Below are 57671 nucleotides of genomic sequence, written 5' to 3'. Positions count from 1 at the left end.
CATCGCGACCTCGGACAACGACAGGAGCGAGAGCCGCGCGAGCGTCGTGCGCTCGGAGAGCGCCCGCACGTGGTCGTCGTCGAGCTCGCCCGCGCGCCAGTAGAGGTCGGAGACCGTCGCCGGGACCGCATCCAGCAGCCGCAGCGCGTCGGGCGGCGTGAAGCCCGCGAGCTCGATCGTGTGCAGCGGATGCCGCGCGAGGACCGCGCCGGCGGCCTCGAGATCGCCGCCGTTGCCGAGCCCGAGGTGGACGAGGCGCGAGCGCGCGAGGACCGCGGCGACGTCGGCGTCGACGGGGAAGGGCGCCGCGAATCGCTCGAGGCGCGCGCCTCCGCCCCGCGCGACGAACGCCCGCGCCGCCTCCGGCCCGACCTCGAGCTCGTACCCCAGCTCCAGCTCGCGCAGCTGCGCGATCGGCGCGCTCTCGATCGCGGCGCAGACCGTCTCGTCGCTGCAGTAGACCGTGAGCGCCTCGACCTCCGTGTCGGCGAGCGCGGCGAGGAACGAGCGCAGCGCCGCGACGTCGCGCGGCGGGAGGAGCCCGAGCGAGCGGACGCCGCGCGGGACCGCGGCGGTGAAGAGGTGCGGCCGCTCGACGTGCAGCCCGCGGACGAGCGCGTCGAGCGGCGGCGCCGGCAACCGGCCGTCGCCGGGCCAGACCTCGTCGTCGTCGTGCGCCGGGACCGTCGCGAGCGCTTCACGCAGGCCCGGGACGTCGAGCGAGCCCGACGTGGCCGCGAGCCCGAAGCCCAGATCGAAGCCGAGCAACGCGAGCGAGCGCGGCAGCTGCGGGAGCGCGCGGCGCAAGGCCCCGTAGCGGAGGCCTTCGCGGAGGTGGAGCATCTCGAGCGGGGTCCGCGCGAGGCGAGGCAAGAGCGGCTCGAGCGCGTCCACCTCCAGCCGTGCGCGCGTGACGAAGCCGCGCTCGATCCGCGTCACCGAGTCGGCGCGGAGCCCGGCGAGCAACCGCGCGCCGAGGTCGCGCTGCAGCAGGTGCGCCCGCACGCGCGCGGCGCGATAGCGATCGCTCGTCCGCTCTCCCGCCCGCTCGCACGCGGCGACGGCGCACTGCGCGTTGATGAAGTGGCCGCGCGGATCGCCGCGCTCGAGGAGCCAGTCGGCGTACACGAGCCGCGGCGCGTCGTCGTCCGGCGTCGCGATGATCGCGTCGACGAGGTCGTCCTCGCTCGCGCTCAGTCGAAGATCCCGCGCGCGGCCGCCATCTCGAGCGCCTTCTTCAGCGACTCGTAGCCGGGGGCGAGCCCGTCGACGATCTCGTCGCCGCCGAAGGCCTCGCGCAGGCTCGCGCGCATGCCGTCCTCGGTCGCGGCCGCCTTCAGCGCGTCGTAGACCTTGTAGCCGACCTTCTCCGCGACCACCGTGCGCACCGCGAAGACGTCGGGAGGGATCGCGCCGAAGGTCGCGAGCACGCGGACCTCCGCGCCTTCGATCTCCGACCACGCCCCTTGCGTCACGTTGCCCTCCGCGTCCGCGCTCGCGTACGTGCCCGCGACGTCGCACGCGCCGGCGAGGAGCGCCTTGATCGCGCTGCGATGCGAGCCGTGGAACGTCTCGGTGCGGAACACCGTGCGCGGATCGACGCCGAGGAGCGCGAGCTTCACGCGCGGGAGCACGAAGCCCGCCGCGCTCCAGCGATCGACCCACCCCGCGCGCATGCCGCGGAGGCCGTCGATGGAGCGGATCTTCGAGGAGGCCTGGACCACCAGCGCGGCCTCGTAGCCGCGGCTCTTGCCGTCGGCGCCGCGGACGATGCTGCCGAGCGGACGCACCACGTCGCCGAGGCGCACGTAGACGATCGGCGGCAGCCACGCGACGTCGATGCGTCCTTCGCGCACGTCGTTCGCGAGCGCCTCGTACGACGCGGCGTCGCGGCGCTCGACCGAGATGCCGATGCGCTGCGTGATCCAGTCGGTCAACATGTCGACCCTCTCGCCTTTGCCGCTGCCGGCGGAGGGGACGACGAGCCCGAACACGATGCGGGAGAGGCTGCTCACGAGTGCCTCGATCCTACTACGACGGCCACACCAGCTCGTAGGCCATCTTCAACACGAGCGCGCTCACGACGAGGAGCACGACCGTGCGGACGAAGCGATCGCCCCGCTTCACCGCGAGCCGTGCGCCGAGGAACGAGCCGCACGCGTTCGCGATCGCCATCGGCGCCGAGACGTGCCAGAGCACCGCCCCCTTGACCGAGAACACGAGCAGCGCGGCGAGGTTCGAGCCGAGGTTCACCACCTTCGCGTTCCCCGAGGCGCGCGTGATCGCATCGCCGAACACGAGCACCCACGCCACGATCAGCATCGATCCCACGCCCGGCCCGAAGAACCCGTCGTAGAAGCCGAGCGCAGCCGCGATCGGCAAGAGCGCCTTCATCGCCCACCGCCGCCGCGTCCCGTGACCCGGCTTCCGCGGCCACATCACGATCGCCGCCGCGATCATGAGCAGCACGAGCGAGACGGGCTTCAGCGGCTTCGAAGGCACGACGAGCAAGAGGGCCGCACCGGCGAGCGATCCCACGAAGCCGCCCGCGAACCCGAGCAGCGCGCGCTCCTTGTCGATCTCGCCGCGCGTCCAGAACGACATGAACGACGACACGGCGCCGAACGCGGCCTGCCCCTTGTTCGTCGCGAGCGCGACCGGCACCGGCAAGTGCGCGGCGAAGAGGGCGGGCACGGTGATGAGCCCGCCGCCGCCCGCGATCGCGTCGACGAGCCCCGCCCCGAACGCCGCGAGCGCGAGGAGCGCGATCGTGCTCGGCGGGAGGGACGGCGTCATGCGGCAAGACAGATAGCATCGATCGTCGCGCCCCCCGCGGCGGGCGTCGTCGCTACTTCTTCAGGACGCAGACCTTGCTCTTGCATACCGCGCGGAGCTCCGGGCACTCCGCGCAGCCCTCGTGGCGCGCGGGGACCGCGCCGCAGAGGTGCTCGGGCTCGCGCTCCCACGAGTCGTCTCGGTCGCGGTCTCCGGGCTTCTCCTTCTTCTTCTTCGGCCACGTGCGGACGCTCGGGACCGACGGACACAGGCACGGATCGCACTGCTCGCCGTTCGTGACGACGACGCAGTCGGTGTCGACCTTGCACTCCGCGCCGGTGCGCGCGCGCGAGAAGTCCGACGGGCTCCGGCGCTTCACGAGCTTCCGGCACGCCGGCGCGGGCGCGGTCGTGCAGACGTCGACGTGCTCGCGCGCCTCGTCGAAGCGCAGCGTGTACGTGCGCGGCGGCTCCGCCGTCGTGCCGCCGTCGAGCTCGGGGAGGCGGTGGCCGTTCTCGTTCGGGCCCGTCACGCGCTCGCCGAGGATCTCCGCCTCGAAGAGCTCGTAGTCGGTCCAGTACCGGTGGCACGGGCCGATCTCCTTCGCGTAGATCTTCGTGACCTCGATCGTGACGCGGAAGTCGTCCTCCGAGATCGCCTCCGCGCGCTTCACGTCGCCGAACACGCGCGCGGGGTTGCGGTAGTGCGGGACGGGGGAGGCCCAGCGCACGCGACCGTGCGGGAGGAGCGTGAGGCACAGCTTGGGACCTTCCTCCGTCTCCCAGTGGCCGAGCGGGAGGTCCTTCTTCGGATCGAGCGCGCGTGCCGTCTCCGAAGCCGGCTCCGGCGACGCGTCGAGCGCGGCGATGGCGATGCCCGCGTCGCCGGTGGACGGCGCCTTTCGCTTCAGCAGCTTGCAGCCGCTCGCGGCGAGGATGACGGAGAGGGCGAGCGCGAGGTGCTTCAAGCGGTCGTGGCGGCGGCGGGCGCGATGACCTTCGGCGGCGCCGGCGCGAGGCGGCGGATCGTCTCGATCGCGACCGGCGAGACGATGGCGTCGCCGTCGCGCAGGCCGAGCTCCGCGCGCACGGCGTGGTACGGGATCGCGACGTCGCCGTCTTCGTTCTTGCCGAAGAGCGCCTCCATCACCTCCGCGATCTTCACGCCGCCCTCGCCCGACATCGTCACGTCGACGAGGACCGGGACGAGATCGCCGCCGACGCGCGCGTCCGCGAGGAACGCCTCGGCGCGGGGATCGAACGCCGCGATCGCGCAGAGGTACTTCCGCGCGTCGACCGCCTTCGCGAGGCCCCGCTCGAAGCGGCGGATGACGCGCGCCTCGGACGCCGCCATCACGCGCGCGATCTCCTCTTCGAGCCGCGCGCGGCCGCCCGCTTCGGCGAGGGCCTTCGCCGGGATGCCGACCGCGTAGCGGGCGGCGTCGATGATGTGGGAGAGGCCGCGGTCGCTCTTCTCGAGGCGCGTGCCGTGACGGAACACGAGCCCGTCGGGCGACATGCGCGTGAGCTCGGCCGCGAGCGCCTCGGGATCGACGTCGACGGTGAGCTTCACGTCGAGGATCTCCGCGAGGCTCGCGACGCCGAGCGACAGCGCGGGCGAGAAGGTCATGTCGGGCTTCGGGTGGAAGCCGGACGTGTAATAGATCGGCACGTCGAGCCGCCGGAACGACCGCGGCAACGCGCGGATCACGTCGAGATGGCTGAGGAACGCCATCGGCCCGACCTTCGCGTAGACGAAGCGCGTGCGGCGAGGGTCGCCTTGGATCACGCGAGGCGGCGGCTTCGGGCCCTTCTTTACGGTCAGGGGCTTCGCCCCCGACACCCCCCGCTCGTCACCAGGGCCCCCGAAGACGGGGGCGCTTCGCGCCGCATTCGCGGCCCCGGTGACGAGCGTGCTCGCGGGCTGGCCCTGCTCGTCACCAGTGCCCCCGAAGACGGGGGCGCTTCGCGCCGCATTCGCGGCCCCGGTGACGAGCGTGCTCGCGGGCCGGCCCTGCTCGTCACCAGTGCTCGGGGGCGGGGCGGGCTTCGGGGGGCGCTTTAGTTTGGCGCCTAGGCGGTCGAGGTAGATTAGGCGCTCTTCGCGCATGGCGGAGAGGTCGCAGGCGACGCCGCAGTCGTAGCAGACGAGCTTGCGGTCGTCGGCGGTGGCGTCGGTGATGTTTGTATGATGCACGAACATGCCGGCCGCCTTGCCGCAGGGCGGGCTGAGGCGGCTCTTCAGCGCCTTCCGGTATTCGCGGACGAGGAAGCCGTCCTCGAGGCCGACGTCGATGTGGCTCCACGGGAGGCGCGCGCTCACCGGGATCGTCCCGAGGTACGCCGCGGGCTCGATGCCCTCGGCGCGGAAGGCCTCCTCCCAGACCTCGATCTTCAGCTGATCCTCCCACGAGTCGAAGCGCGCGCCGGCGGCGTAGGCGCGGAGGAGGACGCGTCCGAGCTTGCGATCGCCGCGCGCGAACACGCCCTCGAGCCAGCTCGTGCGCGAGTCGTGCATGCGGAGGTCCACGCCCTTCGCGCCGCGCACCTCCTCGCGGAGCCAGCGCTGCTTCTCGACCACCTGCTCGTGGCGGTCCATCGCGCACCACTGGAACGGCGTGTGCGGCTTCGGCACGTGGGTGGAGACGCTCACCGTCACCGCCGGCGGCCCCGCGTTGAGCGCCTCCTTCCGCACGCGCTTGCCGACCGCGCGCGCGCGCTTGCCGACCTGCACGATCTCGCGGACGTCGCTCTCCTCCTCCGTCGGGAGACCGATCATGAAGTAGAGCTTCATGCGATCCCAGCCGCGCGAGAAGATGCGCTCCGCCGTCGTCATCAGCTGCTCTTCGGTGACGTTCTTGTTCACGACGTCGCGCATGCGCTGCGAGCCGGCCTCGGGCGCGAAGGTCACGCCGGAGGCGCGCACCGTGCGCATGTCGTCGAGCACGTTCTCGTCGAGGCCGTACGCGCGCAGCGACGACACGCCGAGCGACACCTTCTCCGGCGCGAGGCGCTCGGTGACCTTCTGGATGAGCGGCGCGATGCAGGAGTAGTCCGCGGTCGAGAGCGCGGTGAGGCTCACGCCGTCGTAGCCGGAGCCCTTCACCGCCTTCACGAGCGTGTCGACGATCTGCTCCGGATCGCGCTCCCGCACCGGCCGGTAGATCATCCCCGCCTGACAGAAGCGGCAGCCCTCCGTGCAGCCGCGCGCGATCTCGATCGACATCCGATCGAAGATCGCCTCCGGTCCGCCGACCGGGCCGTCGTGCGGGAACGGGTACTTGTTGAGGTCCTCGACGAGGCTCCGCCGCACCGGGAGCACCGGCCCGTCGACGACGACCTCGAGCCCCGTCTCCGGCTCCACCGCGACGGTGTAGAGCGAAGGGACGAAGACGCCGCGCAGCTCGGAGAGCGCGGCGAGTCGCTCCCTCCGCGCGACGCCCTGCTTCCGGAGCGACGTCCACAGGAGCGCGATCTCCGTCGTCCGCTCCTCGCCGTCGCCGATGACGACCGCGTCGAGGATCGTCGCGAGCGGCTCCGGGTGCGTCGCGGTCGGGCCGCCCGCGATGACGAGCGGATCGTCCTCGCCGCGCTCGGCGCTCGTGAGCGGGACGCCGCCGAGGTCGAGCATCGTGAGGATGTTCGTGTACGTGAGCTCGAACTGGAGCGAGAAGCCGACGACGTCGAAGTCGCGGAGCGGGCGCGCGCTCTCGCACGAGACGAGCGGGACGCCGTGCTGCCGGAGCAGCGCCTCCATGTCGACCCACGGCGCGAAGGCGCGCTCGGCGAGCGTGCGCGGATCGTCGTTCAGGATCTTGTAGAGGATCTTGAAGCCGAGGTGGCTCATCCCGATGTCGTAGACGTCCGGGAACGCGAGGCAGACGCGCGCCTCCGCCGAGTCCCAGTCACGCTGCGCGGCGCCGTACTCGCCGCCGAGGTAGCGCGCCGGCTTCTCGACCTTCGCGACGAAGCCGGCGTATGGATGCAGAGACGAAGCGCGCGTCATAGGGACCGCGGTTTGTAGCGCGGATCAGGGCGAAACGCGACCCGGCGGCACGAAGCGGACCGGCGCGACCCACGATCCCCGCACCGCGGACGCCACCTTCCAGCGCCAGGTCGCGTCGGTCGGCGCTTCCCCCGCGTCCGTCACGATCTCGTGCTGCGCCACGTGCGCCCCCACCACCAGGATCGGCTCCTCCTTGCCGCTGTCGCGCACGAGGCGCACGAGCGGCTCGATCCGGCCCGTCGCGGAGGCGAGGAGGCGGCGGCTCGGCGGGTCGGAGGAGACGACGACCGCGATCGGTCCGACGTCGCCGTAGTCCTCCTCCAGCTTCGCGATGCGCGCGGGGAGGGAGGAGACGTCGACCGCGGCGTCGTCGTTCACGAGGTTCTCCGCCGCCTTGAGCGCGATGAGGAGGAGCTCGTCGACGTCGTCGAGGGCGGAGCCCTTGAGGCCGGTGATGGCCTCGAGCCCGCGCCGCGCCTGCTGGACCGCGCCCGCGAGCAGGGCGATCGACTCCGGCTCCGCCTCGACGTAGATCGGCACCGTCGTGTTCGCCGCCGGCGTCGCGCTCGATCGCGGCCGCGGCTTCGCGCGCGACAGCGGCGCGTCGAGGTGGCGGATCGTCGTCCAGGACGAGAGCGTCTGCTCGAGCCGCACGCGCCCGAGCGTCATGTCGTGGGAGGCGACCGCGTGCGCGGCGACGGCGGCGAGGAGCGAGCCGTACACCGTGGCGTGCCACGGCTCCGTCGCGTCGGTCTCGCTCCGCGTCTCGCGGAGCCGCGCGCTGACGTTGCTCCACTGCTCGAACGCGTCGGCGCGCATCTCGTGGATCGCGCCCCGGCAGTCGGGCGCGTCGAGCCAGCACCCGACGTCGAGCGTGGACGGGATCACGCGCACGCCATCGCGATGCGACGACGGCGGCGCCTCCGCCTCCGCCTTGCCGATCGACGCGCCGAGCAACGCGCTGATCGCGCGCGCGTCGGGCGAGGCGTGGCCTCCGAAGACGCGCGCGGTCCGGCCGACGCCGGCGGGCCCGTCGTAGATCGCGGGGCCGCGCGCCGCGAGCGCGCCGGCGCGCACCCGATCGACCTTCGCGACGTCGCGGATGTGCTCCGGCTTCGTGAGGTCGACCCCGGCCTTCGTCCCGATGTCGTCGAGCTCGAGGAGGGTGAGGTCGTCCGACGCGCCCCACACGAACGAGAGGTAACGCCCGATACGCGTGTAGAGTGCGTTCGTCGCGGCGTCGACGTCGGCGTTGCAGAGGCGCGCGAGGAGCATCGCCGCGCGGGTCGCGGTGCGCGCCTCGGCGACGTCGAACGCGGCGCCGGCGTGCTCCGTCCGCGCCGCGAGCGCGAACGACGCGCCGCCGAGCCACGCGAGCGCGCGGAACGTCCCCGCACGCGCGGCCGCGCTCGGGACGACGAAGCGCGTGTAGTCCATCGGCACGCCGAGGATCGGGCTCGTCGAGACGACGCCGTGCGCTTCGATGAGCGCCTTCTCCGCCGCGACGGCGACGGCGAGGTCCGCCGGCAGCTTCGGCTCCACTTTCGCGTCCGTCTTCGGATCGGCGAGCACGCGCGCGACGAGCACGGCGCCGCGCGCGATGCGGTACGCCTCTGCCAGCGTCGTGCCGACGCCCTTCTTCTCGCTCTCGAGCCTGGACTCGAGCCGCGTGAGGAGCGAGACCAGCGCCGGCGCGAGCTCGTCCTCGACCTGCGCGAGCGCCGACTCGAGCCCGAGCCGCGTCGCCGCGACGAGCGCGTCGAAGGTGACGATCTGGGGGACCTTCCGCTCCGCGAGGTCATTGTAGAATGCACCGAACGAGAGCTCGCCCTTGGAGAGGGAGTCTCCCTCGGAGCCGACGACGAGGCCGCCGTTCTTCCGCACCCGCTCGCGCGCCTCGGGCGGGAGGTCGTTCCAGATCTTCGCCGCGCCGTCGGTGCGCGCGATCGCCGCCTCGGCGACCGGCAGCGCGAGCGGCCTCCGCGGCTCGACGTGGAGGTGCGGCTCGATCGGCGTCCAGAACCACTCCGCCGGCGCGGGCGGCCGCGGCGCGCGCACCCTCACGACCGGCAGCTTCGGCGGCGGGGCGGGGGAGACCGGCGGCGCGGGCGGACGCGCGCACGCGGCCGCGCACAGGGCCGTCAACACGAGCGCTCGGAGACCTCCCGTCACGCGCGGAGGCTACTACGCGCCGCGCGGAACGGGCGAAATCCACGTGGTCCGCTATATCTCGGAGGCCGTGTTCGCAAAGAAGGGGCCAAGGAAGATCACGGAGCGGGAGGCTCGACCGGTCCCGCGGAGGGCGGCGATCCCGGCGGGGATCCTCTTCCGCATGTTCGTGATCGGCTCGATCGCCGTGCTCGCGTCGGTCTATGCGGTCTGGCGCTACTACACGGTGCCGTACCAGCCGATGCTCGTGCCGAAGCCGGCGCCGACCGAGATCGAGATCGAGCCTCTTCCTTAAAGGTCTCCCCCGAGGTCGAGGTCGTCGTCCGGGGTGTCGCGGCGCGGACCGACGAGGACGTAGGCGGCGAGCTCGGCGATGGCGGCGAGCATGAGGCCGGGCGCGAAGACCACGAGCACGAAGCGCACGACGACGAGGCCGATCGCGATCGCGGCAGCGCCGCCGGGGATCGAGCCGTTGCCGGCGCCGAGGAGCACGTGCGCGACGTGGCCGTGCGCCATCGCGCGCACGAGGATGAAGTACGCGACGAGGAGCACCGCGCTGATGATCGTGAGCACGACCGGGCGCCGGTTCGCGCGGAGCAGGTCGCGGAGGTACGCGCGCGTCACGAGCCGCCTCCGAGCCGCGGCGTCGTCAGCATCGCGAACATGATCGCGTCGCCGAGCGGTCCGCCGGTCGCGTAGGTGCGCGCGCCGTTCTCGTCGAAGGGGGTGCCGAAGAGGTGCGCGGTCGCGTAGAGCGCGGTGAACACCTCGCGATCGCCGTGCGCGCGGCTCGCGCCGAGGGAGAAGCCGGTCGCGGAGACGCCGAAGCCGAGGACGACGGGGCCCGAGTCGATGTCGGTCTTGCCGTGCTTCGACGGCGGGTGCTCCATCACCGCGCCGAAGCCGAGGACGGTGCGGAACTGGCCGCGCGCGAGGGCGCGGAAGAGGGAGGCGGAGAGGTCCGGCTCCGCGTACGCGAGCAGCGTCGCGGCGAGCGCGCTCCCGGACGCGCGGGCCGCGTCGCGCGGCTTCGCGGTCCCCTCCTCGACGGCCTGGAAGAGGAGGCCCGACTCGGGGTCGACCGCGCCGCGGATCGACGCGGCGAGCTTGTCCTGCGCCGGCGATCGCGCGCGCCCCACCGCGCGGCTGTGGAGCGCGAGCGCGGCGGCGATGGTGGCGTTGTCGACGGGGTAGACCTCGCCCGGATAGGTCGTGACGAAGCCGATCGGCGACGCGAGGATGCGCCGCTCGAGCGCGCCGACGATCGCCTCTTCGCGCGCGGCGAAGCGCGACTCCGGCGCGAGGACGCGATGCAGCGCGTACGGGACCGCGACGTAGCCGAGGTACGCGACGTGGCCGTTCTCGTCACGATCGAGCGACTCGATCGCGTCCTCGTTCCAGGCGGCGCGATCGAACGCGCGGAGGCGCTCGGTCTCGAGCACGTCGAGGCAGTGCTCCAGGCGGGCCACGTTCTCGGCGCGCGTGTCCTCCCGCGCGCGCGCGAGCTGACCGAAGCCGATCCCCGCCATCACGTAGGTGCCGAAGAGCCACTCGCCGTCGAAGCGCGAGGAGCCGGTCGCGAACGACGTCGCGTCGAGCTCCTCGTTGGTCCACCGCGCGACGCCGGCCGCGAGCGCGTCGGTGGACTTCGGGTCACCCTCGAGCCAGCGCGCCGCTTCGCGCTCGCAGACACGGTGCGGCACCGTCGCGAACCCGAGCACGAAGGCGAGGAGCGCGACGAGGGCGCGGGTCGATCCGGGCCGGGTCTGGGGCACCTCGCGTGACGTCGACACCAAGATCATATCAACCCATTGGACGCCTCTCGTCAGGAAAAACCGCTTCCGCCGCCCTCCGCACGCGACCGTTCACTTTCGTTTCCCGACGGCTCGACGATCGCGATCGCGGCGGTTACCTGAGGAGCATGTCGACGAAGCTCGCCCGGCCGCAGGCCGACGTCCGCCACGTGCTCACGCGCATCCTCGACGAGCCGGCGCTGGTGGCGGAGGTGCGAGCGCTGCCGCCCGCCGCGCTCGCGAAGCTCATCGCCCACGTCGGCCTCGAGGACGCCGGCGAGATCGTCGCGCTCGCCACGACCGAGCAGATCGAGCGCGTCTTCGACGAGGACCTCTGGACGCGCGCGGAACCGGGCGCGGACGAGGGCTTCGAGCCCGCGCGCTTCGTGGTGTGGCTCGAGATCCTGCTCGAGGCCGGCGAGGGCGTCGCCGCGCGCCGGCTCGCGGAGCTCTCCGCCGACGTCGTGACGCTCGCGTTCCATCGCCTCGTCGCGGTCGTCGACGGCGACGCGATCGCGGCGGAGATCGCGGAGGGCGTGCACGAGGAAGGGGAGGAGATCGAGGAGGCGCTCGAGGCGTCGCTCAACCACGAGATCGGATCGTTCATCGTCGTCGCGCGCCGTCACGACGGGTGGGACGCGATCGTGACCGCGCTCGTCGCGCTCGACGAGCACGACCACGCGACGTGCGCGCGGATGCTCGAGCGCCTCGCCGCGATGACGGAGCGCGAAGCAGAAGAGGAGGGCGGCCTCCATCACGTCCTCAGCGCGGAGGAGTCGCTCCTCGACGACGTCGCGGGGGACCGCAACGAGCGGCGCGCGCGGGAGGGCTTCGTCGCGCCGGCGGACGCGCGCGCGTTCCTCAAGCTCGCGCGCTCGTCCGCCGACGTGCGCGGGCGCGACGCGGTGACGAAGGCCTACTTCCGCGAGCTCGATCGCGCGCCGCGCGCGGAGCCGACGCGCCTCGAGCGCGTGCTCGCCGGCGCGGGCGTGCTGCGCGGAGAGACGCGCGCGAAGAAGCTCCCGGTGCAGAGCGGCGTGCTCGCCGCCGCGCTCGCGTCGCTCACGCCGGCGGAGCACGCGGAGCGCCTGGAGGAGCTCGCGTTCCTCGTGAACGTGCTCGTCGCCGGCGACGCGCGCGCGTGGCGCCCCGCCGACGCGGCGGAGGTGGTCGTCGCGGTGGTGGAGCACGGCCTCCGGAGCGGCGGCGCGCTCGCGGCCGAAGGCGGCGTCGTCGAGGCGTTTCGCATCGGCGTCCGCGCCGGCGCGCTCGATCGTTCGCGTTAGCCGCGCGGCGTGCGATCGACGACAATGAGCGCTCATGCCTCGGCTCGTGATCGTGTCGGTGAACGACGTGTATGCGCTCGACAACCTGCCACGGCTCGCGACGATGATCGCGCACTACAGGCGCGAGCCCGCGGACGCCGTCATCTTCCCGCTCGCGGGCGACTTCCTCGCGCCGAGCCTCCTCTCGAGCATCGACGCCGGGCGCGGCATGGTCGACTGCATCAACGCGATCGGGATCACGCACGTCGTGCTCGGCAACCACGAGGACGACATCCCGCCGGAGGAGCTCCGCGCGCGGCTCGAGGAGCTCGAGCCGCCGTGCCTCGGCACCAACGTGCTCACCGGGCTCGACCTCCCGCGTCACCTCGTCATCGACGTGGGCCCGCTCAAGGTCGGCCTCGTCGGCGTGGTGATGGATGACCCCGCCGTCTACCACGGCAAGCCGTTCGGCGGCGCCCTCCTCGCGCGCGCGAACGACGCGGCGATCGCGGAGACGGCGCAGCTCCTCCGCAACGGGTGCGCGGCGGTGATCCCGATCACGCATCAGGCGATCGCCGACGATCGCGCGCTCGCGGAGCGCCAGCGCGAGCCGCCGTATCCGGTCATCGTCGGCGGCCACGAGCACACGCCGATGCTGGTGGAGCATCACGGGACGTGGATCGTGAAGGCGGGGGCGGAGGCGGTGCAGGCGGTCGTCACCGACGTCGTGTGGCCGGACGGCGGCGGCGCGCCGGCGGTCACGACGCGGCTCGAGGCGGTGGCGCTCTACGAGGAGGACCCCGCCGTGCGCGCCCGCGTCGACGCGCACATGGAGCAGGTGCGCGAGCTCGCGACCGCGACGCTCCTCTACCTCGAGCCGGGCCAGTCGCTCTCGTCGGTCGGGACGCGCGTGCGGCAGACGTCGATCGGGACCCTCATCTGCTCGCGGCTGCGCGACTGCCTCGGCGCGCAGGCGTGCCTCTTCAACGGCGGCGGCATCCGCGCGTCGCGCGAGTACACCACCCGCATCACCTACGGCGACATCGAGGCGGAGGTGCCGTTCGACAACGAGATCGTCGTCGTGCCGCTGCCGGGGCGCGTCCTCGCGGCGGGGGTGAAGGCGTCGCGCGCGCGCGCGCCGGCGGAGTGGGGCGCGTTCCTCCAGGTCGACGACCGCATGAAGCTGACGGAGTCGAACGACGTCGCGGAGGTCGACGGCGCGCCGCTCGATCCGGAGCGGCTCTACGACGTCGCGCTCGTGCGCGAGATCCTGGTCGGCCTCGATCACATCGAGCCGCTCGTGACGTGGGCGAGGGAGAACCCGGCCCTCGTCCCGCCCGCCGACAGCGGCCGCGAGCCGAAGGTGCTCCTCGTGCAGGCCTTCGCGCTCGCGGTCTGGAGGAGCCTCGGCGGCTTCGACGTCCTCGACGCCGACCGCGACGACAAGGTCACCCCCGCCGAGATCGCGGCCGCGGTAGAGCGACGGCATCCGTCGCAGGGCCCATCGAAGGTGCTCGCCGACCTCATCGTGCAGGCGATCGACCTCGACGCCGACCGCATCGTCTCCCGCGCCGACGCCGCCCAGGCCGGCTGCACGTCGGCGAAGCGGCGCTAGCGATCGATGCGGCGGGTGTTGCCGTCGCCGGAGATGCGGGAGGGCTTGGTCTTCGCGAACGCCTCCGCGCGCTCGAAGACGCGGAGGAAGTTCTCGCCGAGGACCTTCTTCACGTCGTCGTCTTTGTAGCCGCGGCGGAGGAGCTCCTCCGTGATCTTCGGGTACGCGTCGACGCCGCTCACGCCGTCGGGGAGGGCGTCGACGCCGTCGAAGTCGGAGCCGAGGCCGACGTGGTCGATGCCGGCGACCTTCACGACGTGATCGATGTGGTCGACGAGGACGGAGAGCGGCACCTTCGGGAGGGGCTCCGTCTCGGCGTGGAGCTTCGCCATCGCCTCGCGATAGGCGGCGAAGTCGTGCTTGTGCTTTGCACGGAGCTCCTTCGCCGCCGCGCCGTTCTTCTCGTACCAGGCCTGCGCCGCGGCGCCGTACTCCTTCGAAAGGAAGAGCGACCAGAAGTTCACCATCACGACGCCGCCGTTCTTGGCGAGCTGCTTCAGCATGTCGTCGCTCAGGTTGCGGCGGTGATCCGCGAGCGCGCGCGCGGACGAGTGCGACGCGATCACGGGCGCCTCCGCGATCTTCATCACCGCCGCGAACGTCTCGTCGGACGTGTGCGAGACGTCGACGAGCATGCCGAGGCGCTGCATCTCGCGGACGACGTCCTCGCCGAACGGCGTGAGGCCGTGATGGCGCACCGGCGGCGGGCCGGAGAAGCCGGCGGAGTCGGCCCACTCGTTCGACTGCGTGTGCGTGAGCGTCATGTAGCGGCAGCCGAGGCGATGGAGGACGCGCAGCGCCGAGAGCGAGTTCTCGATCGCGTGCCCTCCCTCGATGCCCATCAGGATCGCGATCTTGCCGTCGCGCTTCGCGCGGCGGACGTCGGCCGCCGTCGTCGCGAGGACGAGGTCCTTCGGGTTGCGCTCCACCGCGCGGTACGTGACGTCGACGAGGTCGATCGCGCGCCGGAGCGCCCCGCCGCCGAGGACGCTCGGCTGGGTCGCGAGGTCCGACTCGACGTAGACGCTGAAGAAGAGGCCGGTGACGCCGCCCGCCTTCATGCGCGACAGGTCGGTGTTGATCCACTCCGCCTTGTCGGCGAGGTCGACGTTGCCGGCGTAGAGGACGGACGGGATGTCGTCGTGCGTGTCGATGACGATCGCGCTGCGATGCAGCCGCTCGGCGTGCTGCGCGAGCGTCTCGCCGCCGGGCGCGCCGCCGTCGGCGCCCGTCGCGTGCGAGCGGAGATGAGGCGACGTGCTCTCGCCGATGACCTCCCTCGACGCGGGCGGCGACCCACAGGCCGCCGCCGCGACGAAGCCGGCGAGGAGCGCGCCCGAGAGCGCGGTTCGGACGATCAGGGGCCGAGCTCGACGTCGACGACGTAGCTGTTGTTCGGGACCGTCGACTTCAGGCGGAGGACGTAGGGCTTGTTCTGGACGAACGGAACCTCGGGGCCGGTCCCGCGCGGGATCGTGAACGACTGGCCGTCGACGGTGCCTTCGATCGTGAACGTGCCCGGGCCGCCGGTCGTCGACTGGAACGCGAGCCGGAGCGACGTCTTGGTGCTCGGGATCGTGAACGTCGCGACGTCGACGTCGGACGTCGTGTTGATGGTGCCGCAGAAGCTGCTCGTCTCCTGCGGGAGCTGCGTCTCGATCGTGTCGTTCGGCTCCGGCGGCTCCTTGATCGAGTTGGCCTTGCAGACGGAGCTCGCCGCCACCTGCTTGATGTTGAAGCCGATGATGTAGCTCGTGTCGGCGTCGCCGGTGGACGTGAACGTGTACGTCTCGCCCGGGCGGAACGGGAAGTTGCCGCCCGCGTCCTGCCCGGCGAGCACGAACGACTCGGTGCCGACCTTGCCCTCGAGCCGGTAGTTCGTGCCGGCGCCGACGTTCTGGACGCCGATCTGGAACTCCGACGTGTCGACCGGCATCGTGAACTTGACGACGTCGACGTCGCCCGCGGGCTGGAGCTGGCCGCAGAACGAGCCGGTGCCGCTCGGCATCGTGTTCGCGGTGGCCTCGTCGTTGTTCGGCTCGACCTCCTGCACCGAACCCGCCTGGCACTGCGTCCCCGCCGCGCCGTCGAACACGGTCGGATCCGACGCGTCGATCGGACCGCCGCTGTCGGGGATGCCGGTGCCGGAGTCGTCGGTGATGACGGTGCCCGAGTCCGCGACGACCGGCGGCGAGCCGGACGACGACGTGGTCGACGAGCTCGACGAGCTCGACGAAGACGTGTTGTCACCCGACGAGCTCGACGACGACGTGTTGTTGTTGCCGGACGTCGAGCTCGTCGTCGACGAGGAGGTCGACGACGAGGAGGTCGTCGCCGGCGGATCCGAGTCCGACCCGCAGGCGTAGGTGGCGCATGCAAAAGCGACGAGCGCGGCGGTGCCGATAAGTGCGTGGCGCATAAGGCTTTCTCCTCAGTTCTGCGTGACGTCGAGGTTGAAGCGATAGTCGGATTGACCGGTCGCGGTGACCTTGAAGAGGTACGGCTGGCCCGACTGGAGCGGGATGCTACCCGAGAACGGCTGCTCCGCGCCGCCGCCGACCTTCAGCGTGATCTGGAGCCCGTTGCCGGTGTTCTCTTGCGCGCCGGAGATCGACACCGAGCCCGTGACGTTGAACGTCCACGTGATGAAGTCGACGTCCCCCGCCGCCGCGATGCGCCCGCAGTACTTCAGCGACGACGTGCCGGTGGTCGCCGGGATGACCTGCGCCGCGCCCGCGGAGTCGTTTGGCTCGACCTCTCGCGTATCGCCGGTGAGGCACTTCGAGCTCACGCCGCCGCCGCCGTCACCCCCGCCGCCGCCGCCGCCATCACCGCCGCCACCGCCACCGCCGTCACCCCCGCCGCCGCCGCCGCTGCTCGACGAAGACGAGGAGCTGGTGTCGCCGCTCGAAGACGAGCTCGAGCTCGACGTGTTGTCGTCGTCGTCGTCGTCGCCGTTGGAGCCGCTCGTCGAGGAGGACGTCGACGACGACGACGTCTTGCCGGCGTCAGGCGTGGGCGTGGCCTCGTCCGACGACGAGCACGCGTACAGCGCGACCGCGCAGACGATCAAAGAGCCGGGAAGAAGAACGGCAAAACGCATTCCGGAATGATGCACGATTCGGTGCTCCTCTCAAAGTCGTCAGTTGTTGAAGTGCCAGGTGAGGCGGTAGTTGCGACCGCCGCCACCTCCACCGCCGCCGCCGGACGGGGCGACGCGGACGACCCACGTCGATCCGTCGTTGACGTTGATGCCGTTGAAGTTGAAGCCGTTGAACGCCTGGCCGTCGATGGTGCCGGAGATCTGAACCGCCCCAACGCAGGGTCCGGCGGCGCCCTGGCAGAGGACGAACGTCTGGCCGTACGCGGGCGTCTTGAAGGTGAAGAAGTCCGGATCGGCGCCCGACGTGGTGCCGCAGATCGAGAACGTCCGGCCCGGCGGCGTGACGCTCGTCGCCGTGTTCGCGTCGTTGTTGGGCTCCGCCTCCTTGAGCGAGTCGCCCAGGCAGGCCGTCCCCCCGTCCGTGTTGTTGGGCGCGCCCGCCTCCGCGTCGTCGGCGCCGCCGTCGAGGTCCTCCTGCGGCGGGGGCTCCTCCTCGACCGGCGGGGGCTCCTCCTCGATCGGCGGCGTCTCCTCCACCGGCTTCTTCCCCGAGTCCTTGCCGGCGTCGGCCGTCTCCTCCGCGGGGGAGCTGCTCGAGCAGGCGAACGTGGCGCCGACGAGGACGACGGAGACGGTGGCAGCGAGCAAGACGAGACGCATGAGCGGAATGGTTGCACCATCCGTTCCGCTTCGCGATTGCTACAAACGCGGAACATCGCGGGGTGAAGCGCACATTTCCCCCGGATCCCGAGGCGCCAGCCTGGTCCGCGCGATCTGAGCCTGGTCGCCCTCAGCTCGTCATCGCCAAGAGAGCCGTCCGTGGTGCGCGCTCGTGATGACGCCGCAGCTCCTCGAGGAGCGCCTCGAGCGCGGCCGGCCCGTCGACGATCGTCGCCGCGGGGAGGGCCAGCACATTTGTGTATTCTGCACGGATTTTGGCGACGAGCTCGGCGGACGGAGCCGTGAGCGCGAGCGCGGGACCGCCGGCGAGCCACGCGTCGTCGGCGACGACGTGCGCGCGCGTCGCGATCGCCTCGGCGAGCGGGGCGACGTCGGCGGCGGGAGCGTACGCCGTCGCGACGACGACGTAGTCGCTCGCGTCGATCGCGCGCGCACGGGCGAGCGTCCACGGGAGCGGGAGATGACGCGCGAGCGCGCGGCGGCCTTCGTCGTCTTCGTCTTCGTTCGCGAGGACGACGTGCTCGTCGGCGCCGATCGCCTCCAGGCCGTCGAGCGTGTCGCGCAGCATCGCGGCGTAGAGGCGCGCGACCCATTCGGGATCGTGGTACGCGAGGAGCGCCTTCGCGCAGCGCCCCGGGAGCGGCGCCTCCGCGAAGACCGCGACGACGACGCTCACTCCGCGTCCAGCACCGGCGCGGCCGCTCCGCGCGCGGTCGCGCCCTCGATCTGGTACTTCGATCCGGTGAGGCGCTTCCAGAGATCGGTCGTGCGCCACGAGAGGTAGGCGCGGTTGAAGCCGACCACGCTCCGCGGATCGAAATACGGGTTGTTGATGCCGCCGAGCTCCGCGAGGAGCAGGATCAGCTCGCCGACGCTGACGGGACAACCCTCGAGGCGGAGGTACGGCTTGGTCTTCAGCGTCTGGAGCGCGCGCGCCATCTTGATCATGCGCGCGTAGACGTCCTTGTGCTTCGCGGTGTGCGGATCGAGCCGTTCGCGCGGCGTGTACTTGCTGCGGATCTGCACGAGCTCGTCGTCGAGCTTCCCGTCCCACTCGACGCAGTCGCCGACGAAGATGACCTTCTCGCCGTAGCGCACGTCGAGCGCGCCTTCGTAGCGGCCGAACACGAGGTGGATGCGAGGCAGCTTGCGATCGCATTGCTCGTCGGCGAGGCGGAGGACCTCGATCACCTCCTCCATCACGCCGGGGCAGCCGCCCCAGCAGTAGTCGTCGGTCGAGTCCTTCGGCGGCGGCCCCGAGTACGCCTGGATGCTCGTGCCCTCGAAGTACTTCTCGATCCGGACGAGGCCGACCTGGAAGCCGCGCGCGCGCGATCGCGCCTCCTCGAACGGCACGTCGCCTTCGAGGCGGATCTCGCTCATCGCGATCGGACCGAAGCCGCGCTCGTGCGCGAGGCGGATGTGCTCGACCTCCATCGGATCGACGCCGATGACGCGCGAGAGCACCGAGTCGAGCGCGACCTGGTTGTTGCCGATCGCGAGGAGGTTCATGTTGCGCGGGATCGGCGTGAGCATGCGCCCCTCGCCGGCGATGATTCCGTCCACGACCGCGAGCTGAGGCTGGATGACGTACTGGAGGTCGGCGACCTTACGGTTCAGCGCGTGATCGTGATCGATGAGGCGATGCCGGTCGTCCTGGATCCCGATGTAGTTCTTCATCGAGAACGTCACCGTCGTCCACGGGTGCGCCTTCAGCTTCGGGCAGTTCACGAAGAAGTCGGCCTTCGCGACGGGCTCGGGCGTGAAGAGGTAGTCGCGGAGCCGGCCCTCGTGCGTGAGCGGGATCTCGACCTGCGGCGTCTCCTCGAAGTGGTACTTCTTCACGCCGCCGACGCGGTCGAGCATCGTGTCGTAGCCGGCCTCGCGGAACACCATCCGCGTGGGGATCGTGATCGCGCAGCGCTCGCCGACCGCGAGCTCGCTCATCGTGTGCGTCGCGTCCTCGCGATCGCGCAGCGCGCCGAGCACACCTTCGACGATCTCGGGCCGCGTGTACGCGTGCGCGAAGGGCTCGCCCGCGCAGACGAGGTTCGGCTTCACGAGCGTCCGCCCCGACGGCCGGAGGTCGAGCGCCTCCATCGCGCCGCGGACGAGCGCGCGGATCTTCCCGGCGTCGTAGTCGGCGCAATGGAAGAGGAAGACGCGAGCGTCCTGGGCGGGGTGACGGCGGGGCGCGGCCATGCTCATGAGCCTACGCGCGGACGCGATCTTCCCTGCCTCTTTCGTTTGAGACGCGACGGATACGGGCATCCGCCAGAGGGAGGGAGTAGGCCCTCGATCATGGGTGGTCAGGGCTGATCCAGAAGCGCTCGTAACCGCCTGAAACCATGATGCAATTCCTCCCCCGCGCCGTCGCCGCCCTCCTCTTGGTGGGCCTCGCTGCGTGCAGCGGCTCCGGGGAGGAGGAGGCCTCGGGCCAGTCGCACGAGGTCCAGGGCGGGACGAAGGACCGGGCGCACAACTACGCGGTCGGCATCGCGAACAAGCTCGGGTCGGTGTGCTCGGGCACGCTCATCGCGCCGAACCTGGTCCTCACCGCGCGCCACTGCGTCGAGGCGCCGGCGGCGAGCAACGCGAAGAAGATCGTCGAGTGCACGGACAGGTTCCGCGAGAGCACGGCGCCGGCGAACCTCTTCGTGACGACGGAGCCGGTCATCCGCGGCGCGAAGGTCCTCTACGCCGTCGCCGACATCGTGACGCCGTCGTCCGACACCTATTGCGGCAACGACATCGCGTTGCTCCGTCTGACGAAGAACATCCCGGCGCGAGAGGCGGAGCCGGCGATCCCGGTCGTGCAGTTCTCGATCGGCGACGCGCGTCTCACCGGCAAGATCACGGCGCTCGGCTACGGCATCACGGCGCCGAACGCGGCCGATCCGGGCACGCGGCGTATCCGGCAGAAGATCGACATCATCTGCCTCCCGGGCGACGCGTCCTACGACTGCACGCAGACGATCTACGCGTCGATGATGGACAACGAGCGCGAGTTCATCACGCAGGGCTACGTCTGCTCCGGCGACTCGGGCGGCGGCGCGTTCGATCAGGGCTCCATCGCGAGCGGCACGCCCTACGTCCTCGGCGCGCTCTCGCGCGGCCCGCAGTCGGACACGCAGTGCCTCGCCGCGATCTACTCGCGCACGGACAAGCACGCCGACCTCATCATCAGGGCCGCGCAGCACGCCGCCGCCGCGGGCGGCTACGCCGCGCCGGGCTGGGCGACGGGCGCGGCGATCGTCGATCCGGAGAGCGCGGGTGCGCAGGAGGACGGCTGCGACGGCGACATCTGCACGTCGACCGACGGCACCGACCCGACCTCCGAGGCCCCGCCGATGCAGACGACGATCACGACGACGACGACGTGCAGCGCGAGCCCGGGCACGGCGCGCACGAGCGCGGGGGCGCTCGCGTTGTTCGCGCTCGTCGCGTGCGCCGCCGTCCGCCGCCGCCGCCGCGCGTAGCCGCGTCACGGTCGCGGCTCGATCGACCGGCAGCAGCGAAAGCCGAGGTGGTAGTTGGTGTGGATCGCCTGATCGACGGGCTCGACGTGCCAGCGCGGATCGAAGTTGCAGTGATCGGGGTACGCCGCCTCCTTCATCACGGTCGACGCGAGCGGAGGCTGCCCGGGCTCCTTCGCCAGCTCGACGTAGAACCAGCACGGAGCGACGCATCCCCGCGAGCCTACGGCGTTCTGCTCTAGCTGGAAAAACACGGAGTGACTGGATCCTTGCACCTCCGGATCCGAGCGTCTCGTTGCGCAGACACCAGCGCAAGTAGTTGGAAATGCCCGATTTCAGATTGGGCACACATGGTGCTCCTCTGTAGGGCATGCTCCGCAACGCATCCCTCCTCGGTCTCGCCTCTCTCCTTCTCGTCGCCGGCTGCGCCGCCGAAACGGACGAGACGTCCGCCGAAGGCAGCGAGGAGGCGATCACCTCGGCCTCGCAGGACAAGGTCCTCGACGTGCCGTTCTACTTCTCGGTGCCGAAGTCGGCGATCACGACGCCGCTCAACCGGAGCGCGTACCCGTACCCGACGGTGTGGAACCCGTCGACCGAGGTCGAGGAGGCGGGCCTCCGCGTCATCGCGGTGAATCAGAACGGGACGAGCGTCGCGAACCGTCGCGCGGCGCGCATCGACATGGCGAAGAAGCTCGGCAAGGCCGGCGTCCTCCAGGACGGGGACATCACGCTCTCGCTCCGCCCCAACCTCGCCGGCACGATGCCGTACCCGCACATCCAGATGGGCGTCACGCACGCGAGCCTCGTCTACACGCAGAACGGCGAGGCCTTCAACATCGACTCTCCGCTCGACAGCGATCACGTCGGGCAGTTCAGCGCGCCGTTCTTCGTCGGCGGGCCCGCGTCGAACGGCGTGAACGAGCCCGGCGTCGACGCCATCCAGATCATCCGCCCGCGCAACATGACGGACGCGCGCCGCGCGCAGCTCCGCACGTGGGTCGGCGCGCTGAAGGCGGGCATCAACCGCATCAACGGCCAGCGCGCGCAGGTGAAGTTCCAGAAGGACTACATGGCCCCGCGCTTCGCCGCGACGGGCATGACGCCGAAGCAGACGGTGACCAAGCTCGGTCAGATCATCCTCGAACAGGACAAGACGACGAAGCTCCCGATGTACTGCTCCGAGTTCGCGTGGCACATGAACGCGCTCTCCGCGTGCAGCGCCGAGGAGATCGAGAACGCCGGCCCCGAGGGCGCCGACTGCGTCGACCCGGTGTTCGATCCGATGCCGCTCGTCACGACGGAGGAAGGCCAGATCGGCCTCGCGGAGGGTCCGCTCTCGAACGTGCTCGTCGCGCCGGCGGCGGACCGCGCGAAGCTGATCGGCCAGATCTTCGCGCCGGGCGATCCGGGCGCTCTCTCGTCGGGCCACCGCGCGGTCGCGGAGCAGGTCGCGCCGCTCATGAACGGGCTCTCGCAGTTCTACATGGGCAAGGCGTCGGGCGCCCCCGCCGACCTGCTCGCCGCGGGCGGCGCGCAGCTCAACGCCGGCGTCGGCAACGTCGGCAACTACTCGCCGACCGCGTTCATCGCGAACGCCACGCTCCCCGCCGGCGTCCGCCAGCTCGACTACGTCGCCACCGTCGTGTTCGTCGACGGCGCCGCCGACTACGCGAAGGCGCAGCGCCTCGCGCAGAACCCCGTCCCCTGATCGCACTGCATCCACCGCAAGAAGGAGAAAGCCATGAGCCACATCGAAGCCACGCAGGGTGCAGGGACGTTCGCGACGCAGGGCGCGGGCACGTTCTGACTCCAACGAGCTCGCGATCGAAGCGAGCAACGCGCGCGCGAGCCGCGGCAAGGGCACGACTCGGCGCGATCTTCTTCATGACGTTGCACGGACGTCCTCTCGACCGCGAGCTCGTCGCGTGCGGCGCTGCTACCGTCCTCTCACCGGCGAGGCTTCGGCGCAGCGCCGTGCTCCGCCGACCACCGCCGCGTGCACCTCACCTCCGCATGCTGCGCCTTCGCGTCGACCTCCGCCGTCGTCGGTCAGGAACGGCCATGAATCGCTCGCGCCCGGCGCCGAAGGACCCGCCTTCTCCAAGTAGCGCCCCACGCTCTTCGGCCGGGCCTCGCGCCAGCCGTATCGGCCCCTGCCCGGTGGGGTAGTTCACGGCGCACGAGCCGATCTCGGAGAGAAGTCTCTTGAGGCTGACGGGCCAGGCCGCGCTCTCCTCGACGCCGGCAGGATCGAGCGTCGCGGCTCCGTCGACGCCCTCACCGAACTCGGAGCTCGACGGCTCGTCGATGAAGCCTTCGTCGAAGAGGCTTCGCAACGTCATCGAGTAAGACAACGGGTGTTGCCACCCGAAGCTCCGTGGGACCCGCGCCGGGGCGAAGAGCGTATCCTTCGAGCCGCTCGTGCTGGTTCCGGGGCGCGTGCCGAGGCGATCATGGACATCGATGCGCGACGACGACAGGTGGAGGAACGACCGGACGACGTGGCCGCGTGGTTCGCGCTCGCGTCGGCGCTGTCCGACACCACGCGGTACGAGGAGGCGGCCGATGCGTGGACGCGGGCCGCCGCGCTGGCGCCCGTCGATCACCGCGCGTCGGCGCACTACAACGCGGGCAACGGATGGCTCGCGGCCGGGCGTCCGGACGCGGCGGTCGAGGCTTATCGCGCGGCGCTCGCCGCCGGCTTCGACGAGGTGGGCGTGCTCCACGGCTGGGCGCTGGCTCACGCGCGCGCCGCCGGGCGCGCGGCGGCGCGGGGTGACGACCTGCGGGCGGTCGACGACGCCGCGGCCGCGATCGTCGGCGGCGCCGCGGCTGCGATCATCGACGACGCCGCGGCCGCGATCGTCGACGACGCCGCGGCCGCGAGTGTCGGCGGCGCCGATGGCTGGGCCCTGCTCGGGACGTGGCGCGCGGAAGTGATGGGGGACCGACGGCGCGCCGTGCCGGCGTTCGAGCAGGCGATCGCCCTCGACGCGGAGGCGGGCGACGGCGAGTGGTGGCTGGAGCTCGCGCGCTGTCGCGTCGCGCTCGGCGAGCCGGCAGCCGCGTCGACGGCCAGCGATCGCGCGCGGGAGCTCGACCATCCCGGCTGGTTCGACGTCGACGTCGCGGTGGCGTCGACGCGCGGCGACGCCGAGACGTTGCTCGCGCGTTGGGGCGCGCAGCTCGCGCTGCCAGGACGCAGCGCGGCGAGCGTGCGGTTGCTCTCGGCGCTGGGGCGCGACGAGGCGGCGCGGGAGCTCGCGGCCGCGCGGCTCGACGACCCGTCGACGCCGCAGGCCGAGCGCATCGAGCTGAGCGAGGCGCTGGCCGAGACGGCGCTCACGCGCGGCGATCCTTCCGCGGCCCTCGACGCCCTCGACCGCGGCGGCAGCGAGCGCGACGCGAGCGCCGTGCTGCGCGCCCGCGCGCTCGTGGAGGTCGGGCGAGCCGACGCGGTCGACGCCGTGCTCGCGCGCTGGGAGAACGCCGGCGCGACGGCGCCGCCGGCGGTGCGGATGGTCCGCGCGATGGCCGCCGCCGCGCGGGGCCACGCCGTCGAGCCCACCGCGCTCGACGTGATCGATCCCAGGCCCTCGTGGTTTCGCCTGCCGGGGAAATAGGTCAGGCGCTCAGCGTGCCGCCGGCGCCGAAGAGGTCGATCCCGCGCTCCGACCAAAAGGCGTTGAGCCGCGTGCTCGCGGCCGTGCAACGACTCCTGCGCGACGAAGCTACGTCGACGGCGAGCTCCGTGACACGCGACGGTCGGGGTCCCCCGAACGGGGGATGGTCAAGTCGTAACGGATCGAGAATAATGCGCGGCTCGAGGCCCAGAAAGGGGGATTGGATGGTTCGTCGCGGTTGGTGGCTCATCTTCGTGCTCGTGGTCGTTGCGCTCGCGTTCGGCGGGTGCGGAGGCGACGACCCCGACTCGTCCTCCAGCACGACGTCCTCGACGTCCTCGACGTCCTCGACGTCCTCGTCCGGCGGAGCCGAAGGCGGCGCGAGCACGTCGAGCAGCAGCACGTCGAGCAGCGGCTCGACCTCGTCCTCGTCGAGCGGAGACATCGACGGCGGCTCGGACGGCGGCTCGGACGGCGGGGGCCCCGCATCGACGATCGAGGCGATGCTGCCCGTGACGTCGGTCGCGGTGAAGCATCCCGCGGACATCGGCAAGAGCATCTGGGTCCACGGCTATTACGGGAGCGCCGTCAACTACGGGTCGGACGGGCGCGGATACCTCGTCGACAAGGCCATCCGCCTCATCACCGATGAAGCGATGCCTGGCTTCTCGTACGTACGGCTCGACGGGACGCTGCCGCCCGAGACGATGGATCTCTCCGAGGTCATCGTCTTCGGCGAGATCAAGGACTTCGCCGCGGTCACCGGCCAGTTCGTGACGGAGCCGACGGCGCTGATCACGGTCCGCGCGTTCGTGCAGATCGCGCCGAAGGTGCCGGCGCTGACGTGGGACGTCACGCTTCAGACCCCGGACGCGGACGCGACCGAGGAGGCCAAGGGCCAAGGCGCGCGCCCGTTTGGCGAGGGCGAGCACCGTACGATCGAGGTGCCGACCGTCCCGCACGGCGGCGTCACGCCGATGGGGACCCAGGCTTCGAGCTGCGACCGCTCGATCATCATCAGCGGCGGCGTGAACGCGAGCAACAACGCGCCTCGCTACAAGGTCAACGTCGTCGCCAAGCACGACCGGATGAAGGCGCTCGGCTTCACCGACGATCAGATCGAGATCTTCTACAACGACGGCGCTCCGATCGATGTCGACGGGGAGAACATCGTCGACAAGGGCACGAGCAAGGCGGACATCACGGCTCACCTCCAGGCGCTGCTCTCGTCGATGCCGGCGAGCTGCACGCTCACCCTCTTCGTGACCGATCACGGCACCGGCTACGATCCGCAGCAAGGCTGGGAAGGCGCGCGCCTCGCGACCACCGGCCCCGAGGCGACGTCGCCCGGCGCGCAGAAGTTCGCGGAGAGCTCGATCAAGGTCGACCTTCGCAACCGCGTCATCAAGTCGGGTCAGTTCGTGATCGACGGACGACTCGCCCTCCTCGTCGAGAAGGACGGCACCGGCAAGACGCGGGTCTGGAAGCGCAGCGCGGGCAATTGGGTGAGCGTCGACTACGGCGCGGACAACTTCCTCTCCGAAGCCGAGGCGAACGTCGACATCGACGGAGACGGCACGCTCGCGGACGACTTCGGCGTGGACGTCGCCAACCTCGCGAACAACCTCCCGACGACGCAGCACCTCGACTGGAGCGAGGACACCGATCGCGACGGCGCCGCCGACGTTCGCTTCCGCTGGGACGGAGAGAAGTACCTCGCCGAGCGCCTGGACGACGGCACGTGGAAGCCGATGGGCGCCGACGTCGACGGCGACTTCGTCATCGACACGGAGGACGGCGGTCTCGACTGGGATCTCGACGGCGATCGCGACGACATGGTCGGCTTCCACGAGGGCATCAACCTCTGGGGCAAGGAGGTCCTCTGGGACGACGAGCTCGCGAACCTCCTCGGGCCGCTCCACGACAAGGGCGTCCACGTCATGGTGGAGATGGTGAGCTGCTTCAGCGGCGGCTTCGTCGACAACTTGCGCGGCAAGGTCGAGAACATCGTCACGGGCTCGGCCGAGGACACGAAGCACTACAACGCGCTCGTCGGCGGCAAGCCCACCGCGGTCGACGAGCTCGAGTTCCTGAAGGAGCTCCACGGCATCGACAGCAAGAGCTGGACGACGGCGTGGGACAAGGCCCAGACCGCGCATCTGACGGCGATGGGCACGAACGCCGCCCTCCAGAAGTACACGCGCTACGAGACGCCCTTCTTCGCGAGCAACTCGAAGTTCCAAGCGATCGGCACCGCGGGGGAGTACAACGTCGAGCTGGACATCCCGGCGGCGCTCCAGGGCCAGGTCTACGACTTCGAGTTCATCTACGGCCTGCAGCAGCCGCGATGGCTCGGGAACGTGCTCTTCCCGAACGGCTTGCCGCCGAACACGTTCAGCGAGCCGGCTCCAGGCGGGATCCGAATCTACAGCGGCGATCCGATCCCGAACGGGCTCAAGCTCAAGATCCAGGGCGGGCCCGGCAGCCAGCAAATCCGGATCAACTACACGGATATCCTCCACCAGACGCTCGGATACACGTTCGCGACGCCGGGCACCGTCGCGATCCCGAAGGAGATCCACGTCGCGCAGCTCAGCGGGACGTTCGCTCATATCGGCCCCGGCAACAGCACGGTCCACGGCTCGGTGAAGATCGAGGACAAGAACAACGGCCCCGTCGCGAACGCGACCGTGACGCTGACGATGAACGACGGTGCCCCGATCACGGTCACGACGACCGCGAGCGGCTCCGCGAGCTACACCTTCAGCATCAACCAGTTCGGGACGTACGTCGTGAAGATCACGAACGTGACCGCGCCCGACTCGACGTACGTCCCCGCGCAGAACGTCGCCAGTCAGGTCACGGTCGTCGTCAACTGACGCGTAGGTTCGTCAGACCGAGGTCCCGGACGCGTAGCGGCGGCGCGCCCACTCGCTCATCACGATACCGGCCGCGACGGCGAGGGGGAGCGAGTGGTTCACGCCGTAGATCGGGATGCCCAGCGTCTCCGCCGCTCGATCGGTGAGCGTCTTCGGTAGGCCGAAGCGCTCGCTGCCGAAGAGGAGGACGACGCCGGATGGGAAGCGCTCGATCGCGTAGAGGCTCTTCGTCGCCGCGTCCTTCTCGACCGCCCAGAGCGGGCGCTCTCCGACGTGCGCGAGGAGCGCCGCGTCGTCCGGGACCTTCACGATCGTCTCGTACCGCTCCATTCCCATCGAGGCCTTCTCGTAATATGGGCCCTCGCCGACGAGGATGATCTCGCGCGCGAGGAAGTTGTGCGCGACGCGGATGATCGCGCCGACCGCGAACGGGTTCTCGGCCGCGTGGAGCGCGACGGAGAAGTCGCTGCGGAGCGGCGCGAGCGCGGCCCGCACCTCCTCGTCGCTTGCGTCGAGCGGAACGGGCAGCGCCATGTGATAGATCCTAGCGGCTCAATGGTGAACGAGCCGATGAGCCCGGTCGTGGCGGTGTTGCTGGGCGTGGTGGAGGGGCTGACCGAGTACCTGCCCGTCTCGTCGACGGGGCACCTCATCCTCGCGAGCCACTTCCTCGGGCAAGAGAGCGAAGGCGCGGACGCCTTCGACATCGTGATCCAGCTCGGGGCGATCCTCGCGGTCGTCGTGCAGTACCGGAAGCTCCTCGCGATGCGCGTGGTCGGCCTCGCGCGGCGCGAGCGCGCGAGCGTCCAGCTCCTGCTCGCGCTCGCGCTCGGCTTCGTCCCGACGGCCATCGCCGGGCTCCTCCTGCGGAAGAAGATCAAGGCGCTCCTCTTCGGGCCGACGCCGGTCGCCGCCGCGCTCATCGTCGGCGGCATCGTCATGATCGTCATCGAGGCGATCCGCGCGCTGCGCGCGAAGGGGAGACCCGAGGACGAGCAGAGCGGCCTCGTCGGGCTCGAGCACGTGACGCCGAAGCGCGCGTTCTTGATCGGCCTCGGCCAGTGCGTCTCGATGTGGCCCGGCTCGTCGCGCTCGATGTGCACGATCGTCGCGGGCCAGCTCACCGGCCTGTCGACCGCGACCGCGGCGGAGTTCTCGTTCCTCCTCGGCCTGCCGACCCTCGGCGCGGCGACGCTCTACGAGATGCTCAAGTCGCGCCACGCGCTCGCGGAGATCGGCGTCGCGAACGTCGCGATCGGGCTCGTCGTCTCGTTCGTCGTCGCGTGGGCGGTCATCGCCGCGTTCATCGCGTACCTGAAGAAGCGCGGGCTCGTCCCGTTCGGGATCTACCGCATCCTCCTCGGCATCGGCGTGCTCGCGCTCTTGCGCTGACGCTCTCGCTCTCGCTCAGCGGACGTCGCTGTCGTCGTTGCTGCCGTTGCCGCTGCAGGCGCAGGCGCCGTAGTTCGTGTTCTGATCCGGCACGCCGCCGCCGCACTGCGGGCCTTCGCAGCCGTCGGGATCGGGCGGGCACGACTCCGGATCGTCGTCCGGATCGGTGCACGGGCTGTCGTCGACGCCGCCGGAGCTGCTCGAGGACGAGGACGTGGAGCTGGAGGTGACCCCCGACGACGTCGCCGGCGGCGGATCGATCGGGTTCGAGCCGGAGCTGCTGGTCGAGGACGACGAAGACGACGAGCTCGTCGAGGTCGTGCACTGGCCGTAGCAGTTGCCGGACGTACGCTCCTCGCACGTCTCCGGGTTGCCGGAGCTGGAGGTCGTGCTGCCCGAGCTCGACGTCGTGGTGCCGGACGACGAGGACGTAGTGCCGGAGGACGAGGAGGTGATGCCGGAGGACGACGAGGTCGTGGTGCCGGACGAAGACGAGGTCGAGGAGGTGGTGCCGCTGGTCCCGCTGCTCGACGGCGGCGTGTACGTCTTGACGACGACGGGGTCCTTGTACGGATCGTCCTTGCCGCTGTCGCAGTTGTTCGTCTGCTCCTGGACCCAGCCGCTCACGCCGTCGACGCGTGCAATATACAACTTGCCGGTCGTCATGCCCTGACCGGTCGCGACGCCGACGATGTGGTTCCGCGCGTCGAGGACGGCGCCGCCGGTGTCGAGCGTCTCGCCTTTGCCCATCTCGGTGACGTACGAGTTCGGGAACGTCTTGATGCGCGTGAACGTGCTCGGGATCGTCGTGAACGACGCGCCGCTGCCGTGGATGCGCGTGCCCGCCGCGCCCGCCGCGAGCGGCGCGGACGCGACCTTCGGGTACTCGGCGAGGCGGATCGGGCGATCGAGGTAGATGACCGCGACGTCGTGCTTGCGCGGGTGCGACTTCGAGCTGTTGTAGACGAGCCAGTCGTACGTGACGCCGCGGACGCCGTTCGCGGTCTTGCCGTCGGCGGTCTTGACCGACCACTTGGTCTTGCCCGACACGAGATGCGCGGCGGTGAGGACGAGGCGCGGAGAGATGAGGATGCCGGAGCCTTCTCCGATGCGCGCGCCGCTCTCGTCCTGGAGCGTCAGCGCGACGTTCGCGGAGCGGATCGTCTCGGCGGAGGTCGTCTGCTCGGTCGCCTCGTCCGCGCCGTCGCACCCCGTCATCGTCGCGAGGGAGCTCGCGAGGATGGCACCGCACGCCAGGCCGAGAATCGAAGTCCGGATGTTCACGACGTTCCTCCAAAAACTGCCCGACACCAAGGGAAAGGTGTGCAGGTAGGTGATGGATACATACTTCGAGAACGGCCATTGTCGAGGCGGAGACGCACAAAATCTCTCGTGAATTCCTCCATCTACGCTGAGGACTCGAGACCTCACGAACGCCTACCCCATGGAACGATGTAGGTTTCTGTCGTCTCAATCGGGTGACACGACGTTCCGCATCAGGGCGATGGAATCTGAAACCGCTCTTCGCTAATGAAGGTGCCGGGCGCTCGCGCGCGCGAGCACTCTTGACAGGGGAAGGGCCGCGACTAGAGTGCGCCCTCCCCAAAGCCCGAACACGTAAAAACCGCAGGAATTTCTTCGAATGCCGACGATCAATCAGCTCATCAACCACGGGCGGCTGGCTGCGCGCGTGAAGACCGCGTCCCCCGCTCTCAAGAGCTGCCCGCAGAAGCGTGGCGTCTGCGTCCGCGTCTACACCACCACGCCGAAGAAGCCGAACTCGGCGCTTCGCAAGGTGTGCCGCGTCCGCCTGACGAACGGCATGGAAGTCACCTCCTACATCCCGGGCGAGGGGCACAACCTCCAGGAGCACTCGGTCGTCCTCATCCGCGGCGGCCGCGTGAAGGATCTCCCGGGCGTTCGCTACCACGTCGTTCGCGGCACGCTCGACGCGTCGGGCGCCATCGGCCCGTCGTCGACGAACAAGGCGAACCGCAACCGCAAGCGTTCGAAGTACGGCGTGAAGCGCCCGAAGGCCTGATAGTCCGGAACCACGAGAAGAGAGCAGAACTATGCCCCGTCGTAGAGAAGTCCCGAAGCGCCGCATCATTCCGGACCCCAAGTACAAGGACAAGCTCGTCTCGAAGTTCACGAACACGCTGATGTTCGACGGCAAGAAGGCGGTCGCGGAGGGCATCCTCTACGGCGCGTTCGACGTCATCGGCGAGCGCTTCAAGGAGGACCCGATCGAGGTGTTCCGCAAGGCGCTCGACAACGTGAAGCCGAAGCTCGAGGTGAAGAGCCGCCGCGTCGGCGGCGCGACCTACCAGGTCCCGGTCGAGGTCCGTCCCGAGCGCCGCGTCGCGCTCGCGATGCGCTGGCTCGTCCTCTACTCCCGCGACCGCGGCGAGAAGACGATGCGCGAGCGCCTCGCCGCCGAGTTCGTCGACGCCGCCCAGGGCCGCGGCAACGCGGTGAAGAAGAAGGACGACACGCACAAGATGGCCGAGGCCAACAAGGCCTTCGCGCACTACCGCTGGTAGCCGAGCGCGCACGCGCCCGCGTGATGGGAGACGCCCGCGGCCCTCTGGCTCGCGGGCGTTTCTGCGTTCTGCGCACCGCCTCTACGAAATGCGCCGGCTCTGCGCGAAGCAGAGGGGTCGGTTGTACGGGCTCGTGAACGACGCGAGGTAGTCCTCGGCGGACTTTCGGACGATGCGCGAGTCGTGCTTCGAGAGGGCCTCGACGACCTCGCGCGGGACGTGTCGCCGCGCGTCGCCGCCGTCGGCGTCGAACGCGTAGAGGTAGGCGCAGCGGAGCGCGAGCGCGGCGACGTTCGGATCGGGGTCGGCGAAGAGATCGCGGAAGAACGCCGCGCGCGCGGCGGCGTCGCCGATCGACTTGCCGATGTGGTCCATCCAGTCCTTCGAGCGATGGAGACCGAGGCGTCTCGCGCGCTCGGGGTGGAGCTCCCAGAGCAGCTCCACCGCTCGGAGGCGCACGAGGAAGTCCTCCGGCAGCTCGAGCTCCACGACCGCTCGCTCGAGCCCGGCGCCGAGGCGCTGGCTCGGCTCGAGGCGCATGCCGTGGAGCGCCAAGATCGCGACGCGGAAGGGCGCCCCGTACGTGCTGCCTTCGAGCTCGTCGAGGCAGATCGCGAGCGCTCCCGGCGCGGCGCGGAACGCGGGCAGCTGCGGGGCCGCGCCTTCGTGAGGGTTCGTCGAGAACTCGCCGCCGTCCCAGCCGGACTTCGTCGCTTCGGCCGCACACGCGGCCTCGAAGAGCTCCTTCGCCGCCGCGCTCACGGCGCCTACACTACCCGGTCCAGGGAGGCCGGGCACGTCGAAGCCGCATCGAGCGGGGGAACGTGAGGTAGGCTCTCGCGGGCGTGAGCAGCGACACCGTCATCACGTTCGTCGTCCTCGGGGCGACGATCCTCCTCTTCGTCCTCGATCGCTTTCGGCTCGACGTCGTCGCGCTGGGGTCGCTCCTCGCGCTCGCCGTCACGGCGGTCGTGCCGGTCGACGTCGCGCTCTCCGGGTTCGCGAACCCGGCCGTCATCATGATCGCGGGGCTCTTCGTCGTCGGGGCGGCGCTCACCGAGACCGGCGTCGCCGACTGGCTCGGGCGGCACCTCGACGCCGTCGCCGGCGCGACCGAGACGCGCGTGATCGTGGTCACGATGACGGCGACCGCGTTCGTCTCCGCCTTCATGAGCTCCACCGGCACCGTCGCGATCCTGCTCCCCGTCGTCGGCACGCTCGCGCAGCGCCGCGGGATCCCCGCCGCGCGCCTCTTCATGCCGCTCGCGTTCGCGGCGCACCTCGGGAGCAACCTCACCCTGATCAGCACGCCGCCGAACCTCCTCGTCAGCGACGCGCTGCGCGAGGCCGGGCGCGAGCCGTTCCGGTTCTTCAGCTTCACCGCGCCCGGGCTCGCCGCGCTCGCGGTCGGCGTCGGGTACATGGCGCTCCTCGGACGCCGCGTGCTCCCCGCCGGCGAGAAGGCCGATCTCGTCTCGCGCGCGCTGTCCCAGAGCGATCTCGCGACCGAGTTCGGGCTCGGCGGCGCGCTCCGCGTAGCAAGCGTCCCCGCCGCCTCGTCGCTCGTGGGGATGACGCTCGCCGCGGCGAACCCGCGCGCGGCGCACGCCGTCACCGTCGTCGCGATCGAGCGCGCCGGCGAGGCGCTCCGCGTCGTGCCTCCCGTCGTGTTCGCCGCCGGCGACGAGATCCGCGTCCTCGGGACCGACGCGGCGATCGAGGCGTTCGCCGCGCACTTCGCGCTCGATCTCCGCCCCGGCGCCGCCGAGTTCGCGCTCCCGTCGGAGGAGTCGCTCGCCGAGGTCGTGCTCCCGCGGCGCTCGAGCCTCGTCGGCCGCACGCTCCGCGACGCGAAGTTCCGTGATCGCTACCGCGCGAACGTCTTCGCCGTCCGCCGCGCCGAAGGGAGCGCGTACGTGTGCCACTCCTCCTCCGCGCTCCGCGATCTCGTCCTCCGCGCCGGCGACGCGCTCCTCGTGAAGGGACGCCGCAAGTACCTCCGGAACCTCGGCGACGAGCGCGCCAACTTCGTCCTCGTCGCGGAGCCGGACGCCGCTCCCGTCGCCCTCCTCGATCGCCCGCACGCGATCGGCTCCGTCGCGATCACGCTCGCGATGCTGCTCGTCATGGCGTTCGGTTGGCTCCCGAACGTCGTCGCCGTCCTCCTCGCCGCGATCACGCTCGTCCTCACCGGCTGCGTGCGCCCCGCCGACGTGTACCGCTCGGTGAACTGGGAGAGCATCGTCCTCATCGCCGGCATGATCCCGCTCGCGACCGCGCTCGAGCGGACCGGCGGCACGCGCCTCGCCGTCGCCGCGGTGGAGCAGGTGCTCCACGGCGCGAGCCCGATCGTGGTGCTCGCGCTCCTCGTCGCGATCACGTCGGGCCTCGGGATGGTCCTCTCCAACACCGCGACCGCGGTCCTCGTCGCCCCGATCGCGCTCAAGCTCGCGGCCGCGTTCGGCGTCCGGCCGGAGCCGTTCCTCATGGGCGTCGCGTTCGCCGCGTCGGCCGCGTTCGCGACGCCGATCGCGTCACCGGTGAACGTCCTCGTCATGACGCCGGGGAGCTACCGCTTCACCGACTACACGAAGGTCGGGCTCCCGCTCCAGCTCCTCGTCCTCGCGACCGCGGTCGCGCTGATCCCGCTCGTGTGGCCGTTCTGAAGCACGAGCCTCACCGCGCGACGTTCGAGACGATCTGCTCCAGCACCCAGCGCGCCACCGGCCGCGTGCCTTCCATGTCGTAGTGGATCCCGTCGGGCCGGACGCCGTGCTCGAGGCCCGGCTCGCGCTCGGGGCACTCGCCGTGCGGGCACACGCGCTCGCCGAGCTCGAGGATGAAGACGCCCGGGACCGCCTTCGCCGCGCGGCGCAGGAGCGCGTTCACGCAGTCGATCTCGCGGTCCTCCTCCTCGCCGTCCCACGGGCGGCGGGAGTGCGGGAGCGTGACCGCGAACACGCGCGTCTTCGGGCGCACGAGCTCGGGGAGGCGCTGCATCAGCACCTGCTCGTACTGCGCGTCCCACTCCGGGTGGCAGGCCTTCACCCAGTCGCCGTTCTTCGCCGCCCACGGATGCAGGAACGCGCCGCCGCCGAACACGAGCGTGACGTCGGGCCGGACCTCGTCCGTGTCCGCCCTCCACTGGTCGCCGCGGCACGTGTCGTAGACCATCGTGCAGCCGTCCTTGCCCCGCAGCTCCACCGCGACGCCGGGCTTGCGGACGCCGCGCAGCGTCCAGCCGAGCGAGTTCGCGGTCGAGTCGCCGAGGATCATGACCTTCAGTTGCGGCGCGAAGCCGGTCGCCTCCACCGGCTCGATCGGTTCGTGCGCGGTGTTGCGCGGCGGGATCGGGCGCGCGTGCGTCGCGCGGACGACGAGGAACAACGAGAGCGCGACCACGGCCGGGACCACGAGCGCGGGGCGGCCGAACGGCAACCCGCGCGTGCGGATCGGCTTCTCCAACACGAAGTACGAGACGGTCGCGATCGCGAAGGTGGATGCAAACTGCATGAATCGCGCGACGTTGGTGGAGACGTGGAACCGCGCCGGCGTGACGAACACGTCGATCGGCCAGTGCCAGAGGTAGAGCCCGTAGCTGATGATCCCGACCCAGACGAGCGGCTTGAACGCGAGCACGCGCGCGACGACGCTCACCTTCGGCCCCGCCACCGCGCACGTGATGAGCGCGAGGCCGCCGAGCTCGGTGAGCCAGAAGCCGCCGCGGTAGAGGAACCGGCTCTCGCCCGGCAAGCGCCACCACGCGATCGCGAGCCCGACGAACGCGATCGCGCCGAGCACGTCGAGCTTCCGCGCGGCCGAGCGCGAGAACGTCGTCGACGGCGGCAGCACCGCCGCGAGCGCGATCCCGGCGAAGATCGCGGCCGCGCGCGTGTCGGTCCCGAAGTAGACGCGCGACGTGCGCGCCGGCGTGTAGAGGACCAGCATCGTCACGACCGACGCGGCGAACCCGAGCAGCGCGATGACGAGGACCGTGCGCGGCCGCGTCTGGGGGCCCTTCAACGCGAGCAGCGCGACGAGCGGCCAGACCACGTAGAACTGCTCCTCGATCGCGAGGCTCCACGTGTGCTCGAGCGGCGACGGCGCCGCGAACAGGTCCCAGTAGCTCCGCTCCGCGAAGATGCCGCTCCAGTTCGCGACGTAGGCGAGGGTCGCGAGCGCGTCGGAGCGCACGCGCGCGAGCTCGTCGGGCTGCGCGAAGAGCCAGCAATAGAGCGCGACGGCGGGCATGAGCGACAAGAGCGCGGGGAAGAGCCGCCGCGCGCGCCGGATCCAGAAGGCGCCGAGCGCGATGCGCCCCGCCGCGCGCCGCTCCGCGATGAGGAGCGACGTGATCAGGTAACCCGACAGCACGAAGAACAGGTCGACGCCGAGGTAGCCGCCGACGAGGAGCTTCTTCGAGTGGAAGAACAACACGCCGAGGAGCGCGAGACCGCGGAGTCCGTCGAGCGCCGGGAGGTGCGGGATCGTCCCCGGTCGCGTGCTCACGGCCACATCTGACCTTCGGCTTGATCGGGCACCGGCGAGTCGTCGCGCAGCCAGACGTGGAAGTCCCCGAAGGAGCGAGCGGCGTGGTAGTTCGCCGCGACCCAGGTCGCCGCCTCCATGCAGCAGTAGCGGAAGTCGTCCCACGCCGACTCGACGAAGGAGATGAGCGGCGCGCGATCGATGAAGACGAAGGCCTCCGGCGGCGACGCCTGGAGCCGCGCGAGCATGTCGGCCTGGCGCTCGTTCTTCCCCGCGACGATGCGCGCGACGTCCTTCCAGTCGGGCTTCGCGCCCCACCCGCCCTCGAGCGCGGCGTCGACGTTGAGGTCGTAGGCGAGGATGTACGGCGTCGCGCTCCGGCGCTCGGCGAGGAAGAGGAGGTACGGGTCCATCCCGTAGACCTGCACCCGCGCGGTGGGCGCCGTCGTCTCCGCGAGGTAGCTCGCGGCCTGGCGCATCTCCCACGGGAAGAAGTCGTACGTCTTGAACGTGTCGAAGTACTCCTTCTCTTGCCGCCGCTCCGGCGTCTCGCCGCCGGCGAGGATCCAGTAGTTTCGCGTGTGCGTGCTCGCGCGCATGTTCGACGCGACGAAGAGCCCGAGCGCGGCGGCGGCGGCGAGCGCGACGAGCCGCCCGAGCGGGCGCTTGCGCGACGTGTGGCGGAAGCGCTCCCAGAGGTAGAGGACGACGAGGCAGAGCCCGAGGTGGGCCGACGCGGTGAGCGGGTGGAAGTGGTAGCCGAAGCCCTTCGCCTGCACGAGGACGACGGCGAGCCCCACCACCGGCGCGGCGGCGAGCACGAGGACGCGGCGCGGCAGCTCGCGCATCGCGACGAGCGCGGCGAGCGCGGCGGAGACGGCGAGGCCGAGCGTCGCCGCGCCGAGCGGGCCCTCCTCGCCGAGGATCTCCTGCGGGCTCTTCGGCCAGATGAAGCGGTACATCTGGGGGACGTCGCGCGCCATGATCTTCACGAACGCGACGACGTCGCCGTAGCGAAGGAGGAAGAGGAGCGGGAGCGCGCCCCCGAGCGCGGCGCCCAGCGCGAAGAGGCGAACGCGCGCCCTCCGCGCGAGCGGCACCTCGCGATCGACGAGCAGCACGCCGAGCTGCATCAGCGTGAAGAGCACGAACGTCGGCTTGCAGAACCACGTGATGCTCGAGAGCGCGGCGACGACGACGATCCGCCGCGCCGGCTTGGCTCCCGGGCGCGCGGCCTGGAGCGCGAGGCTCGGGAGGAGGAACCAATCGCAGAAGCTCTCGCGCTGCGCCTGGTTCCAGTACAGATAGAGGCCGTATTGCCCGGCGAGGACGACCCACCCCGCCGCCGCCCACGCGAGCCGCTCGAGGCGCGGCGGCTCCTTCTTCGTGATGACGCCGGGGAGGAGATACGCCGCGAGCGCGAACGTGACGCCGGTCGCGATCATGTCGAGGACGTGGAAGCGATGCTCGTCCGCGCCGCCGAGGCGGAGCATGAGCATGTGGATCAGGTGCGTGAGCGGCCCGTTCACGTCGCGGACGTCGCGGTAGTCGACGTCGCCCTGCATGAGGGCCCACGCGACGTACTGGAAGATCCCCTGGTCGCGCCCGATCGTCGTGAGCGTCGCGCGCTTCGTCGCGTCGACGACCCACCACACCGGGATGACGGCGAGGACGACCGGCGCGATCAACCGGCGCGTGAGATCGACGCGGTCCTTCGGCGGCAGCAACGTGGCGAGGACGTCGCGCGGCGCCACCTCCCGTCGCCCGGACGAGGCGCTCCGCTGCCCGGAGCGCGGCGGCTCTTCTTCGTCGGGCAACTCGACCTCGGCCATCGCGCCGGACCATAGCACTCGAGAGGTGTCTCGACGCGCCCCGCGGCGCCGCCGGGTAGCATCCGCTTGGCCCCCTGGTACGATCGTGGCGCGACCCATGGAGAGCGCGCTCCTTCCTGTATTCCGCGCGCTGCGCGCGGCGGACGTCGACTACCTCGTCGTCGGCGGCGTGGCGGTGGTGCTCCACGGTCACTTGCGCGTCACCGGCGATCTCGACCTGGTCCTCCATCTGGCGGAGGAGAACGTACGCCGCGCGATGCAGGCGCTCGCCGGGCTCGTGTTCACGCTCTGGTCGCCGCACGGCGACGGCATGCAGATCGACGTCTTCGCGCAAGAGCCGTTCGACTTCGCCTCCGCGCGCGCGCGGGCGGAGCACATCGAGATCGACGATGCCGTCATTGCCGTCGCGAGCATCTCCGATCTCGTGGCGATGAAGCGGATCGCAGGGAGAGCGAAGGACACGGACGACATCGTCGCTCTGGAACGCATCGCCAAGATGAGGCGCAGCGATGGCTGACGCGTGGAAGAAGCATGACGAGGAGCAGCAGCGGGCATGGCTCGCGCTCACGCCGGCGCAGCGTCTTGCGTGGCTGGAAGGCATGCAGCGGTTCGCGCGCGCGGCCCTGCGCGCCGCAGCGCGAAGGGGGGTCCGGATCGACGAAGTCAACGAGACGTGCTGGCTCCCGCCGCCGGAACCGGACGCCGATCCCGAGGACGGGCGCTGACGGGCCGTCCCCGCCTTGACTTCCGGCGGGGCATTAGTAATAACGCGCGTCCCCGATCCGATCGGGGGATGAGGCACACCTTAGAAAGCTCATGTTTATCGCGACATAAGGACCGGGTTACCCCAACCACGCGTTGAAGCGGTACCTCGGACCCTCTCTGGAAGCCCGGCGAATCACGCCGGCTCCGCCGAAAACAGCCGGCGGTGCTCCAGAGGGGGTTTCGTGTCTTCAGGCTCCGAAACGAAAGATCCCCGTCACCATGCCCCGCGAATACTCGCTCGAGAGGACCCGAAACATCGGGATCATGGCGCATATCGACGCGGGGAAGACCACGACCACCGAGCGCGTCCTCTATTACACCGGCGTCAACTACAAGATCGGCGAGGTCCACGAGGGCGCCGCGACGATGGACTACATGGTCCAGGAGCAGGAGCGCGGCATCACGATCACGTCGGCCGCGACGAACTGCTTCTGGAAGCCGGGGGAGGGCCCGCACGCGGGGGTCACCCACCGCATCAACATCATCGATACCCCGGGCCACGTCGACTTCACGATCGAGGTCGAGCGCTCGCTCCGCGTCCTCGACGGCGCGGTCGCGGTCCTCGACGGCGGCAACGGGGTCGAGCCGCAGACCGAGACGGTCTGGCGCCAGGCCGACAAGTTCCGCGTCCCGCGCATCGTGTTCGTCAACAAGATGGACAAGCTCGGCGCCGACTTCGAGATGAACGTCGAGTCGATCCGCGAGCGCCTCGGCGTCACGCCGGTGCCGGTGCAGTGGCCCGTCGGCGAGGAGGATCAGCACAAGGGCGTCGTCGACCTCATCAAGATGCGCGCCGCGATCTTCGACGAGGACTCGAAGGGCCAGAAGTACGAGTGGCAGGACATCCCGGAGGGCATCCGCGCGAAGTGCGAGGCCTACCGCGAGAAGATGATCGAAGCGTGCGCCGACATGGATGACGCCATCATGGCGAAGTACATGGACGGCAAGACGGACGACATCACCGAGGCCGAGATCGTCGGCGCGCTCCGGAAGGGCTGCACGTCGTTCAAGTTCTTCCCCGTCCTCTGCGGCTCCGCCTTCAAGAACAAGGGCGTGCAGCTGCTGCTCGACGCGGTCGTGAACTACCTCCCGTCGCCGCTCGACATCCCGCCGGTGAAGGGCGTCAACCCGGACAACGACAAGGAAGAAGAGCGGAAGGCCGACGACAAGGCGCCGTTCGCCGGGTACGCGTTCAAGATCATCAACGACCCGCACGGCAACCTGACGTTCTTCCGCGTCTACTCCGGCACGATCGCGTCGGGGACGATGGTCATGAACTCCACGCGCGGGAAGCGCGAGCGCATGGGCCGCATCCTCCGCATGCACGCGAACAAGCGCGAGGAGCTCACCGAGGCGGACGCGGGGAACATCTACGCCGCGGTCGGCCTCAAGGACACGCGCACCGGCGACACGCTGTGCGACGAGAAGAAGCCCATCCTCCTCGAGAAGATGATCTTCCCGGAGCCCGTCATCAGCATCGCGGTCGAGCCGAAGACCAAGGCCGACGTCGAGAAGCTCGGCGTCGCGCTCCAGAAGCTCGCGACGGAGGACCCCTCCTTCCGCGTCCACACCGACGAGGAGTCGGGCCAGACCATCATCAGCGGCATGGGCGAGCTCCACCTCGACATCATCTGCGACCGCCTCCGCCGCGAGTTCAAGGTCGAGTCGAACGTCGGCAAGCCCGAGGTCGCATACCGCGAGGCGATCGGCAAGAAGGTCCCCTGCGAGTACAAGTACGCGAAGCAGTCGGGCGGCCGCGGCCAGTACGGCCACGTCATCATGACGATCGAGCCCGGCGAGCGCGGCACCGGCTTCGTCTTCGAGAACGGCATCGTCGGCGGCGTGATCCCGAAGGAGTTCATCCCCGCGATCGAGAAGGGCGTGAAGGACGCGATGGCGCGCGGCGTCCTCGCGGGGTTCCCCCTCGTCGACATGAAGGCGACCGTCACCGACGGCAGCTACCACGACGTCGACTCGAGCGCGGCGGCGTTCGAGATCGCGGCCTCCCTCTGCTTCCAGGAGGGCGCGAAGAAGGCTCAGCTCCACCTGCTCGAGCCGATCATGAAGAACGAGGTCGTCGTCCCCGAGCAGTACATGGGCGACGTCATCGGCGACCTCAACTCGCGGCGCGGCAAGATCCTCGGCATGAGCCAGCGCGGCAACGCGCAGGTCATCGACTCCGAGGTCCCGCTCGCGTCGATGTTCGGTTACGTCACCGACCTCCGCAGCCTCACGCAGGGCCGCGCGACGTCGTCACTCCACTTCTCGCACTACGCCCCCGTCCCCGCCGCGATCCAGGAAGAGGTCGTCGCGAAGGTCAAGGGCACCGCCTAAACGAGTCCAAGGATAAAGAGATGGCCAAGGAAAAATTCAATCGTACGAAGCCCCACGTCAACGTCGGCACGATCGGTCACATCGACCACGGCAAGACGACGCTCACGGCTGCCCTCGTGAAGGTCCAGTCGAAGAAGGGCCTCGCGAAGGTCATCAGCTACGCGGACATCGCGAAGGGCGGTACGGTCCGCGACGCGACGAAGACGGTGACGATCGCGGTGTCGCACGTCGAGTACGAGTCGCCGACGCGGCACTACGCGCACGTCGATTGCCCGGGCCACGCGGACTACATCAAGAACATGATCACGGGCGCGGCGCAGATGGACGGGGCGATCCTCGTCGTGAGCGCGCTCGACTCGGTCATGCCGCAGACGCGCGAGCACGTTCTCCTCGCGCGGCAGGTCGGTCTCCAGCACATCGTGGTCGCGCTGAACAAGTGCGACGCGGTGGAGGACAAGGAGATGCTGGAGCTGGTCGAGATGGAGGTGCGCGAGCTCCTCTCGAAGAACAAGTTCGACGGCGACAACGCGAAGGTCGTGCAGGTGGCGGCGTTCCCGGCGCTCAACGGCGAAGAGAAGTGGGAGAACTCGATCGGCGACCTCATCGCGGCGCTCGACACGCAGATCCCGGATCCGGTGCGCGACATCGACAAGCCGTTCCTGATGGCGATCGAGGACGTGTTCTCGATCAAGGGCCGCGGCACGGTCGTGACGGGCCGCGTCGAGCGCGGGGTGGTGAAGACGGGCGAAGAGGTGGAGATCCTCGGCTTCCGCGAGACGCGGAAGACCACCGTTACGGGCGTCGAGATGTTCCGCAAGCTGCTCGACGAGGGCCGCGCGGGTGACAACATCGGCGTGCTCCTCCGCGGCATCGAGAAGGACGACGTGGAGCGCGGTCAGATCCTGTGCAAGCCGGGCACGGTGACGCCGCACAAGAAGTTCATGGGCGAGGTCTACGTCCTGAAGAAGGAGGAGGGCGGCCGCCACACGCCGTTCTTCACGAACTACCGCCCGCAGTTCTACATGCGGACGACGGACGTGACCGGCACGTGCCAGCTCCCCGAGGGGACGAAGATGGTCATGCCGGGCGACAACGTCACGATGACGATCGAGCTCATCACCCCGGTCGGCATCGAGGAGCAGATGCGCTTCGCGATCCGTGAGGGCGGCCGCACCGTCGGCGCCGGCATCGTCACCAAGATCCTCGAGTAAGGACCAGAATCATGGCTTCCGCTACCACGATCCGTATCCGCCTCCGGGCGTTCGACCACCAGCTCCTCGACAAGTCGGCCAACGACATCGTCGAGACGGCGAAGCGCACGGGGGCTCGCGTCGCGGGCCCGATCCCGCTGCCGACGCACATCTCGCGCTACACCGTCCTCCGCGGACCGCACGTCGACAAGAAGTCGCGCGAGCAGTTCGAGGTCCGGACGCACAAGCGCCTCCTCGACATCCTCGAGCCGACCCAGCAGACCCTCGACGCGCTGATGAAGCTCGATCTCTCTGCCGGCGTCGACGTCGAGATCAAGTCCCCGCGCTGAGCAGGAGCGAATCATGGCAACCGTTGATGTTTTCAACCTGAAGCGCGAGAAGGTCGGCACCGTCGACCTCTCCGACGAAGTGTTCGGCGCCGAGGTCAAGGAGCACCTCTTCTACGAGGTAGTGAAGGCGCAGCTCGCGAGCAAGCGCCAGGGCTCCGCGACGGCGAAGAACCGCTCCGCGGTCTCGGGCTCGACGAAGAAGCTCTACAAGCAGAAGGGCACCGGCAACGCGCGGCATGGCTCGAAGCGCGCCCCCACCTTCGTCGGTGGCGGCCAGGCGCACCCGCCGCGCAACCGCGACTGGTCCTACCGTCCGCCGCGCCAGGTCCGCCTCGGCGCGCTCGTGTCGGCGCTCTCGAAGTTCAACAAGGAAGGCCGCCTCGTCATCGTCGACCGCTTCGAGCTCGGCGAGATCAAGACGAAGGCCCTCCTCGCGACGCTCTCCACGCTGAAGACGGAGAAGAAGGCGCTCGTCGTCGACGTCGCGGCGAACGAGAACCTCCGCCTCTCGATCCGCAACTGTGCGGACCACCAGTTCCTGCCCCCCGAGGGCGTGAACGTTTACGACCTCCTCCGCCACGACACCCTCGTCCTCTCGAAGGACGCGGCGAAGGCGCTCGAGAGCCGCTGCCTCAAGAAGGCGGACGGCGAGAAGAAGGCAGGCTGACCATGACCCCCGAATCCGTCATCCGCAAGCCGATCTTCCTCACGGAGAAGAGCAACACGCTCCGTGCGAAGAACCAGGTCGTGTTCGAGGTCCTCCGGGACGCGAACAAGGTCCAGATCAAGGAGGCCGTTCAGCAGCTCTTCTCCGTGAAGGTGAAGAGCGTGAACACCATGCTCTATCGCGGCAAGGATCGCCGCATGGGCCGTGGCTACGCCAAGATGCAGAACTGGAAGAAGGCCGTCGTCACGCTCGCCGAGGGCGAGAACATCGACTTCTTCGCCGAGCAGAGCGAGAGCTGATCATGGGAATCAAGCAATACAAGCCGACGAGCCCCGCGCGTCGTTACTACTCGGGCTACGACTTCAAGGAGCTCACCAAGGGCGCGAAGCCGGAGCGTTCACTCACGGAGCACCAGACGTCGACCGGCGGGCGCAACACGCACGGCCGCATCACGAGCCGCTTCCGCGGCGGCGGCCACAAGCAGCGCTACCGCATCATCGACTGGCGCCGCGACAAGATCGGCATCCCCGGCACCGTCGCGCAGGTCGAGTACGACCCGAACCGCACCGCGCGCATCGCGCTCGTCAACTACGCGGACGGCGAGAAGCGCTACATCCTCTGCCCCGACGGCCTCACCGTCGGTGACAAGGTCATCGCGAGCCGCAACGCGGACATCAAGCCCGGCAACTCGATGCCGCTGCGCTACATCCCGCTCGGCACGACGATCCACAACCTCGAGATGCGCAAGGGCAAGGGCGCGCAGCTCGTCCGCTCCGCCGGCACCGGCGCGGTGCTGATGGCGAAGGACGGCGACTACGCGCAGGTCCGCATGCCGTCGGGCGAGGTCCGCAAGATCCATCAGGACTGCCAGTCGACGATCGGCCAGGTCTCGAACATCGAGCACGCGAACATCTCGCTCGGCAAGGCCGGCCGCGTTCGCTGGCTCGGCAAGCGCCCGCACCAGCGCGGCGTCACGATGAACCCGGTCGACCACCCGATGGGCGGCGGCGAGGGTCGTACCTCCGGCGGCCGGCATCCATGCTCGCCGTGGGGCCAGCTCTCGAAGGGTCAGAAGACGCGCAACAACAAGCGCACTGACTCGATGATCATCAAGCGCCGCGGCCAGAAGTAAGCGACAAGGGAAAGAAGACAATGCCTCGTTCAATCAAGAAGGGCCCCTTCATCGACGGCCACCTCATGGAGAAGATCGCCGCCGCGCAGGCGACGCAGTCCAAGAAGGTGATCAAGACCTGGTCGCGCCGCTCCACCATCACGCCGGAGGCGGTCGGCCTCACGTTCGCGGTCCACAACGGCCGCAAGTTCGTGCCGGTCTTCGTCACGGAGAACATGGTCGGCCACAAGCTCGGCGAGTTCGCCCCCACGCGCACCTTCCACGGCCACCAGGGCGACAAGAAGTCCAAGGTCGCCGGCAAGAAGTAGCCGCCCGGCGCCACGCACCTCCGAAGGCCTCGCGGGCACACGCTCGCGGGGCCTTCGTGTTCTCGGCGCCCCACTCAGCCGGCGGCCTGGTCTTCCGCCGCCGCCGCGCCGGTCTCCACGATCGTGATCCCTTCCGCGGTGAGCACGTCGAAGTAGACGTTCACGAAGTCCCAGGTGAGCGCGAGGCGCGCCGCGGTCGTCTCGTCGTTCGCCTCGCGGCGAGTGTAGTCGTCGGGAATGTAGGTGTACGGCAGGCCCACGACGTCGCGCGTGCCCTCGACGTACATCGGGCCGCCGCTGTTGCCGCCGTAGGTCGAGCAGTTGTGGCGCAGCGTCATGTCGTTCAAGCGAGGGTCGCTGTACAAGCTCGGGATCCGGGAGCCGAGGGTCCAGCAGTTCTCCGTCGTCGTGATGGCGCCGAGGCGCGCGGAGTCCGGATCGGCGTCCGCGGGGTAGCCGATCATCGTGAGGCGCGTCCGCGCGCGCGGGGCGTACGAGGCGAGGCGGAGCGTGGTGCTCCCCTTGGCCGCGTGCTTCATGTCGGCCTCGAACACGACGAGGTCGTGCGAGTCGTCCTCCACGACGACGCGCGTGCACTGGCCGCGGGTCCCGTTCTCCTGAACGATCTCGCCGTCGGTCGCGCACCACGCCTCGGTGTCGAAGTCGAAGCAGTGGCGCGCCGTCATCAGGAACGTCTTGTTCACGTCGTTCTCGAGGAAGAACGCGGCGCACCCCGGGTTGACCCGCCCGACGCGGGACGCCTCGAGCGCGGTCGGGTCGCGCCGCGAGGCGTTCACGAAGAACTGGTTGGAGCTCGTGCTCCCGCGCTCCTCGTCGTCGAGCGCGACGGGCGCGCAGCCGATCATCGTGAGGAGGAGGAGGCAACCAAGGAGCACCGTACGCATCGTCATCGGCGGTGGAGAGAGCAGCCGCCGTGCCGGTGGATCCAGATCAGACCCACGTTGTACGCAACTCCGAATTTGGCCGGATTTCGCGCGCGATCTCGATCATGGATCGCGGGGGCTTCGGGCTGATCTCGAGGCGTAGGGCGCGCCCGGTTGCGCAACGTGGCGGTGGTCCGGTGTCAGGCGGCGTCAGTTGTGGTTCGTGCGCCGCGCATCATGTTGGGGCGATGCGAAGGCTGCCTCTTCTCTTGCTCCTTGCCTTGCTCCTGAGCGTGCGGAGCGCGCGGGCGCGTGAGGTCGATGACGACAATTTTCGGTCCGATGTCTTTCGTTGTGAGGAGGCGATCGGGAGGCTCCTCGAGTGCTGTCCGGGGTTCGTCGCTGGCGTGGTGCACTGCACGTACCTGAGCGAGGAGAGCACCTCTGGTTGCGACTTCTCGACGACGGTCACGACCGAGCCTGCGTTCGGGGTCGACGAGAGCCTCTGCATCCTCGGCTCGACTTGCGAGACGCTCCGCGACTCCGGTGTCTGCGCGCGCGCGCAGGTGGCGGCGCCGTACGTCTCCGTGTCGCGGAGCTCGATCGACTCGCCCGAGGGCTGGCGTGAGCCCTCGTCGCACGAACCGGTGTGCCCGTGAAGCGGCTCGTCGTCCTCGCCGCCGCCGCGCTCGTCGCCGTCACGAGCGCGACGGCGCGCGCGGAGGAGCCGAGCGCGGAGGAGCCGCGCGCGGAGGAGCTACCCGCGAAGCGGCCGCCCGTCATCGTGCGCGCGAGCGGGGGCTACGCGCGGAGCAGCCTCTTCGACACCGAGGTGACGGGGTCCGCCTTCGGTCTCGGAGTCGGCGCGGGGATCCGGCGATGGTGGGGCGGCGCGGACGGGGTTGGCGAGCTGACGTACGACGCGCTCTCCACCGCGCTCGGCGTCGGCGTTCGCCGCCTCGCGCTCGGTGTCACGGGGGAGATCGTGCTGTGGCGCTTCCACCTCGGCGGTGGGCTCGACGCGGGGTCGATCTGGTTGTCGCGACTCGGCGGATCGACCGAGTCTGCGAACAAGTCGTACGTCGGTCTCCACGCCACTCTCGCCTTCGAGCTCTTCACGCTGGGCGGCTTCACGCCGTTCGTCGCGGCGCGCGGGGACGTCAACGTCGTGCTCCCCACCCTCGGCGGCCAGGCCGGCCTTCGCTACGCGTTCTGACGGACTGCGCTATTCGTAGGACGTGACGCGCAACGTTACCGCTGTCCTCCTCGTGCTCGCTGCATGCAAGAAGCCCGCGCCCGTCGTCGACGCCGTCCCCGAAGCGGCGGCCCCGCCGCCGGTCGCGAGCGTGCGCGACGAGCTCCCGATCGCGCGCCCGAGCGAGACGTCGCCCTTCGTGCTCGTCGCGACGTTCGCCGACGGCGTGACGCCGAACGCGTACCCGCTCGGGGACGCGATCGCGGTCGCGCAGTACGGGCCGAACAAGTGGACGCTCTCCGCGATCGGCGCGCGCCACGAGCGCGTCGACGTCATCGCGCGGATCCCGCCGCCGATGCGGCCGCTCGACGAGCAGCCGATGTTCATCGGCGGCACCGGCATCGACGACGTGTGGATCTCGACCGCGACCACCACCCTCCGCGTCACGCCGCGCGAGACGACGAGCCGCACCGGGCACATCCTCACGATGGGCCTCCTCGGCGGCGGCTCGGCCGCGCTCTTCCTCGACGGCGAAGAGCGCTCCCTCGGCTGGCTCGTCGCCCCCGGCGCCACCGATGCCAGCAGCGCGGCCCTCCCGAAGCTCCCGCCCGCGCACCGGCTCTCCGACGACGTCACGTTCATCGACGACCGCATCTGCGGGCGCTCCGAGCTCGTGGTGTGGAGCTCGAGCATCGACGGGACGAGGAAGACGACGCGGCTCGACCTCGAGCACCGCGACGCGCACGTGTACCGCGGCCCCGGCGGAGAGTGCATGCTGCATCACGAAGGCGACGACGGCACCGAGGTCGGACGCCTCCGCGGCGACACGATCGCGTGGACGAAGATCGCGCCGAGCCGCGTCGCGCCGGTGAGCGCGACGCGCTCGGGCTCGCTCGTCGTCGCGATGGGCGACGAGCTCGTGCGCGTCTCGCTCGTGAACGATCGGCTGACGCTGACCGGCATCCCGCTGCCGGACGACGCGAAGCGCGTGAGCACGCTCGTCGCGATCGACGACGACGACGTCTGGTTCACGGGCCCGCGCGGCGGAAAGCTCGAGGCGCTGTTCCACTCGCGCCCCTCGCGCGGCGACGCCGGCGCGCCCGCGACGTGGCCGGTCCCCTGATCAGACCAGCGCGCCGGGGATGACCTTCCCCTTCGTGATCTGGTCGTCGAGCACGGCGGGGTCGACGCCGACGGTGCGGCCGAAGGTCTTGCCGACGGAGGCGATCGCGGTCGCGGTGAAGTCGAGCTCGTTCTTCATCAGCTCGGTCGTTTGCGCATCCCCTCGAGCTTACCATGGCAGCGTGAGCTGAACCGGCATGCTGCCGATGCCGAGGCGCTGCGATGTTGGGGCGACGGCGCTCTCCGGCACGGCCGAGGACCGGCCATGGAAGAGGAGAGGCACGAACGCGCCGACGAGGCTCCCGACCACGGCGCCGACCATCACGTCGGAGAGGTAGTGCTTGTCGGCGGCGATGCGGAGGTAGCCGACCGTGAACGCGCTCGCGAGCTGCACGCCGAGGACGAGCGGCGCGAGGCGGTAGCCGCGCAGGAACGCGACGGTGCCGCTCGACGCCGCGAGCGCGAACGCGAGGTTCGTGTGGCCGGAGTAAAAGGAGAGGTTCGCGTCGGACGGGCTGTCGCCGAGGCCCTGGATGCCGTCGGGCAGGTGCGGGAGGTAGTGCACGAACGGGCGCTCGCGCACGAAGACGAACTTCACGAGCTGGTTGAGATCGGCGGCGAGGATCGTGGCCTCGGCGATGAGGAGCGTGTCGATCGGTGCGTACTGCAAGTGATCGTCGTGCGCCGCCGCGGTGGCGGGGAGGCCGATCCCGGCCGCGGGCATGATCACGAACGCGAGCGCGTTGGAGAGGCCGTCCGCGAGCTTCGTGTCGTCCCACTTCAAGCGGAGGCGCACCGAGCGGTCGACGGCGTTGAGCGTGGAGTCGCCGTTCGCGCGGCGATAACACCAGCGGCACTTCTCGGGGACGAGGTCCGCCTTGAGCAGCTCCGCCGCGACGAGCCAGGCCGAGCCCGTCGCCGTGACCGCGACGTCGACGCGCGTGTCGTAGCCGAGGCGCTCGATCCGTCGCGGCTGCGCGTCCGCGGCGCCGGCGAGCGCGACGAGCGCGGCGCCGCACGCGAACGACGTTCGGAGGTGCACGAGCCTAAGGTATAAGCGCGGACAGCCACGATGAAGAGGCTGCTCTACCGCGGCCTCGCGCCGCTCGCGGTGACGATCCTGTCGGCGAGCGACGCGAGCGCGCAATCCCGCGGCTACGCGATCACGCCGCTCGATCCCTCCTCGCCCGGGAGCGATTGGTACACGACCGAGTCGCTCGACCTCCGCGGCAAGCTCCGCCCGCAGGTGGGGCTCCTCGTCGATTGGTCGTACGCGCCGCTCGTCGCGGAGGAGGGCGGCCTCCCGCGCCGCGTGATCACCGATCGGATCGACGTGCACGGGCGCGCGAGCGTGGTCGTGCGGAGCCGCGTGCGCCTCGGCGTCAGCTCGCCGCTGACGATCTACCAGCACGGCGACAGGGGCGCGACGGCGCCCGATCGAGGACAGGCGCCGGGTGACTTGCGGCTCGACGCCGACGTGCGACTCGCGGGGACGTACGGCGACGCGCTCCGCTGCGCGGGCGGGCTCGCGCTCTTCGCGCCGCTCGGGCGACGCGAGCTCTTCACGAGCGACGGCACCTTCCGCATCGCGCCGCGGATCCTCCTCGCCGGCGACGCGAAGGCGCTCGCGTGGGCGGTGAAGCTCGCCTACCACGTGCGTCCGTTCGACGGCGTCTGGGAGGGCCGCGCGCTCGGCGATCAGATCGCGGCCGCGTTCTCGGCGGGGGTGAAGGTCAACGATCGCTTCGTGATGGGCCCCGAGCTCCACGGCGCGGCGACGGTCTCCGGACCGGACGCGCTCACCGCGCGCGCGATCCCGATCGAGGCGATGATGGGCGGACGCGTTCGCCTCGGCGACGACTTCCAGCTCGGTAGCGCGATCGGGGGACGGATCACGGACGGCGACGGCGGCGCGAAGATGCGCGTGCTCGCGGTGCTCGAGTACGCGCCCGACGTCTGCGTCGACAAGGACGGGGACGGGATCTGCGCCTACGAGGACGCGTGCCCGCTCCTCGACGGTCCGCGCACGCACGATCGGAGGACGAACGGCTGCCCGCCGCCGCTGCCGCCGCCGCTCACCGACTGAGCGCGTCGTAAGCGAGGAGCATCGTCCCCCAGCTCGTCGTGCCCGGCCACGTGACGAACGTCTCTTCGTACCTCGTGAGCCCGTCGGCGATGGTCGACGCGACCGCGAGGCCGGCGACGCTGTCGTTCACGCGAACGATCTGCGTGAACGTCGTCGCGCCGCTGCCGATGAGCGGAGCCGCGACCGCGATCGCGAGGAGCAACGTGCCCGGCTTGGTGCTGGCGTAGTCGCCGGTGCGGATCGGGCCCTCGCCTTCCGTCTGCGAGCGACGCGAGACCGCGCGATGGAGCCGGTCGAGACCGAGCCACTCCATCGCGACGAGGTACCCGCGCTGGAGCTCGCGGGGCCAGTTGACGACGACGTTGGAGGGGCTCCTCTCCGCGATCGTCGTCGACCAGACCGAGGCGGCGAAGGAGGGGCGCGAATCGAGGGTGGTGTCGACGTTGAACGCGCGCGCGCCGAGCATGATCGAGCGCGGGCGGGGGGCCTCTCGATTCACGACCACCATGACGAGCGTGGCGCCGGGGGTGGGCTCCCGCCCGAGCGCGTCGACGAGATCGATCGTCTGCGAGGCGCCGGAGAGCGGGACCTCGGCGTAGGCGGCGAGGGTCGGGAGCGGTCGCGTAACGACGAGGTCCGCCGGCTCGGCGTCGGGCCGGAAGCGTCCGCCGGCGTCCTCGAGCGGCGAGACGATCGCGGGGAGCGGGGGCGCCTCGGTGCCCGACTCCCAGCAACCGCTCGCGAGCGCGAGGAGGACGAGCCGGAGCGCAGACTTCACGGCGCCCAGCCTATCGCGGCACGCAACCGCGGCGAAGATCGGGCGCGTGCACGGACATTGCACCGTGAGATACGTGCACTTGGTCCCGCGTTTGGACGACCGCGACAACCGATCGTCCTCGAGCTCGAGCCCCGGCTTGCTCTTGCGTGGGTTCGCCCCCGGGACGTTCGCCGCGACGGTCGCGTCGACCGGCATGATCGCGCAGCAGGTCGCCGGCAAGGCCGTGCGCGACGCGCTCTTCCTATCGAGCTACAGGGTCCATCACCTGCCGCACGCGATGGCGGCGGCGTCGGTGCTCTCGCTCGCCGTGGTGATGGCGCTGCCGGTGGTGACGACGCGGATCTCTCCGCGGCGTCTCTTGCCGCTCCTCTTCGGCGGGAGCGCGGCGGGGCTCGTGCTCGAGCGGCTCCTCTACTCCGCGTCGGCGCGCGCCGGCGCGATCGCGGTCTACCTCCACGTGTCCGTCGTCGCGCCGGTGATCCTCACCACCTTCTGGTCGCTCATCAACGAGCGCTTCGATCCGCACGCCGCGAAGCGCGAGGTGGCGCGCATCGCCGGCGGCGGCACGCTCGGCGGCGTCCTCGGCGGCCTCGCGGCGTGGCGCGCGTCGACGCTCGTGAGCGTCCCGAGCGCGATCCTCTTCCTCGCCGGGATCAACGTCCTCTGCTTCGGCGCGGTGCTTGTCTGTCAACGTCGGGGCTTCGCCCCGACACCCCACCCCAGACACGGCCCTCGCGCGGAGCGCTCGGGGCGCTTCGCGCCCGCATTCGCGGCCGCTTCTGGGGCCCCGGCCCCGGCGCCGGGGGTTGCGGCGATGCGGCTCGTTTGGGAGGAGCCGTTCCTGCGGAACCTCGCGCTCCTCGTCGGGGCGGGGGCCGCGTTGTCGTCGCTCCTCGACTACGTCCTCGGGGTGCAGGCGGTCGCCGAGCTCGGTCGTGGGCCGGCGCTGCTCGCGTTCTTCTCGCTCTTCGGCCTCGGCGTCAGCGTGCTCTCGCTCGTCCTCCAGGTCGTGTTCGGGCGCGTCGCGATGGAGAAGGTGAACCTCGCGGTGCACCTCGGCGTCCTCCCCGGCGTCGTCCTGCTCGGCGGCGCGCTCGGGCTCGCCGTCCCCGGCCTCGTCAGCACCGCGATCCTGCGCGGCGCGGAGATGATCCATCGCAACACGCTCTTCCGCTCGGCGTACGAGCTCCTCTACACGCCGATCCCCGAGCTCCACAAACGCGCGACGAAGGCGCTCATCGACGTCGGCTTCGATCGCACGGGCACGATCGCCGGCGCGCTCGTGACGATGGGCGCGGTCTACTTCATCTCGCCGACGCACCCGCGGTCGCAGGCGATCCTGCTCGGGCTCGCCGTCGCCGCCGCGCTCGCGACGCTGCCGCTCGTGCGCCGCCTCCACCGCAACTACGTCGCCGCGCTCGAGCAGAGCTTGCGCGACGACGCGGCGGCGAAGCTCGACGCCGCGCCGCCGTCGGTCCCGCCCGAGACCGAGCGCGATCGCGACGTCCTCCTCGGCCGGGTCGCGGCGATCGATCCGCGCCCCGACGACCGCGGGCTCGCCCACGCCGCGCTCACCGATCCGGCCGCGCTCGTCGCGGTGGTGGCGGACCTCTTCGGCGCCGACGTCGAGCGCGCGCGCGCCGCGCTGCGGAGGCTCGAGCGCTCCGATCGCGCCGCGGCGGGGCCGGCGATCTTGCTCCTCTCGCGCGCGGAGGTGCATCGCGACGCGAAGGACGCGCTCCGGCGCATGGGCGCGCCGATCACGGGGCAGCTCGTCGACGCGATGATCGATCCGGAGATGGACTTCGTCGTCCGCCGCCGCGTCCCGCCGATCCTCGCCGAGGTCCCGTCGCAGCGCGCGGCCGACGGCCTCTTCCTCGCGCTCGAAGACGTGCGCTTCGAGGTCCGCTACGCCGCGGGCCGCGCGCTCATGCGCATGCTCGAGCGCGCGGAGGGCCTCACGATCCCGCACGACCGCATCGTGCAGACGATCATGAACGAGATCGCGCGCGAGCAGGAGTACGTCGACGCGCTCGGCGACGACGAGCTCGAAGGCGAGGCGCTCGCGCCGCTCGACGTCGTCACGCGCGACCGCGTGAGCCGCGGCCTCGAGCACCTCTTCAACGAGCTCGCGATCCTGCTCGGGAGCGCGGCGGTGAAGATCTGCTTCCGCGCGCTGAACCAGGGCGACGCGCGCGCGCGCGGGACCGCGCTCGAGTACCTCCAGACCGTGCTCCCGACCCCGCTCCGCGACGCGCTCTGGCCGCTGCTCGGCGAAGAGAAGCCGCTGCCGAGCGTGCGGCCCGCGGGCGAGGTCCTCGCCGATCTCGCGCGCGCGATGGAGCACGGCTCGGACCCCGATCAAAAGACCGAGAAGCCGAGCCCGGCGCCGCCTTCGTAGACCTGCGGGACCGGGACGACGCGACCGAACGAGGTCTGCAGCGTGGTCGGGATCGCGGGGCGGTTCCAGCCGACGCCGTAGTGGAGGAGGAGCGGCACGACGTAGCCGTTGAACATGCCGAGCGCGCCGCCGAAGAGCACGTCGCTCAGCCAGTGACGATCGGAGACGACGCGCATGACGCTGCCGACGCCGGCGAGGCCCGTCATCACCGCGCACGCGAGCGCGTCCGGCGCGCCGCCGCCGTAGAGCGGCAGGTGCTGGTGGTGCACGCAGGTGAGCCCCGCCATCGTGAACATCGCGGCGGTGTGTCCGCTCCAGAAGCTCTTGAAGTCGTCGGCTCCGCCGCAGTAGCTGAAGCCGGCGTCGTCGGTCCCGTCCGCCGTCTTGCAGCCGGAGACGTACGGGCGCTGCCGTCCGATCATGTGCTGGAGGCCGAGCGTGATGACGCCGGAGAGGCCGAGCGACTGCATGTCGATCAACGTCATCTGGAGCGCGACGTCGGCGTTCTGGTGCACGCCGAGCGCGGCGATGAAGTTGTCGACGACGTACGGGGTGACGACCATCCCGCGATAGAGGTAGTCGCTCAGCACCGCCGCGCGCTTCTGGCCGATGAACGTCGTCGCGCGGAAGAGCCGGCGCGCGGGGGCGTCGAGGAGGATCGGGCCCTTCCAGTTCGCCTCCGGCTGCGCCGGCGCCTGGTTGATGAGCGCGGAGCCGCCGGTGAGCGCGAAGACGTTCACGACCTCCCACCAGCGCGCGCGCGGCCACGCGTCGTTCCACTGGACCGTCTTCTCTTGATCCGCGCGCGCGTCTTTGGAGACGAGCGTGAGCGCGACGGCGGCGGCGAACGCGACCCGCTTCATCGCTCGATCCCCACGACCTTCTTCCCCGCGACGTGCGCGCGGAGCGGCCGCTTCGCGACGCCGTTGGTGAGGTCGATCACGGTGTACGCGTCGCTCGGGACCGGCACGCAGACGCGACCGTCCTCGCGCACGTCGACGACGAGCGGCACGGAGCGATCGAGCCCGTCGCCGACGAGCGCGGTCGCGCCGTAGCGGAACGACTCCCAGGTCTTGCTCCGGCGCGCGAGGTCCACCGCGCAGAGCGACGTCCCCAGCACCTCGAGGTCGGCGAGCGGCGACGCGATCGCGAGCCAGCGGCGGAGGACCTTGCGCTGCCGCGCGAGGAGCGTCTTCCGCAGGTACTCGGCGTGGCGCGGCTCGGTGAAGTCGCCGACCTTCACGAGCGCGGCGACGTGGGCGGGGGTGAAGCGCGCGATGATGCGCGCCATCCACGCCGCGTCGAGCTCCGACATGCGGAGGAACGCCGGGTTCTGGTAGCCCGGCTTCCACGCCTCGGGATCGAAGAGATCGGCCTCGTAGTACCCGAAGATCTCGCCGTCGGGCGGGCGGCGCACGCGGTCCCAGCTCCGCCGCGGGATCCCGAGCGTGACGTAGTCGGCGAGCACGTCCGCGCCGTCGAAGTAGTACGAGAAGCCGAGCCGCCGCGTGACCTGGTCCCACGTCCACTCGCTGCCGAAGCAGTCGTTGAGGTCGATGATCCAGTGGCGGATGTGCCCCGGCGCGGCGGCGTCGTCCTCCTCCGGGCGGCGCGTGAGCCACGTCGTCATCGAGTTCTGCTCGCGCGCGTCGAAGTGACCGAGCCACGCCGCGAGGACGCGCTGCCCGCGCAGCTCGCGCCGGTCCTCGTGCGGGACGACGTCGTTCGGGTCGTCCTTGCGCACGCCCTCGTAGGTGAACGGTCCGAGCGTCTTGCCCTCGAGCCACTTCGACGCGACGAAGCGGTAGCGATCGCCGCGCCGCGACGCGCCGGCGAGCATCGCCTCGAGCTGCTCCGCCCCGAACGGCCGGCGGATGCCGGTGTTGTCGCTGTACCCGAGGCCGGGGAGGAGCTCGAAGATCCCGCGCCGCGCGTAGACGACGCGGTCGCAGCCGGTCCAGTACCCCGCCGCGTGGTAGATGCGCGTCGCGATCGCGGCCGCGCCGGTCGCGCGCTCGGGGTGGCCCTCCTCGTCGACCTTGAAGAGGTAGCGGCCGCCGGTGTCGGTCTTCACGCGGAAGCCGGGGTTCGCGCCGTCGTTCTTGCCCTGATCGATCACCCACGACTCGTCCGCGTCGCCCGGCGCGAGGTCGTCGGGCTCGCACGGTCCGCGCGCGACCTCCTCCGGCGTGAGCGCGTGGCGCGTGATGCGGTTCTCGTACCAGCTCGAGTCGGGCACTTCGTCGAGCGCGTTGACGTTGACGGACTCGCGATGCGGATCGACCGCGAGGAACCGCGTCACCGGGCGGAAGCCCATCGCGTCGACGCCGTCCCAGACGAACGGCGAGACGTACTCGGGCGGGGTGCACACGAGCTTCTTCGGATCGTGGATGTCGGGGGAGCAGAAGGAGCGCCACGGCCGCTCGTCGTCGTCCGCGAGCATCGGCTCCTTCAGCGGGAAGCGCCGGATCGACGACGACGAGGCGCAGCCCGCGGCGCACGCGGCGCAGGCGGCGAGCAAGGAGAGGAGGAGCCTAGAAGCCACGCGTCGCTCCCAGCGCGAGGCGGACGGAGGAGATGCGCGCGCCGTCGCCGAAGGTCTCGGTCCCGAAGCCGACGAGGAGCTCGAACTGGTGATCGCGCGACGTGTTGCTGCGGAGGCCGAGCGCGGCGGAGAGCCGGAGCTTCTCGAGGTCGAAGCCGCGGAGCCCCGCGCCGAACACGTTGCCGGTCGCGGCTTGCATCGTGCCGTCCAAAAATGACCAGATCGGCCACTCGTAGCCGAGCGTGAGCACCGCCGCGCTGCGTCCGACGAGGCGGCCGGGATAGAAGCCGCGCATCGGACCGAGGCCGCCGAGCGTGACGTGCTCGTTGAACGGGATCCCGCTCGCGCCGCCCTGGATGGGATCGACGAAGGACGCCGCCGCGCCGAGGCTGAGGACGCGGTGCGTGCGCGCCACGTCCCAGTACGCGGTCGCGCCGGCGTCGTAGCGCAGCCACGATCCGCCGGCGCGGCGGGAGAGATCGAACGACGGCGTCGCGCCGAACGACGCGCGCGCGCCCGAGGCGTGGAGGTGGCCGCGCTCGCGCGTGTCGAGGGCGAGGGTGGCGCCCTGGAAGACGGTCGTGTAGCCGCCGCCGAAGAGGCGCGGCGGCGGCGGGAGGTTGCCGCGCCGCACCGTATCGAAGAGCGTGCGCTCGTCCTCGTCGGTCTCGCGGTACGTCGCGTCGCGCACACCGGCGCGCGTCGAGACGTCGACGCCGCGGCGGAGGCTCACGTCGAAGGTCGGTCCGGCCTCGAACGTGGTGATGCCGTAGCGCGACTCGTTGCCGTCCTTCGACGTGGGGCCGAGGCCGTAGAACACGTTGTCGTCGCGGTGGTCGACCGACGCGCGGAGCGAGGCGCTCGAATTCACGCCGAGGACGTAGCGATCCGCGATCGTCGCGGTGAGGACGGGCGTGCCCCACGTCGCGACGTGCGCGCGGACGTGGTTCTTCGGCGAGCCGACGTCGTCCCACCAGAAATAGAGGCCGGCGCTCGGGTAGAAGTTGCTCTCCCAGTAGAAGGTCGGGAAGAAGCCGAGGTTCTTCTTGTTGCCGATCGTAAAGATGTAGATTGCACGTTGTGTGAGCTTGTCGCGCTCGACCGCGATCACGATCGCGCCGATGGGGCGGCGGACGAGGTACTCCGCCGCGAGGTAGAGCGGGGCGGCGACGACGCGCGGGATCCAGAGGAGCGTGTCGGCGGCGCTCTTCGGGTCTTCGCCGCGTCCGTCGTAGTCGGGCACGGGCCGCTTCTTGGGGAGGTGCGCGGCCGGCGGCTCGGCGTCGACGATCGTGAGCTGCCCGAAGTCACGTTCCTCCTTCTTCGGCTCTTCTGCCGACGCACGCGCGGGCCACGAAGCGGCGCCGGCAAGGACGAGCGTGAAGCGGAGGAGGCGCGCCCGCACGGCGAGACGAGCTTATCGTGCCGTCACCGTGTCGCGACATTGGCGTTCGTGCCGCGGCGCGTTCGTGCGCGCCCACGCCGCCGCCGTTTTCGCTTACGTTGGTTGGCCCGCTCATGAGATGGCGCGCCTTCGGTTTCGCCGCAGCGACGATCGCCGTGCTCCTGTGCACGCGTCCGGCGCGCGCGGACGACGACGACGCGCCGGAGCCCGAGCCCGAGGCGCCCACGTCCGAGCCCGCGCCGCCGTCGCCGCCGGAGCCCGAGCCCGCGCCGCCGACGCCGCCGGGAGAGACGGCGCCCATCCCCGAGTCGCCGCAGGACACGCCGACGCCGCCCGACGCGAAGACGCCGCTCGAGCACCTCGCGCGTCCGCCGGGGCAGCCGGTGCCGGTGCCGACGCCGAGCCCCGTCGTCCTCGGCGGCGAGCCGACGCAGCCCGGGCGCGCGGCGGTGCCGCTGAAGTGGAAGCGAAGGCGCTTCTCCGGCGTCGACTACGCGATCCTGTTCACCGGCGCGGGGCTCACGCTCGCGGCCGCGATCGTCCAGCCGATCGGCGAGAACGAGACGGGCCCGATCTACTTCGATCGTCGCGTCGCGAAGGCGCTCCGCGCGCCGACGCTGCAGACGCGCTACGTCTTCCGCGACGCGAGCGACGTCGGCCTCTCGCTCGCGGCGACGTGGCCCTTCTTCATCGACGCGCTCATCACGGCGTGGTGGTACCGCGGCAGCCGCGACGTCGCGGAGCAGATGTCGCTCCTCGGGCTCGAGACGCTCGCGGTGAGCGGCGCGATCCAGGGCGTGACGAACGTGCTCGTGAGCCGCGAGAGGCCGTACGGCCAGACCTGCGGCGCGGGCCTCCCCGGCGACG

General features: G+C 70.7%; 54 protein-coding genes (2 of these 54 cut by a window edge). 27 read left to right on the top strand and 27 right to left on the bottom strand.

The features are described 5' to 3' along the window. The 6 genes from KF837_16725 to KF837_16700 form a co-directional block, all read right to left on the bottom strand. A protein-coding gene (locus tag KF837_16725; GenBank protein MBX3228969.1) for a hypothetical protein crosses the window boundary here: on the bottom strand, positions 1 to 1128 show its 5' portion. It extends 129 nt beyond the left edge of the window; the window shows 1128 of its 1257 coding nt (coding positions 1-1128); it begins with the start codon at positions 1126 to 1128; its stop codon lies beyond the left edge, outside the window. 65 nt (positions 1129 to 1193) lie between these two features. Continuing rightward, a complete protein-coding gene (locus KF837_16720; GenBank protein MBX3228968.1) occupies positions 1194 to 2015 on the bottom strand; it encodes a PhnD/SsuA/transferrin family substrate-binding protein in 822 nt (273 codons plus the stop codon). Between the two features lie 16 nt (positions 2016 to 2031). After that, entirely contained in the window at positions 2032 to 2796 is a 765-nt protein-coding gene (locus KF837_16715) for a TSUP family transporter (protein MBX3228967.1), read from the bottom strand. A gap of 52 nt (positions 2797 to 2848) precedes the next feature. After that, positions 2849 to 3742, bottom strand: coding sequence for a hypothetical protein (locus KF837_16710; protein ID MBX3228966.1), 894 nt, complete (start codon positions 3740 to 3742; stop codon positions 2849 to 2851). Continuing rightward, on the bottom strand, positions 3739 to 6780 hold the full coding sequence (locus KF837_16705; protein MBX3228965.1) for a TIGR03960 family B12-binding radical SAM protein: 3042 nt from the start codon (positions 6778 to 6780) through the stop codon (positions 3739 to 3741). The genes KF837_16710 and KF837_16705 overlap by 4 nt, the downstream gene beginning before the upstream one ends. 24 nt (positions 6781 to 6804) lie before the next feature. After that, a complete protein-coding gene (locus tag KF837_16700) occupies positions 6805 to 8952 on the bottom strand; it encodes a DUF3160 domain-containing protein (protein MBX3228964.1) in 2148 nt (715 codons plus the stop codon). Between the two features lie 67 nt (positions 8953 to 9019). Between KF837_16700 and KF837_16695 the strand changes: the two genes are divergently transcribed. Beyond that, the gene (locus tag KF837_16695) at positions 9020 to 9244 is read left to right on the top strand and encodes a hypothetical protein (protein ID MBX3228963.1); all 225 of its coding nucleotides are present in this window, start codon (positions 9020 to 9022) and stop codon (positions 9242 to 9244) included. Here KF837_16695 and KF837_16690 read toward each other — a convergent pair. After that, positions 9241 to 9573, bottom strand: a complete 333-nt coding sequence (locus KF837_16690; protein ID MBX3228962.1) for a hypothetical protein — start codon at positions 9571 to 9573, stop codon at positions 9241 to 9243. The genes KF837_16695 and KF837_16690 overlap by 4 nt on opposite strands. Then, positions 9570 to 10742, bottom strand: a complete 1173-nt coding sequence (locus tag KF837_16685) for a hypothetical protein (GenBank protein ID MBX3228961.1) — start codon at positions 10740 to 10742, stop codon at positions 9570 to 9572. The genes KF837_16690 and KF837_16685 overlap by 4 nt, the downstream gene beginning before the upstream one ends. A gap of 128 nt (positions 10743 to 10870) precedes the next feature. On the opposite strand from KF837_16685, the gene KF837_16680 reads away from it, so the two are divergent. Both KF837_16680 and KF837_16675 read left to right on the top strand, forming a co-directional pair. Beyond that, positions 10871 to 12028, top strand: coding sequence for a hypothetical protein (locus tag KF837_16680; protein ID MBX3228960.1), 1158 nt, complete (start codon positions 10871 to 10873; stop codon positions 12026 to 12028). Between the two features lie 34 nt (positions 12029 to 12062). Beyond that, positions 12063 to 13622, top strand: a complete 1560-nt coding sequence (locus tag KF837_16675; GenBank protein ID MBX3228959.1) for a 5'-nucleotidase C-terminal domain-containing protein — start codon at positions 12063 to 12065, stop codon at positions 13620 to 13622. Here the strand turns inward: KF837_16675 and KF837_16670 are convergent. The 5 genes from KF837_16670 to KF837_16650 all read right to left on the bottom strand — a co-directional run bounded on the left by KF837_16670 (position 13619) and on the right by KF837_16650 (position 19608). Continuing rightward, positions 13619 to 15691, bottom strand: a complete 2073-nt coding sequence (locus KF837_16670; protein MBX3228958.1) for a dipeptidase — start codon at positions 15689 to 15691, stop codon at positions 13619 to 13621. The two genes, KF837_16675 and KF837_16670, sit on opposite strands and share 4 nt — an antisense overlap. Before the next feature lie 362 nt (positions 15692 to 16053). Then, positions 16054 to 16725 (bottom strand): hypothetical protein, encoded by a 672-nt coding sequence (locus tag KF837_16665; GenBank protein ID MBX3228957.1) that lies wholly within the window; start codon positions 16723 to 16725, stop codon positions 16054 to 16056. Between the two features lie 39 nt (positions 16726 to 16764). Next, entirely contained in the window at positions 16765 to 17385 is a 621-nt protein-coding gene (locus KF837_16660; protein MBX3228956.1) for a hypothetical protein, read from the bottom strand. A 130-nt stretch (positions 17386 to 17515) separates the two neighbouring features. Next, a complete protein-coding gene (locus KF837_16655; GenBank protein MBX3228955.1) occupies positions 17516 to 18082 on the bottom strand; it encodes a hypothetical protein in 567 nt (188 codons plus the stop codon). After that, positions 18079 to 19608, bottom strand: coding sequence for a DUF362 domain-containing protein (locus KF837_16650; protein MBX3228954.1), 1530 nt, complete (start codon positions 19606 to 19608; stop codon positions 18079 to 18081). Before KF837_16650 ends, KF837_16655 begins: the two co-directional genes overlap by 4 nt. Positions 19609 to 19754: 146 nt before the next feature. On the opposite strand from KF837_16650, the gene KF837_16645 reads away from it, so the two are divergent. After that, positions 19755 to 20885, top strand: coding sequence for a trypsin-like serine protease (locus tag KF837_16645; GenBank protein MBX3228953.1), 1131 nt, complete (start codon positions 19755 to 19757; stop codon positions 20883 to 20885). Positions 20886 to 20890: 5 nt separating this feature from the next. On the opposite strand, the gene KF837_16640 is transcribed toward KF837_16645, so the two are convergent. After that, positions 20891 to 21136: a hypothetical protein gene (locus KF837_16640; GenBank protein MBX3228952.1), complete on the bottom strand. Its 246-nt coding sequence runs from the start codon at positions 21134 to 21136 to the stop codon at positions 20891 to 20893. Between the two features lie 116 nt (positions 21137 to 21252). On the opposite strand from KF837_16640, the gene KF837_16635 reads away from it, so the two are divergent. The 3 genes from KF837_16635 to KF837_16625 all read left to right on the top strand — a co-directional run bounded on the left by KF837_16635 (position 21253) and on the right by KF837_16625 (position 24508). Beyond that, the gene (locus tag KF837_16635; GenBank protein ID MBX3228951.1) at positions 21253 to 22593 is read left to right on the top strand and encodes a hypothetical protein; all 1341 of its coding nucleotides are present in this window, start codon (positions 21253 to 21255) and stop codon (positions 22591 to 22593) included. Positions 22594 to 23090: 497 nt separating this feature from the next. Then, complete coding sequence (locus KF837_16630) at positions 23091 to 23234, top strand: hypothetical protein (protein ID MBX3228950.1); 144 nt, start codon at positions 23091 to 23093, stop codon at positions 23232 to 23234. A 152-nt stretch (positions 23235 to 23386) separates the two neighbouring features. Beyond that, positions 23387 to 24508: a tetratricopeptide repeat protein gene (locus KF837_16625; GenBank protein MBX3228949.1), complete on the top strand. Its 1122-nt coding sequence runs from the start codon at positions 23387 to 23389 to the stop codon at positions 24506 to 24508. A 1-nt stretch (position 24509) separates the two neighbouring features. Here the strand turns inward: KF837_16625 and KF837_16620 are convergent, their stop codons facing one another. Further along, positions 24510 to 25055, bottom strand: a complete 546-nt coding sequence (locus tag KF837_16620; GenBank protein ID MBX3228948.1) for a hypothetical protein — start codon at positions 25053 to 25055, stop codon at positions 24510 to 24512. On the opposite strand from KF837_16620, the gene KF837_16615 reads away from it, so the two are divergent. Further along, a complete protein-coding gene (locus tag KF837_16615; GenBank protein ID MBX3228947.1) occupies positions 25012 to 27387 on the top strand; it encodes an Ig-like domain repeat protein in 2376 nt (791 codons plus the stop codon). The two genes, KF837_16620 and KF837_16615, sit on opposite strands and share 44 nt — an antisense overlap. Positions 27388 to 27399: 12 nt before the next feature. On the opposite strand, the gene KF837_16610 is transcribed toward KF837_16615, so the two are convergent. Then, positions 27400 to 27921, bottom strand: a complete 522-nt coding sequence (locus KF837_16610) for a TrmH family RNA methyltransferase (GenBank protein ID MBX3228946.1) — start codon at positions 27919 to 27921, stop codon at positions 27400 to 27402. 36 nt (positions 27922 to 27957) lie between these two features. On the opposite strand from KF837_16610, the gene KF837_16605 reads away from it, so the two are divergent. After that, positions 27958 to 28779: an undecaprenyl-diphosphate phosphatase gene (locus tag KF837_16605; GenBank protein MBX3228945.1), complete on the top strand. Its 822-nt coding sequence runs from the start codon at positions 27958 to 27960 to the stop codon at positions 28777 to 28779. Between the two features lie 15 nt (positions 28780 to 28794). Here the strand turns inward: KF837_16605 and KF837_16600 are convergent, their stop codons facing one another. Further along, a complete protein-coding gene (locus tag KF837_16600; protein ID MBX3228944.1) occupies positions 28795 to 30063 on the bottom strand; it encodes a trypsin-like peptidase domain-containing protein in 1269 nt (422 codons plus the stop codon). A gap of 358 nt (positions 30064 to 30421) precedes the next feature. Between KF837_16600 and rpsL the strand changes: the two genes are divergently transcribed. After that, entirely contained in the window at positions 30422 to 30820 is a 399-nt protein-coding gene (rpsL, locus tag KF837_16595) for a 30S ribosomal protein S12 (protein MBX3228943.1), read from the top strand. A gap of 31 nt (positions 30821 to 30851) precedes the next feature. After that, complete coding sequence (gene rpsG / locus KF837_16590) at positions 30852 to 31322, top strand: 30S ribosomal protein S7 (protein MBX3228942.1); 471 nt, start codon at positions 30852 to 30854, stop codon at positions 31320 to 31322. Between the two features lie 81 nt (positions 31323 to 31403). Here the strand turns inward: rpsG and KF837_16585 are convergent, their stop codons facing one another. Then, on the bottom strand, positions 31404 to 32084 hold the full coding sequence (locus tag KF837_16585; GenBank protein ID MBX3228941.1) for a hypothetical protein: 681 nt from the start codon (positions 32082 to 32084) through the stop codon (positions 31404 to 31406). A gap of 83 nt (positions 32085 to 32167) precedes the next feature. Here KF837_16585 and KF837_16580 point away from each other — a divergent pair, with 83 nt between their 5' ends. After that, positions 32168 to 33988, top strand: a complete 1821-nt coding sequence (locus KF837_16580; protein MBX3228940.1) for an SLC13 family permease — start codon at positions 32168 to 32170, stop codon at positions 33986 to 33988. Between the two features lie 10 nt (positions 33989 to 33998). Here KF837_16580 and KF837_16575 read toward each other — a convergent pair whose 3' ends face one another. Together KF837_16575 and KF837_16570 are read right to left on the bottom strand one after the other, a co-directional pair. Further along, positions 33999 to 35831, bottom strand: coding sequence for an acyltransferase (locus KF837_16575; GenBank protein ID MBX3228939.1), 1833 nt, complete (start codon positions 35829 to 35831; stop codon positions 33999 to 34001). Next, positions 35828 to 37642 carry a hypothetical protein gene (locus KF837_16570; GenBank protein MBX3228938.1) on the bottom strand — a complete coding sequence of 605 codons (1815 nt, stop codon included), beginning with the start codon at positions 37640 to 37642 and terminating at the stop codon, positions 35828 to 35830. Before KF837_16570 ends, KF837_16575 begins: the two co-directional genes overlap by 4 nt. A gap of 97 nt (positions 37643 to 37739) precedes the next feature. Here KF837_16570 and KF837_16565 point away from each other — a divergent pair, with 97 nt between their 5' ends. The 9 genes from KF837_16565 to rpsS all read left to right on the top strand — a co-directional run bounded on the left by KF837_16565 (position 37740) and on the right by rpsS (position 44388). Further along, positions 37740 to 38159 (top strand): hypothetical protein, encoded by a 420-nt coding sequence (locus KF837_16565; protein MBX3228937.1) that lies wholly within the window; start codon positions 37740 to 37742, stop codon positions 38157 to 38159. Then, a complete protein-coding gene (locus tag KF837_16560) occupies positions 38152 to 38367 on the top strand; it encodes a hypothetical protein (GenBank protein MBX3228936.1) in 216 nt (71 codons plus the stop codon). Before KF837_16565 ends, KF837_16560 begins: the two co-directional genes overlap by 8 nt. A gap of 259 nt (positions 38368 to 38626) precedes the next feature. Next, on the top strand, positions 38627 to 40741 hold the full coding sequence (gene fusA / locus KF837_16555; GenBank protein MBX3228935.1) for an elongation factor G: 2115 nt from the start codon (positions 38627 to 38629) through the stop codon (positions 40739 to 40741). Between the two features lie 20 nt (positions 40742 to 40761). Next, a complete protein-coding gene (gene tuf, locus KF837_16550) occupies positions 40762 to 41952 on the top strand; it encodes an elongation factor Tu (protein ID MBX3228934.1) in 1191 nt (396 codons plus the stop codon). Positions 41953 to 41963: 11 nt separating this feature from the next. Continuing rightward, positions 41964 to 42281 (top strand): 30S ribosomal protein S10, encoded by a 318-nt coding sequence (gene rpsJ, locus KF837_16545; GenBank protein ID MBX3228933.1) that lies wholly within the window; start codon positions 41964 to 41966, stop codon positions 42279 to 42281. Between the two features lie 13 nt (positions 42282 to 42294). Next, a complete protein-coding gene (gene rplD / locus KF837_16540) occupies positions 42295 to 42948 on the top strand; it encodes a 50S ribosomal protein L4 (protein MBX3228932.1) in 654 nt (217 codons plus the stop codon). Between the two features lie 2 nt (positions 42949 to 42950). Beyond that, positions 42951 to 43247 carry a 50S ribosomal protein L23 gene (locus tag KF837_16535; GenBank protein ID MBX3228931.1) on the top strand — a complete coding sequence of 99 codons (297 nt, stop codon included), beginning with the start codon at positions 42951 to 42953 and terminating at the stop codon, positions 43245 to 43247. A gap of 2 nt (positions 43248 to 43249) precedes the next feature. Next, complete coding sequence (gene rplB / locus KF837_16530; protein MBX3228930.1) at positions 43250 to 44080, top strand: 50S ribosomal protein L2; 831 nt, start codon at positions 43250 to 43252, stop codon at positions 44078 to 44080. Positions 44081 to 44100: 20 nt separating this feature from the next. Beyond that, on the top strand, positions 44101 to 44388 hold the full coding sequence (gene rpsS / locus KF837_16525) for a 30S ribosomal protein S19 (GenBank protein ID MBX3228929.1): 288 nt from the start codon (positions 44101 to 44103) through the stop codon (positions 44386 to 44388). Between the two features lie 74 nt (positions 44389 to 44462). Here rpsS and KF837_16520 read toward each other — a convergent pair whose 3' ends face one another. After that, positions 44463 to 45299, bottom strand: a complete 837-nt coding sequence (locus KF837_16520) for a trypsin-like peptidase domain-containing protein (GenBank protein ID MBX3228928.1) — start codon at positions 45297 to 45299, stop codon at positions 44463 to 44465. Positions 45300 to 45541: 242 nt separating this feature from the next. Between KF837_16520 and KF837_16515 the strand changes: the two genes are divergently transcribed. From KF837_16515 to KF837_16505, 3 genes are read left to right on the top strand one after another with little or no spacing between them, the layout of a single operon-like run. Further along, the gene (locus KF837_16515) at positions 45542 to 45931 is read left to right on the top strand and encodes a hypothetical protein (protein MBX3228927.1); all 390 of its coding nucleotides are present in this window, start codon (positions 45542 to 45544) and stop codon (positions 45929 to 45931) included. Continuing rightward, the gene (locus KF837_16510; protein ID MBX3228926.1) at positions 45928 to 46488 is read left to right on the top strand and encodes a hypothetical protein; all 561 of its coding nucleotides are present in this window, start codon (positions 45928 to 45930) and stop codon (positions 46486 to 46488) included. Before KF837_16515 ends, KF837_16510 begins: the two co-directional genes overlap by 4 nt. 22 nt (positions 46489 to 46510) lie before the next feature. Next, positions 46511 to 47590 carry a hypothetical protein gene (locus tag KF837_16505; protein ID MBX3228925.1) on the top strand — a complete coding sequence of 360 codons (1080 nt, stop codon included), beginning with the start codon at positions 46511 to 46513 and terminating at the stop codon, positions 47588 to 47590. Here KF837_16505 and KF837_16500 read toward each other — a convergent pair whose 3' ends face one another. Beyond that, on the bottom strand, positions 47591 to 47728 hold the full coding sequence (locus tag KF837_16500; GenBank protein MBX3228924.1) for a hypothetical protein: 138 nt from the start codon (positions 47726 to 47728) through the stop codon (positions 47591 to 47593). It abuts the gene before it with no gap. Positions 47729 to 47758: 30 nt separating this feature from the next. Continuing rightward, the gene (locus KF837_16495) at positions 47759 to 48631 is read right to left on the bottom strand and encodes a phosphatase PAP2 family protein (protein ID MBX3228923.1); all 873 of its coding nucleotides are present in this window, start codon (positions 48629 to 48631) and stop codon (positions 47759 to 47761) included. Positions 48632 to 48661: 30 nt separating this feature from the next. On the opposite strand from KF837_16495, the gene KF837_16490 reads away from it, so the two are divergent. After that, entirely contained in the window at positions 48662 to 49675 is a 1014-nt protein-coding gene (locus KF837_16490; GenBank protein MBX3228922.1) for a hypothetical protein, read from the top strand. Here KF837_16490 and KF837_16485 read toward each other — a convergent pair. Beyond that, positions 49665 to 50453, bottom strand: coding sequence for a hypothetical protein (locus tag KF837_16485; protein MBX3228921.1), 789 nt, complete (start codon positions 50451 to 50453; stop codon positions 49665 to 49667). The two genes, KF837_16490 and KF837_16485, sit on opposite strands and share 11 nt — an antisense overlap. A 79-nt stretch (positions 50454 to 50532) precedes the next feature. On the opposite strand from KF837_16485, the gene KF837_16480 reads away from it, so the two are divergent. After that, positions 50533 to 52854, top strand: coding sequence for a hypothetical protein (locus KF837_16480; protein ID MBX3228920.1), 2322 nt, complete (start codon positions 50533 to 50535; stop codon positions 52852 to 52854). On the opposite strand, the gene KF837_16475 is transcribed toward KF837_16480, so the two are convergent. Genes KF837_16475 through KF837_16465 form a run of 3 tightly spaced genes read right to left on the bottom strand, consistent with a single transcriptional unit; the run spans position 52815 to position 56804 of the window. Then, the gene (locus KF837_16475; GenBank protein MBX3228919.1) at positions 52815 to 53717 is read right to left on the bottom strand and encodes a phosphatase PAP2 family protein; all 903 of its coding nucleotides are present in this window, start codon (positions 53715 to 53717) and stop codon (positions 52815 to 52817) included. The genes KF837_16480 and KF837_16475 overlap by 40 nt on opposite strands. After that, positions 53714 to 55399 carry a hypothetical protein gene (locus tag KF837_16470; GenBank protein ID MBX3228918.1) on the bottom strand — a complete coding sequence of 562 codons (1686 nt, stop codon included), beginning with the start codon at positions 55397 to 55399 and terminating at the stop codon, positions 53714 to 53716. Before KF837_16470 ends, KF837_16475 begins: the two co-directional genes overlap by 4 nt. Then, entirely contained in the window at positions 55389 to 56804 is a 1416-nt protein-coding gene (locus tag KF837_16465; protein MBX3228917.1) for a BamA/TamA family outer membrane protein, read from the bottom strand. The genes KF837_16470 and KF837_16465 overlap by 11 nt, the downstream gene beginning before the upstream one ends. Positions 56805 to 56917: 113 nt before the next feature. On the opposite strand from KF837_16465, the gene KF837_16460 reads away from it, so the two are divergent. Further along, positions 56918 to 57671 carry the 5' portion of a phosphatase PAP2 family protein gene (locus KF837_16460; protein MBX3228916.1) on the top strand. Its footprint extends 368 nt past the window's final position, so only the first 754 of its 1122 coding nucleotides appear in the window; it begins with the start codon at positions 56918 to 56920; its stop codon lies off the right edge, out of view.

Origin of the sequence: Labilithrix sp. (assembly GCA_019637155.1) — a bacterium.
GTDB lineage: Bacteria > Myxococcota_A > Polyangia > Polyangiales > Polyangiaceae > Labilithrix.
Note: the sequence above shows the minus strand (reverse complement) of the source record. Positions and strands in the feature narration are given on the sequence as shown.

Excerpts from the sequence above, each read along its gene's own strand:
- KF837_16620 (MBX3228948.1), bottom strand. The coding sequence starts at position 25,055 with ATGTCCGCGGGATGCTTCACCGCGACCGACGTCACGGGCAGCATCGCC.
- rpsL (MBX3228943.1), top strand. The coding sequence starts at position 30,422 with ATGCCGACGATCAATCAGCTCATCAACCACGGGCGGCTGGCTGCGCGC.
- KF837_16490 (MBX3228922.1), top strand. The coding sequence starts at position 48,662 with ATGAAGAGGCTGCTCTACCGCGGCCTCGCGCCGCTCGCGGTGACGATC.
- KF837_16675 (MBX3228959.1), top strand. The coding sequence starts at position 12,063 with ATGCCTCGGCTCGTGATCGTGTCGGTGAACGACGTGTATGCGCTCGAC.
- rpsS (MBX3228929.1), top strand. The coding sequence starts at position 44,101 with ATGCCTCGTTCAATCAAGAAGGGCCCCTTCATCGACGGCCACCTCATG.
- rpsG (MBX3228942.1), top strand. The coding sequence starts at position 30,852 with ATGCCCCGTCGTAGAGAAGTCCCGAAGCGCCGCATCATTCCGGACCCC.
- KF837_16560 (MBX3228936.1), top strand. The coding sequence starts at position 38,152 with ATGGCTGACGCGTGGAAGAAGCATGACGAGGAGCAGCAGCGGGCATGG.
- KF837_16500 (MBX3228924.1), bottom strand. The coding sequence starts at position 47,728 with ATGAAGAACGAGCTCGACTTCACCGCGACCGCGATCGCCTCCGTCGGC.
- rpsJ (MBX3228933.1), top strand. The coding sequence starts at position 41,964 with ATGGCTTCCGCTACCACGATCCGTATCCGCCTCCGGGCGTTCGACCAC.
- rplD (MBX3228932.1), top strand. The coding sequence starts at position 42,295 with ATGGCAACCGTTGATGTTTTCAACCTGAAGCGCGAGAAGGTCGGCACC.
- fusA (MBX3228935.1), top strand. The coding sequence starts at position 38,627 with ATGCCCCGCGAATACTCGCTCGAGAGGACCCGAAACATCGGGATCATG.
- KF837_16475 (MBX3228919.1), bottom strand. The coding sequence starts at position 53,717 with ATGAAGCGGGTCGCGTTCGCCGCCGCCGTCGCGCTCACGCTCGTCTCC.
- KF837_16520 (MBX3228928.1), bottom strand. The coding sequence starts at position 45,299 with ATGACGATGCGTACGGTGCTCCTTGGTTGCCTCCTCCTCCTCACGATG.
- tuf (MBX3228934.1), top strand. The coding sequence starts at position 40,762 with ATGGCCAAGGAAAAATTCAATCGTACGAAGCCCCACGTCAACGTCGGC.
- KF837_16705 (MBX3228965.1), bottom strand. The coding sequence starts at position 6,780 with ATGACGCGCGCTTCGTCTCTGCATCCATACGCCGGCTTCGTCGCGAAG.
- KF837_16570 (MBX3228938.1), bottom strand. The coding sequence starts at position 37,642 with ATGGCCGAGGTCGAGTTGCCCGACGAAGAAGAGCCGCCGCGCTCCGGG.
- KF837_16615 (MBX3228947.1), top strand. The coding sequence starts at position 25,012 with ATGCTGCCCGTGACGTCGGTCGCGGTGAAGCATCCCGCGGACATCGGC.
- KF837_16680 (MBX3228960.1), top strand. The coding sequence starts at position 10,871 with ATGTCGACGAAGCTCGCCCGGCCGCAGGCCGACGTCCGCCACGTGCTC.
- KF837_16645 (MBX3228953.1), top strand. The coding sequence starts at position 19,755 with ATGATGCAATTCCTCCCCCGCGCCGTCGCCGCCCTCCTCTTGGTGGGC.
- KF837_16610 (MBX3228946.1), bottom strand. The coding sequence starts at position 27,921 with ATGGCGCTGCCCGTTCCGCTCGACGCAAGCGACGAGGAGGTGCGGGCC.
- KF837_16665 (MBX3228957.1), bottom strand. The coding sequence starts at position 16,725 with ATGCGTTTTGCCGTTCTTCTTCCCGGCTCTTTGATCGTCTGCGCGGTC.
- KF837_16535 (MBX3228931.1), top strand. The coding sequence starts at position 42,951 with ATGACCCCCGAATCCGTCATCCGCAAGCCGATCTTCCTCACGGAGAAG.
- KF837_16660 (MBX3228956.1), bottom strand. The coding sequence starts at position 17,385 with ATGCGTCTCGTCTTGCTCGCTGCCACCGTCTCCGTCGTCCTCGTCGGC.
- KF837_16715 (MBX3228967.1), bottom strand. The coding sequence starts at position 2,796 with ATGACGCCGTCCCTCCCGCCGAGCACGATCGCGCTCCTCGCGCTCGCG.
- KF837_16635 (MBX3228951.1), top strand. The coding sequence starts at position 21,253 with ATGCTCCGCAACGCATCCCTCCTCGGTCTCGCCTCTCTCCTTCTCGTC.
- KF837_16605 (MBX3228945.1), top strand. The coding sequence starts at position 27,958 with ATGAGCCCGGTCGTGGCGGTGTTGCTGGGCGTGGTGGAGGGGCTGACC.
- KF837_16650 (MBX3228954.1), bottom strand. The coding sequence starts at position 19,608 with ATGGCCGCGCCCCGCCGTCACCCCGCCCAGGACGCTCGCGTCTTCCTC.
- rplB (MBX3228930.1), top strand. The coding sequence starts at position 43,250 with ATGGGAATCAAGCAATACAAGCCGACGAGCCCCGCGCGTCGTTACTAC.
- KF837_16565 (MBX3228937.1), top strand. The coding sequence starts at position 37,740 with ATGGAGAGCGCGCTCCTTCCTGTATTCCGCGCGCTGCGCGCGGCGGAC.